The sequence below is a fragment of the Pedobacter sp. GW460-11-11-14-TSB4 genome (genome assembly GCF_059423705.1).
In genome coordinates, this window is sequence record NZ_JBWKYI010000036.1 from 1 (window position 1) to 50,236 (window position 50,236).

At 40.4% G+C, this 50,236-nt stretch carries 35 protein-coding genes and 1 tRNA gene; 10 read left to right on the top strand and 26 right to left on the bottom strand.

Annotation, left to right across the window (positions count from 1 at the left end):
- Nucleotides 1-207: 207 nt before the first annotated feature.
- On the top strand, nt 208-1,695 hold the full coding sequence (locus AC07YT_RS22700; protein WP_086547262.1) for an alpha-amylase: 1,488 nt from the start codon (nt 208-210) through the stop codon (nt 1,693-1,695).
- Between the two features lie 237 nt (nt 1,696-1,932).
- Here AC07YT_RS22700 and AC07YT_RS22705 read toward each other — a convergent pair whose 3' ends face one another.
- The 6 genes from AC07YT_RS22705 to AC07YT_RS22730 all read right to left on the bottom strand — a co-directional run bounded on the left by AC07YT_RS22705 (nt 1,933) and on the right by AC07YT_RS22730 (nt 10,031).
- The gene (locus AC07YT_RS22705) at nt 1,933-2,859 is read right to left on the bottom strand and encodes a hydroxypyruvate isomerase family protein (protein ID WP_086547261.1); all 927 of its coding nucleotides are present in this window, start codon (nt 2,857-2,859) and stop codon (nt 1,933-1,935) included.
- A 25-nt stretch (nt 2,860-2,884) separates the two neighbouring features.
- The gene (locus AC07YT_RS22710) at nt 2,885-3,880 is read right to left on the bottom strand and encodes an FAD:protein FMN transferase (RefSeq protein ID WP_086547260.1); all 996 of its coding nucleotides are present in this window, start codon (nt 3,878-3,880) and stop codon (nt 2,885-2,887) included.
- Nucleotides 3,881-3,890: 10 nt separating this feature from the next.
- Nucleotides 3,891-5,210: a Gfo/Idh/MocA family protein gene (locus AC07YT_RS22715; RefSeq protein ID WP_086547259.1), complete on the bottom strand. Its 1,320-nt coding sequence runs from the start codon at nt 5,208-5,210 to the stop codon at nt 3,891-3,893.
- A gap of 35 nt (nt 5,211-5,245) precedes the next feature.
- Entirely contained in the window at nt 5,246-6,211 is a 966-nt protein-coding gene (locus AC07YT_RS22720) for a formylglycine-generating enzyme family protein (RefSeq protein WP_086547258.1), read from the bottom strand.
- Nucleotides 6,212-6,550: 339 nt separating this feature from the next.
- Nucleotides 6,551-7,828 carry a type IX secretion system plug protein gene (locus AC07YT_RS22725; RefSeq protein WP_086547257.1) on the bottom strand — a complete coding sequence of 426 codons (1,278 nt, stop codon included), beginning with the start codon at nt 7,826-7,828 and terminating at the stop codon, nt 6,551-6,553.
- 295 nt (nt 7,829-8,123) lie between these two features.
- Nucleotides 8,124-10,031, bottom strand: a complete 1,908-nt coding sequence (locus AC07YT_RS22730; protein WP_086549379.1) for an ABC-F family ATP-binding cassette domain-containing protein — start codon at nt 10,029-10,031, stop codon at nt 8,124-8,126.
- 346 nt (nt 10,032-10,377) lie between these two features.
- Here AC07YT_RS22730 and AC07YT_RS22735 point away from each other — a divergent pair, with 346 nt between their 5' ends.
- From AC07YT_RS22735 to AC07YT_RS22745, 3 genes are all read left to right on the top strand, one after another.
- The gene (locus AC07YT_RS22735) at nt 10,378-10,788 is read left to right on the top strand and encodes an Rrf2 family transcriptional regulator (RefSeq protein ID WP_086547256.1); all 411 of its coding nucleotides are present in this window, start codon (nt 10,378-10,380) and stop codon (nt 10,786-10,788) included.
- 74 nt (nt 10,789-10,862) lie between these two features.
- Entirely contained in the window at nt 10,863-11,513 is a 651-nt protein-coding gene (locus tag AC07YT_RS22740) for an NAD(P)-dependent oxidoreductase (RefSeq protein WP_086547255.1), read from the top strand.
- 244 nt (nt 11,514-11,757) lie between these two features.
- Nucleotides 11,758-12,786 (top strand): quinone-dependent dihydroorotate dehydrogenase, encoded by a 1,029-nt coding sequence (locus AC07YT_RS22745; RefSeq protein ID WP_086547254.1) that lies wholly within the window; start codon nt 11,758-11,760, stop codon nt 12,784-12,786.
- 636 nt (nt 12,787-13,422) lie between these two features.
- Here AC07YT_RS22745 and AC07YT_RS22750 read toward each other — a convergent pair.
- Complete coding sequence (locus tag AC07YT_RS22750) at nt 13,423-14,088, bottom strand: DNA alkylation repair protein (RefSeq protein WP_086547253.1); 666 nt, start codon at nt 14,086-14,088, stop codon at nt 13,423-13,425.
- Nucleotides 14,089-14,343: 255 nt separating this feature from the next.
- Here AC07YT_RS22750 and AC07YT_RS22755 point away from each other — a divergent pair, with 255 nt between their 5' ends.
- Both AC07YT_RS22755 and AC07YT_RS22760 read left to right on the top strand, forming a co-directional pair.
- Entirely contained in the window at nt 14,344-14,625 is a 282-nt protein-coding gene (locus AC07YT_RS22755) for a hypothetical protein (RefSeq protein WP_086547252.1), read from the top strand.
- Between the two features lie 10 nt (nt 14,626-14,635).
- A complete protein-coding gene (locus AC07YT_RS22760) occupies nt 14,636-15,628 on the top strand; it encodes a hypothetical protein (RefSeq protein ID WP_086547251.1) in 993 nt (330 codons plus the stop codon).
- A 130-nt stretch (nt 15,629-15,758) separates the two neighbouring features.
- Here the strand turns inward: AC07YT_RS22760 and AC07YT_RS22765 are convergent, their stop codons facing one another.
- From AC07YT_RS22765 to AC07YT_RS22775, 3 genes are all read right to left on the bottom strand, one after another.
- Nucleotides 15,759-15,929 carry a hypothetical protein gene (locus AC07YT_RS22765; RefSeq protein WP_057933572.1) on the bottom strand — a complete coding sequence of 57 codons (171 nt, stop codon included), beginning with the start codon at nt 15,927-15,929 and terminating at the stop codon, nt 15,759-15,761.
- 34 nt (nt 15,930-15,963) lie between these two features.
- Nucleotides 15,964-16,037 (bottom strand) — tRNA-Cys (locus AC07YT_RS22770).
- A gap of 59 nt (nt 16,038-16,096) precedes the next feature.
- Complete coding sequence (locus AC07YT_RS22775; RefSeq protein ID WP_086547250.1) at nt 16,097-16,843, bottom strand: TrmH family RNA methyltransferase; 747 nt, start codon at nt 16,841-16,843, stop codon at nt 16,097-16,099.
- Between AC07YT_RS22775 and tamL the strand changes: the two genes are divergently transcribed.
- A complete protein-coding gene (gene tamL / locus AC07YT_RS22780) occupies nt 16,828-19,257 on the top strand; it encodes a translocation and assembly module lipoprotein TamL (protein ID WP_494945542.1) in 2,430 nt (809 codons plus the stop codon). The two genes, AC07YT_RS22775 and tamL, sit on opposite strands and share 16 nt — an antisense overlap.
- Here tamL and AC07YT_RS22785 read toward each other — a convergent pair whose 3' ends face one another.
- The 6 genes from AC07YT_RS22785 to AC07YT_RS22810 all read right to left on the bottom strand — a co-directional run bounded on the left by AC07YT_RS22785 (nt 19,258) and on the right by AC07YT_RS22810 (nt 26,438).
- The gene (locus AC07YT_RS22785) at nt 19,258-19,827 is read right to left on the bottom strand and encodes a 2'-5' RNA ligase family protein (RefSeq protein ID WP_086547248.1); all 570 of its coding nucleotides are present in this window, start codon (nt 19,825-19,827) and stop codon (nt 19,258-19,260) included. It abuts the gene before it with no gap.
- A gap of 1,095 nt (nt 19,828-20,922) precedes the next feature.
- Entirely contained in the window at nt 20,923-21,453 is a 531-nt protein-coding gene (locus AC07YT_RS22790) for a hypothetical protein (protein WP_086547247.1), read from the bottom strand.
- Nucleotides 21,450-23,747, bottom strand: coding sequence for a patatin-like phospholipase family protein (locus AC07YT_RS22795; protein ID WP_494945543.1), 2,298 nt, complete (start codon nt 23,745-23,747; stop codon nt 21,450-21,452). Before AC07YT_RS22795 ends, AC07YT_RS22790 begins: the two co-directional genes overlap by 4 nt.
- A 49-nt stretch (nt 23,748-23,796) precedes the next feature.
- Nucleotides 23,797-24,270 (bottom strand): TspO/MBR family protein, encoded by a 474-nt coding sequence (locus tag AC07YT_RS22800; protein ID WP_086547246.1) that lies wholly within the window; start codon nt 24,268-24,270, stop codon nt 23,797-23,799.
- 44 nt (nt 24,271-24,314) lie between these two features.
- Nucleotides 24,315-25,664 (bottom strand): M28 family metallopeptidase, encoded by a 1,350-nt coding sequence (locus AC07YT_RS22805; RefSeq protein ID WP_086547245.1) that lies wholly within the window; start codon nt 25,662-25,664, stop codon nt 24,315-24,317.
- Nucleotides 25,665-25,817: 153 nt separating this feature from the next.
- Complete coding sequence (locus AC07YT_RS22810; protein WP_086547244.1) at nt 25,818-26,438, bottom strand: peptidase M16 family protein; 621 nt, start codon at nt 26,436-26,438, stop codon at nt 25,818-25,820.
- Between the two features lie 247 nt (nt 26,439-26,685).
- Between AC07YT_RS22810 and AC07YT_RS22815 the strand changes: the two genes are divergently transcribed.
- Together AC07YT_RS22815 and AC07YT_RS22820 are read left to right on the top strand one after the other, a co-directional pair.
- The gene (locus AC07YT_RS22815) at nt 26,686-27,381 is read left to right on the top strand and encodes a LytR/AlgR family response regulator transcription factor (RefSeq protein WP_086549377.1); all 696 of its coding nucleotides are present in this window, start codon (nt 26,686-26,688) and stop codon (nt 27,379-27,381) included.
- Between the two features lie 12 nt (nt 27,382-27,393).
- Nucleotides 27,394-28,176: a response regulator gene (locus tag AC07YT_RS22820; RefSeq protein WP_086547243.1), complete on the top strand. Its 783-nt coding sequence runs from the start codon at nt 27,394-27,396 to the stop codon at nt 28,174-28,176.
- Nucleotides 28,177-28,227: 51 nt separating this feature from the next.
- On the opposite strand, the gene AC07YT_RS22825 is transcribed toward AC07YT_RS22820, so the two are convergent.
- On the bottom strand, nt 28,228-29,064 hold the full coding sequence (locus tag AC07YT_RS22825; RefSeq protein ID WP_086547242.1) for an alpha/beta fold hydrolase: 837 nt from the start codon (nt 29,062-29,064) through the stop codon (nt 28,228-28,230).
- Nucleotides 29,065-29,216: 152 nt separating this feature from the next.
- On the opposite strand from AC07YT_RS22825, the gene AC07YT_RS22830 reads away from it, so the two are divergent.
- Entirely contained in the window at nt 29,217-31,295 is a 2,079-nt protein-coding gene (locus AC07YT_RS22830; RefSeq protein WP_086547241.1) for a CehA/McbA family metallohydrolase domain-containing protein, read from the top strand.
- 423 nt (nt 31,296-31,718) lie between these two features.
- On the opposite strand, the gene AC07YT_RS22835 is transcribed toward AC07YT_RS22830, so the two are convergent.
- The 9 genes from AC07YT_RS22835 to AC07YT_RS22875 all read right to left on the bottom strand — a co-directional run bounded on the left by AC07YT_RS22835 (nt 31,719) and on the right by AC07YT_RS22875 (nt 49,897).
- Nucleotides 31,719-32,228: a hypothetical protein gene (locus AC07YT_RS22835; RefSeq protein ID WP_086547240.1), complete on the bottom strand. Its 510-nt coding sequence runs from the start codon at nt 32,226-32,228 to the stop codon at nt 31,719-31,721.
- Complete coding sequence (locus AC07YT_RS22840) at nt 32,221-33,489, bottom strand: condensation domain-containing protein (protein ID WP_086547239.1); 1,269 nt, start codon at nt 33,487-33,489, stop codon at nt 32,221-32,223. Before AC07YT_RS22840 ends, AC07YT_RS22835 begins: the two co-directional genes overlap by 8 nt.
- On the bottom strand, nt 33,486-34,775 hold the full coding sequence (locus AC07YT_RS22845; protein WP_086547238.1) for a condensation domain-containing protein: 1,290 nt from the start codon (nt 34,773-34,775) through the stop codon (nt 33,486-33,488). Before AC07YT_RS22845 ends, AC07YT_RS22840 begins: the two co-directional genes overlap by 4 nt.
- 150 nt (nt 34,776-34,925) lie before the next feature.
- Nucleotides 34,926-36,140: a glycosyltransferase gene (locus tag AC07YT_RS22850; RefSeq protein ID WP_086547237.1), complete on the bottom strand. Its 1,215-nt coding sequence runs from the start codon at nt 36,138-36,140 to the stop codon at nt 34,926-34,928.
- A 10-nt stretch (nt 36,141-36,150) separates the two neighbouring features.
- On the bottom strand, nt 36,151-37,353 hold the full coding sequence (locus tag AC07YT_RS22855; protein ID WP_086547236.1) for a glycosyltransferase: 1,203 nt from the start codon (nt 37,351-37,353) through the stop codon (nt 36,151-36,153).
- 12 nt (nt 37,354-37,365) lie between these two features.
- Nucleotides 37,366-38,130: an alpha/beta fold hydrolase gene (locus tag AC07YT_RS22860; protein ID WP_086547235.1), complete on the bottom strand. Its 765-nt coding sequence runs from the start codon at nt 38,128-38,130 to the stop codon at nt 37,366-37,368.
- The gene (locus AC07YT_RS22865) at nt 38,118-38,414 is read right to left on the bottom strand and encodes an acyl carrier protein (protein WP_086547234.1); all 297 of its coding nucleotides are present in this window, start codon (nt 38,412-38,414) and stop codon (nt 38,118-38,120) included. The genes AC07YT_RS22860 and AC07YT_RS22865 overlap by 13 nt, the downstream gene beginning before the upstream one ends.
- Nucleotides 38,402-42,637 (bottom strand): type I polyketide synthase, encoded by a 4,236-nt coding sequence (locus AC07YT_RS22870; protein WP_086547233.1) that lies wholly within the window; start codon nt 42,635-42,637, stop codon nt 38,402-38,404. Before AC07YT_RS22870 ends, AC07YT_RS22865 begins: the two co-directional genes overlap by 13 nt.
- Before the next feature lie 219 nt (nt 42,638-42,856).
- Nucleotides 42,857-49,897 (bottom strand): type I polyketide synthase, encoded by a 7,041-nt coding sequence (locus tag AC07YT_RS22875; protein ID WP_086549376.1) that lies wholly within the window; start codon nt 49,895-49,897, stop codon nt 42,857-42,859.
- Nucleotides 49,898-50,236: the final 339 nt, after the last annotated feature.

Genomic DNA, 50,236 nt, shown 5'->3' on the forward strand with positions numbered 1-50,236 from the left:
ATCTGTTTGTTTTTCTGCGGTGATCTGCGCAATCAGCGGGAGAAGATGTGTAAGTTATGTTCCCGGAGATTCAATAGATTTTCGCAGATCTGTTTGTTTTTTCTGCGGTGATCTGCGCCATCAGCGGGAAAAGAATTTGGAGGGTTCCCGATTTAAATCCGAAAACAATTCATCAGCAATCATGTTATCCTTAAAAAAATCGAATTAATGCAAAACCAGACCCTGATCCAATTTTTCCATTGGTATTATAATGAAGAACAAAATTTGTGGACTAAAGTAGCTGCCGAAGCCAGTCATTTAAAAGAAATTGGTATAACATCTGTTTGGCTGCCTCCGGCTTATAAATCGAACAATGCGGCCTATGATGTTGGTTATGCCGTTTATGATTTATTCGATTTAGGCGAGTTCGACCAGAAAGGAAGTGTAAATACCAAACATGGCTCGAAAGACGAATATATCAAAGCGATTGAAGCACTTCACGATAACGGGATTGGTGTTTTAGCCGATGTGGTTTTTAACCACAAAGCTGGGGGTGATGAACTTGAAAAAGTAGCCGTTAGAACGGTAAACCCGGAAAATAGAAACGAATTTACCAGTGATGTTTTCGAAATAGAAGCCTGGACGAAGTTTACTTTTCCTGCGCGGCAGGGGAAATATTCTGAATTCATTTGGAATCATGAGTGCTTTAGTGGGGTAGACTGGGCAGAAGACCTCCAAGAAACAGCCATTTATTCGATCCAGAATTATTTAGGTGAAGGTTTTGAAGAAGTTCCTTCTACTGAATTTGGCAATTACGATTACCTGATGTTCAATGATATCGATTACCGCAACAGGGCGGTTGTGGAAGAGTTAAAATACTGGGGTGAATGGGTTGTCGAAACCACCAAAGTAGATGGTTTTCGATTGGATGCGGTTAAACACATCAATCCGGATTTTATTGTAGAGTGGATCGATCACCTGAATCAAAAATTTAACCGGGAGTTTTTTATTGTGGCCGAAGATTGGAATGTGGTGGATAGAGAGGGGCAATTAAACTATATCGAAATTACCGGTGGCAGAACGCAAATATTCGATTCGCTTTTGCACCATAATTTTTTCCTGGCGAGTAAGGATGAGGCATTTGATATGCAAACGATTTTTGATGGAACCCTGGTTCAGGTGAAGCCGGATTTGGCCGTAACATTCGTTGATAACCATGATTCGCAACCTTTGCAGGCACTCGAATCTTATGTCGATTTTTGGTTCAGGCCTTTGGCTTATGCTATCATCCTGTTGCGTGTACAGGGTATTCCATGTTTGTTCTTTCCCGATCTGTACGGAGGAATTTATGATGATAAAGACAAAGAAGGGGATGAGGTACACGTGGAGTTGGTTCCAATTCCGGTGGTAGAAACCATGAGTAAAATCCGTACAGCTTTAGCCTATGGCGAGCAGCGCGATTATTTTGACCATAATATTTGTGTCGGCTGGACCCGTACAGGTGATGAGGAACATGAAAATAGCGGCCTGGCGGTATTGATGAGCACAGGAGAAGAAGGCTTTAAAGAAATGGAAATCGGTAAACACTTTGCCGGAAAAACCTTTGTTGATGCCTTAGGTTATAGGGAGCAGGAGGTAATCATTGATGAAAATGGCTGGGCCGAGTTTCACTGCAACGCGGGAAGTGTATCGGTTTGGGTGTTGAAGGTGGGGTAGGAGAAGAGGGTGATATTGTGGTCTGTGGGGACACAGACCACGGCGTTGGCTTAATGCCTTTTCGACGCATTATGATTCCCAATCAAGTTGGGAATGACGCTGACATCTAACCCTCCACGCGTCATTCCCGTGCAGACGGGAATCTTAATGCGCCCGCTAGTGGTGATTGTTTTAAGATTGCTTTCCCGAAATTTGGGGCAGGCTGTCGTTCCTTCTCGCAACAACGAATTTTTTTATTTACAAAAAGTTATCCTCAGCCCGGTAAGCCGAAATAACAGCTAGTTCGCCTTCTTTTCCACCTTTGGAGTTGCCATGCTCCATGCCCATCACACCCTTATAACCTTTTTTGTGCAGGTGTTTAAAGAGGTTTTTATAATTGATCTCTCCGGTGGTAGGCTCTTTCCGACCTGGATTATCACCAATCTGAATGTATGCAATTTCGTCCCAGCAGCGATCGATGGTTTTAATTAAATCACCTTCTGTACGTTGCATGTGGTAAATATCATAAAGGATTTTGCAAGAAGGGCTTTTTACCGCTTTACAAACTGCATAGGTTTCATTTGTTTTTTGAAGGAAAAGCTCCGGGGTATCGCTCAAGGTTTCCAAAACCATGATCAAACCGTGGGGTTCAAAAATCTCTGCTCCGGCACGCATGGCATCAATTACATTGGCAAATTGATTGCCATAAGGTAAATTACGTTCGTAAAAACCAGGTACTACGGTAAGCCATTTAGCATTACAGCGTTTAGCTGCTTCTACTGATTTTTTACAGGTTTCGACAAATTTATCTTTAAACTCCTTTTTTCCGGTGGTTAAAGAGGTTTTCCAGTTATCGCCGCCATCTACAACGAAAACACCCATGCGCATGCCCAATTTGGCTAATAGGTTTCCAATTTTTTCCTGTTCATCTACAGAGCGGTTGAGGTATCCGTTATCTTCGATAGCACGGAAACCTTTGTCGTACATAAACTGGATCTGATCTAAAAAATTCTTGCCTGCATGGTTTTCGAACATGCCCTGATGTGGGGCATAATCCATGTTAAAAACCTTATCGCTTAATGCTGCACCTGGTTTTTCGGCCGCAAAAGTATTGTTAATTCCTGCCCCGGTAGCAATTGCACCAGCAGTGAATAAGCTGTTTCTTATAAATTCACTTCTTTTCATCGGTTTGTTATTAAACGGATAGATACTAGTGTGTAATTAATTTTTTAAATCCTTTGGTTAAGGTGTCGGCTACTTTGCCATCTTTTTGGTGGTACACAAAGTAAGCTTCGAGATTTTTTCTGCTCTCTACAAAGGCAATGGCATCTTTAAGGTGCATGGCCATTAAGGCATTGTCATAGCCATCGGCTGTAATGGCATCATTGGCGTATACGGTTACGCTGATCATCTCATTATCTAAAGGATAACCGGTTTTAGGATCGATCAGGTGAGAAATCTTTTTCTTCCCGCTCTGGTGGAATTTCCGGTAATTGCCAGAGGTGGTAATGGCGCCAGAATTGATGGCGGCAATGTGCCTGATTACGGGAGTGCCATCTTTATCAGGGCCTTCAATACCGATTTTCATCGTTTCGCCATTGGGTTTAGGTCCTGAAATCCGAATTTCGCCCCCTAATTCGGCCACATACTGTTTAATGCCTTTTTTTTCGAGATAAGCAGCAATTAAATCGACGCTGTATCCCTGGGCAATTCCGTTTAAATCAATTTGCACGCAGGGTTTCAGTTTGGTTAATAAGCCATTCTTTAGCTTCAGGTTTTTCATGCCTACGCAGGCCAGTATCGATTTAATGGCGGAGGGATCTGGTTCGGTTTTAGACTCTTTCGGACCAAAGCCCCAGACCTGAACCAGTGGGGCAACAGTAATATCGAAAACTCCTTTTGTATCCTGATTGATCTCGAAACTCCTTTTCAACACATCATTTATTAAACGATCGGTTTTGATTTCTTTTTCTGCCGAATTAAACTGATTTATCAATGATCCCTTTTTGTAAAGCGACATCGATAAATCAATTTGGTTTAATAAACTATCTATGCCTGCCTGAGTGGCTAAACTATCAGTAGCATAGTACATTATAGCATAATCAGTTCCCTGTGCAAGACCATTGATTTTGTATTGCCTTAACTCCTTTTTCAAAGAGAAAGCAAAAATCAGTGGTAACAGGAAAAGCAAAAATCTATAACGCATCAATTTCGTGTTAGATCACCTTTGCTTGTCCAGGCATGGCAATAGGGTATAGTCCTTTTTCATCAGGCATTAATCTTGGGTTCGCATCCCATGCAAAACGCTCAGGCATTAAACTGATGTTCGACGCTAAAGCCTCATCCCATTTAATGGTTTGACCAGAATAAGTGGCATAACGACCGATAATTGCAGAGAACGTACTGGTTGCAGCATAATCTACATTACTAAATCTGTATTCTCCCTTAGAAACCGCATCGAACAGTTCGTCGTGTTCTGTTTGGTAAGGATTTGCGTTTCCTTTGGTATTGTGGTTATAGAGTTCTTTACCGCTGTAATCTTTCATGATGGCCTGGTTGCTGCCGGAAAGGTAAATCTTACCTTTGGTACCCTGGAAAGATTCATCCACCCGGTTACTGATGCCTTCGAAATGTCGGCACTGGCTATGGATTACCGCGCCATCTGCATAAGTTAATTCGATAGAGTGATTGTCGTAAATCTCGCCATAGTCTTTCCCTGTTCTCCAGGCGCGGCTACCTGTTCCCTGTACGGAGGTGGGATGTCCGTTTTTTATCCAGTTGGCAATATCGATATTGTGTACATGTTGCTCAACGATATGATCGCCGCATAACCAGTTGAAATAATACCAGTTTCTCATTTGGTATTCCATTTCGGTTTGGTTCGCTTTACGCGGACGTACCCAAACGCCACCACTGTTCCAGTAAACCTGGCCCGACATGATATCGCCAATAGCACCATCGTTAATGCGTTTCATCGATTCGCGATAGTTGGTCTGGTAACGGCGTTGCAAGCCTACCACCACATTTAATTTTTTCTTTTTAGCTTCTTCCGCTGCGGCCAAAACCTTTCTAATACCTGGAGCATCTACAGCAACCGGTTTTTCCATGAAAACTTGTTTGTTCTGTTTAACCGCCTCTTCGAAATGGATAGGACGGAAGCCCGGAGGAGTGGTTAACAACACTACATCAGCTAATGGAATAGCTTTTAAATAAGCATCGAAACCCACAAACTGGCGTTCTTTAGGAACATCCATCTTCGCTGCGAATTTTCCGTTTAATGATTGATAACTGCTGTCTAAGCGATCCTGAAAGGCATCGGCCATAGCCACCAGCTTAATATTGAATTTGGTACTTAATGCCTGGAAAGCAGCGCCTGTTCCGCGGTCGCCACAGCCAATCAAGGCAATTTTTATGGTGTCAGAGCCCGAAGCATAAGCCCCGGCCAATGGAATACTGCTTATCATGGCTCCACCTGCCAGCATGGCGGTTGCCTTTAAAAAATCGCGACGATCTTGTTGGTTAATTGGTTTTTTCATGTGTTTAGTTTTTTTATTGTGGTTGCTTGTGTTTTTTAAAAGTCTTTTATAGGTTGTTTATTGTAATAAGCATCTATTTCTGCTTTCGATGGTGTTTTTACCGGACGTACCAGGCGCATACCTACAAACGGAGCTTCGGGGAACCACCAATTGCTTTTAGGAATCTGTGGATCTAATTGTTTCCAGGATGGATCAGACGCTAATCTGGCTGTTGAAGTTAAGTTGTTGGGCGTTTCATCATAGGAGCCGCCACGAACTGCATTTGGGTAGAGTTTTTCAGGTACGGCTACAGGGTTTTCTGCAGTTTTATCTTTGCTTTGGCTGTAAAAATCAGCGATATATTGATCATAGGTCCATTCGCTCACATTGCCATACATATCAAATAATCCCCATGCATTCGGTTTTTTTTGTCCTACCTGATGTGTTTTGTTATCGCTATTATCCTTGTACCAGGCATAATCACCTAGTTTTGATGCATCATTTCCAAAAGAATAATTGGTTTCAGTACCGGCTTTACAGGCATATTCCCATTCTGCTTCGGTTGGCAAACGGTAAAAAATACCTGTACGTACATATAGCCATTTGCAAAATTGGATGGCGTTATATTGGGTCATGGCTACGGCTGGCTGGTGTTCTTTGCCCATACCAAAAGTCATGTCGAGATAAGGTTTTGTAGGTCTGGTAACGGCATCTACTTCAGCCGGAATAGCACTTATGCTGGCTTGTTTTTCGTAATCACGATACAGGAAAGGCTCAAAAATATCCCAGGTTACTTCATGTTTCCCTATCCAGAAGGCATCGAGTTTAACCTCATGAACAGGTTGCTCATCTGCTTTCCCTGTTTTACTTCCCATCTTAAATTTGCCTGCTGGTATAGCCTGCATGTCGAATTTTAGTTTTGTTCCGTTAATGGATTGTGTGTACGAATCACTGGAAGTTTGTGCTGAAATGTGTGCACAAGGATAGGCTATTAATGCTGCGGCAATTAACTTTTTAAACATAATTTTTGGTTAGATACACTTATTTTCTAAGTGTTTATCTGGTTACTTTCTGAAATGCTAAAGTAAATAACCACATTTAAAACAAAGAAAATTTATGTAACAATAAAGGTAAGTATTGTCACATTAAAAGTCAAGTTGACAATTAAAGCTATCCTCATCCTGAACTTGTTTCAGGATCTGATCGGCGAAGATCTTTTAAATCGATCTTAGTTATAATTAATTGTCTAAGAGTATTATAGGTAAAAGGTCATTTACCACTTAAGAATACAAGGGCATTTAAGCTTATATACCTTACATCGTTTGTTTTGCATTTTTGATGCATTATCATTGCAAGCTGACTTACCTTCTATCGGTAACCTTATTGCTTAAATTGGTATAACCAACGAGGGTATCCCAGCGTGCGCCCGGGCGACGATAATAAACAAAAATCTGATAGCTGTTTTCAGTCTGGAAAAATGCGCCCTCAAAAGGTTTAGTTTCCATTATCCTGGTGTCTTTATTGTACCAGGCAAATTCATAATCATAGAGGCCTTGTTTAAGTATCACGTTGCCATAAAACTGTTTCCTGCCGGCATCGTAGAGTAGTTTGTTTTCATTACTCATGGTGTAATTGTTAAACCGGCCAACAACATAAGCATCGCCATTCGGGCTGGGTGCCGGGGCATTTAAGGTAAATAAAACACTCATGTACTCTGCTTCTGTTTTATCGTCCCGTCCGTCGGTATTGCGGATAAAAAAGTTTCCATTTTCATCGTACTGGTTGGCAAAAGCACCGACTGTTCTGGGTGCATCCTGAAAAAGCATTACGTTTACGGATTGATTATCGCGATAAATATCCTTCACATTATCGGCCTTGTACCTTAAACTCCTGGTATCAAACTTCCTGAATTCGTTATCTCCCCAAAAATCGTTGGTATTGAGGTCGTTATAAACCAATTGGTTTGGCCTTACAAAAGATGGTTTGGTATTAACCTGGATGGTATTGGCATTAAAGTTTTGCATCACCACAGCTTTTACATCCTGATAGGGGTTCGGGATAGGGAAGGGGTGATTAATGGTAAAATTGATTTTTTGTTTATAATTCCTATTTTCCACCTGCATGGAGTTATTTACATCAGCGGCCACAGCAACCTGATTGTCGAGCATGTAAAAGCGTTGCGAAATAACAGGTTTGTTTTTGTCGCCATCTAAATACACTTTTAACACATAATTTCCCCCAATTTTTGGCTGGATTTGGGTATTGGGTAAGCTGATTTCGTAATGTGTATATTTTCGTGCGGTATTAGAAGAGTAGCGATAATTGATGATGCGGTCATCATTAAAACTTCCTAAATAATCGATGCTCGAAATTTTCGATGTTTCCCATTCTGCGGTGCAATGTTCAATGGTATACCAGTAGTTTTGGGTACCCGCCAGTAAATCATCGAACGAAAAAGTTATCGTTTCCGACGAATTGAGCATAATTACAGGTAAACTCTGCTCTTTATTGCTGTTATAACAAAGTACAGTTTTAATATTTGGAAGATAAATTTTATTCTCGTTGGTAAACGTTTTGTCGTTTTGCGCAAAGGCCAGGCTGGAGATGAAAAATAAAACCGGAATTAATATTTTCTGCATGGTTAAAAGTAAAGTTTTATTGGGAAGTGGCAAAACCCATCTTTAAGTTTAGCCACCGAGGCAGGGATTGGCAAGGAAGATTCCAGTGCCGTCATTTCGAGCGGAGTGCAACGAAGTCGAGAAATCTAACTCGAGATAGATCTCTCCATTCCACTGCGTTCCAGTCGAGATGACGGGACGAAGAATTTAACTCCTTCCGTGCTAATCCGTATTTCCGTGGCAAAAAGAATCATTACAAAACAAAAAAGCCGTTCCGATATAAATCGAGACGGCTGTATATCTATAATAACTTAAACTAAGCCTCCAGCTCCATAATTTCAGCAGCTAAACTTTCCCATTTATTTTGGCTAAGATCTAACTCCTGTTTAGTGGCCAAATAACGTTTGTTGGCTTCTGCTAATTTATCGGCGTTGGCATAAACATGCTCATCTGCCAATTCTGCTTCAATATTTTTAACCTGCTGCTCCAGTTCGGTAATTAACTTTTCTGTTTTTTGCAGCTCGTCGTTCAGTTTTTTTAATTGATTGGCTGCATTTGGCGTAACAGGTTTTGGCTGTTCCTTTTGCTTTTCTGGCATTTTAACCGGAATAGGTTTAGCCGCCGGAATTATCCTTTTGCTATTCCATTCTTCATATTCGGCATAAGTACCAGGGTATTGTTTAATTTTTCCGCTTTCGATAAACCAGATTTTGTTGGCTACATTATCTAAGAAATACCTATCATGAGATACGGCAATAAAAGTACCTTCAAACTGTTGCAATGCCTGAATCAAGATATTAACCGACTGGATATCCAGGTGGTTGGTCGGCTCATCCAGAATCAGGAAATTAGAATCTGTGGTTAACGATTTAGCCAGGGCCACACGCGATTTTTCTCCTCCAGAAAGCACTTTGATTTTTTTGAAAACATCATCACCGGTAAAAAGGAAACAACCTAAAATACTACGTAATTCCGTATCGCTATGTTTTGGGGCAAAGGCTTGTAATTCTTCTAAAATCGAATTTTCTAAATGCAGCGATTCTAATTGGTGCTGCGCAAAGAAAGTGGTGGTTACGTTATGACCAGTTTCGCAGAAACCTTCAAATTTTTCGGCTCCGGCAATCATTCTCAATAAAGTAGATTTACCCTTACCGTTTGCACCGATCAAGGCAATTTTATCACCTTTTTCAATCACGCCCTCAGCATCATCTAAAATATGCACATTTGGATAACTCTTATTGGCATGTTCTATACGCACCACGTGTCTGCCTGAAGGTTTAGAGAATTTAAACGCGAAGTTTACGGTTGGGTTATCATCATCCACATCATCAATACGCTCCATCTTATCTAAAGCCTTCATGCGCGATTGTGCCATTTTAGCCTTACTCGCTTTCGCTTTAAAACGCTCAATTAAACGTTCTTCCTGCTTGATTTTGGCCTGTTGATTTTTAAACTCGCCTTTCTGGATTTCGCCACGCAAGGCTTTTTCTTCAACATAGAAGCTATAATTACCCGCATAAACGGTTAATTTCCCCTTACGCGATTCTACCGTACGGTTTACAATTTTATCTAAGAAATACCTATCGTGAGATACAATTACAATGGCACCTTCAAAACCCATTAAATAGTTCTCCAACCATTTAATGGAAGGTAAATCCATGTGGTTGGTAGGCTCATCCAGTAATAAAATATCAGGTGTTTGCAATAAGATTTTCGCCAGCATTACACGCATACGCCAACCTCCTGAGAAGGTATTTAAAGGGCGTAACTGATCTGCCGTACTGAAACCCAAACCGGCTAAAATTTCGTTGGCCCTATATTCGATGTTATAGCCATCTAAAGCTTCAAACTCTTGCTGTTTATCGCTTAATTTAAATAAAACCTCTTCGCTATAATCGGTTTCGATTTTCTTAAGCAGTTCTTCAATCTCATCATGCAATTGGTTTTGGCGCTCAAAAGCCTCCATGGCCACATGCAAAATGCTATGGTGCGAATCGTAAGAGAGTAAATCCTGGTTTAAGTAACCAATTTTCAAGTCTTTCGACATGGAAACGGTACCCGAACTTGGTGCGTATTCGCCTACAATTATTTTTAAAAGTGTTGATTTTCCTGTTCCATTGGCGCCGATTAAACCAGCTCTGTCGCCAGGTTTAATGTGCCAGTTCGCGTCATCGTACAAGGCCCTTGAGCCAATCAGGAAGGTTAAATTATTTATTGAAATCATTTCGGCTGCAAAAGTACGAAATTTAAAGGCTTTTTTCAGCTGCAAAGTCAAATAGGATAAGCCAGCAACATTAATGTTTATATTGAAGTAATACCGGCTAATTCGTGTGGCATCAACATTAGAAAACAATTTTTGTAAAAACAAAAGCTTTTAAGTGCCTGTTTAATCATTATTACTGTTTTAAATTGATACTCGATATAACGCCTATCTGCTCAATATCCTCAAATTTTAATTGATCAATAAAACGGTAAGGCATTACAATTGTCAGTGCAGGGTTAATGATGTTAAATTTTTATGATGTATAAAAATTATCATACCTTTGTTCTGTAATAAAAATAGTTACAGTATGAATAGCAGTCATTTTTCTATATCGCTTCACATTCTTACGCTCCTTGATCAGGTGAAGGGGCAGCTATTGAATTCTGAATACATTGCGGGTAGTATCAACTGTAATCCTGTTCTGGTGAGAAAGGAACTGGCCAATTTGCATAAATACGGTTTTGTTCAAAGTAAAGAAGGAAAGGGTGGTGGCTCAACCCTAGCTAAAAACCCTGCTGATATTAACCTTGGGGATGTTTACCGGGCCGTTAAACAAAAAAGCCTGTTAGGCGAAAGCAAAAATGAACCTAATCCCGATTGTCCGGTAGGTAGACAGATCACTAAACATTTAACCGATTTATATGATGAAGCAGAAACTGCTTTAGTAAAGAATCTTTCGGCTAAAACTTTAAAAGATTTTAGTGCGGGTTTTAAATAAAAAATTTTAAACATAACTGTAACAAAAAATATTACAATTTATAACAGGTTAATCAATTTTAAAAATTAAATAATATGAAAGTAGCATTAATAGGAGCCTCCGGATTTGTAGGCAAAGCCATTTTGAACGAATTAGTAAGTCGTGGGAATGAAGTGATCGCCATTGCGCGCGATACTGCTAAAATTGAGCATAACGATGATCATGTGCGTAAGATCGCGGTTGATGTTTTAGATACTGAAAAACTAGCAGCAGCTTTAACAGGTGCCGATGCAGTAGTAAGTGCTTTTAACGCAGGTTGGACCAATCCAAATTTATACAACGATACGGTACAGGGCGCAGAGGCCATTCAGGCTGCTGTAAAAGCATCGGGTGTTAAACGTTATATTTTTATCGGTGGAGCGGGTACTTTGCAGATCGATGGTCACCAAATTGTAGATGGCCCTCACTTTCCTGCCGAATACAAACCAGGTGCAACAGCAGTAAGGGATTATTTTAATACCTTAAAGCAAGAGAAAGAATTGGATTGGTTGTTTTTTAGCCCAGCTATTGAGATGCATCAGGGCATCACTACTGGTCGTACCGGAAAATACCGTTTGGGTAAAACAAGTCCGGTTTTTAATGAAGAAGGCCGTTCTATTTTATCAGTGGAAGATTTAGCGATCGTTATTGCCGATGAGCTGGAAAATAATGCACACCACCAGGAGCAGTTTACGGCAGCATATTAGGGATGTAGGATGGAAGATGTGAGAGGGAAAATGTAGGATGGAAGATGTAGAATGGAAGTTGTGAGCTAGTTTGTAGTTGACTACTTTTGGTAAATGGTTGATAGGCTAGTGTACTATCTGCTCGTGGCAATTTTACTATTGACGATGAGCCATCAACCAAAATTTTGTACGTCATAAAGGTTTCCATCTTTCCTTTTACATTTTCCATCTTCCATAATTAGCATTAAGTTCTTATCTTCGTGCCATGTATCGCCTTATTAAACCAATATTCTTCAAATTTGACCCTGAAAACGTACATTATTTTGTAGTTAAGCGGTTAAAATGGTTTAATGATAAATTTCCGCTTGGTAAAACCATTATTCGTAGCAGCTTTGATGTGCATATTAAAGGTTTAGAGCGCGAGGTTTTTGGCATTAAATTCAGAAATCCTGTGGGTTTGGCTGCCGGATTTGACAAAAACGGTGAATATGTAGAGCCGCTTAGCAATTTAGGTTTTGGATTTATTGAAGTGGGTACCGTCACACCAATGCCTCAGCCCGGAAACGATAAACCCCGGATGTTCCGCTTACCTAATGATGAAGCCTTAATTAACCGGATGGGTTTTAACAATAAGGGGGTAGATGTAATGGCCGAGCGTTTGCGCTTGCTAAAAGATAAACATCCTGATATTGTTGTAGGTGGAAACATTGGTAAAAACAAAGCTACCCCAAATGAAGATGCCGTAAGCGACTATATTAAATGTTTCGATCGCCTTTTTGATGTGGTCGATTATTTTGTGGTCAATGTAAGTTCGCCCAATACACCAGGCTTACGCGAACTTCAGGAAAAAGAACCCCTGAAGAAAATCCTCAATACTTTACAGCAACGTAATCGTAAAAACGATATTTCACGTCCGATTTTATTAAAAATTGCGCCTGATTTAACTGATGCGCAATTAGACGATATTATCGAAATTGTTGCGGAAACCAAAATTGCAGGCATTATCGCCACCAATACAACCATTAGCCGGGAAAATCTGGCTACTGAGAAAGATTTAACTGGTGAAACCGGTGGTTTGAGTGGTAAACCTGTTAAAGAACGCTCTACAGAAGTCATTCGTTATCTTTCATCGAAATCAAACAAAGCATTTCCAATTATTGGTGTAGGCGGAATACACTCCGCAAAAGATGCCAAAGAGAAATTAGATGCTGGTGCATCTTTAGTTCAATTGTATACGGGTTTTATATATGAAGGACCAGGCTTGATCAAAAGCATCTGTAAAGAACTGGTTTAAATATAGTCGTCACCTTCACCGAGCCATCACTCGTTTCTTTCCTGCGGGTTTTACGCTATTATCAGGTTTAGTTAGTAAGGTTTGGCTATAAAATCGGGGCTGAAATTGCCAAATAAGCAGAACCAGCCGTTTCTTAATCATTATTAATTTTTTCTTTTTTAGGAAATGAAAGTTCAACGTTTCATGGGTACAGTAGCCCCGCCATCCGCTTTACTTCACCCGATGGAAAAAACCGGGTTCGTGTTCGCTTCTGTCGGGTTTATAAACAACGGCTTGCTTTCAGTGCGCCGACCCAAGTTAAATAAACCCGATTGTCGGGGAGAGCTTCCGATCCTTTACCGATAAATCGGCACTAAATTAGCATCGGAACTCGCACCAAAAGCGGGACTGAAATTGCCAAAAGAACGAGACCCCCATTTCCTAGTGATTATAAAAGTCTTTTATGTTTAGGAAATGAAGGATAGCAGTTCATAGGTACTTGTTTTCCGCCATTCGCCTTATCCCGATTGAAAATAATCGGGATGCTTATGATTGTTTATTTAACAAGGCCTGAATTTTATGATTAAATACGATTTGTCGGGCTTGCTTTAAACAGAGGGATATCATACATGAAATATGCTGATAATAGGTAAAAGACTACTTCTGCCGGCTTACCATCTCATTAATCCAGATGGGCGCAAAGGGGGAGGTACATCCTTTAGAAACAGGATAATCGCGATATATGCCAAGTTTTTCGCCGATGGCTAAAGCGCTTTCTCGATAATCAGGATGGTTAATGCCAATCTGCGCCAATGCGGTGTTCATTGTCCATTGGATTTCTGGGGCTACTTTAGGCATTTCTTTTTCAATCCGATCGAGAATGGCAGGAATGTCTAATCCCTCAGGTGCCCGGCTTATACGTCCGCTGGTTAGGCTCCAGCCTGCCCGGGCCAGCATAATATTACCCGAGTTCATCCACTTTTCACGAAACTGCTCCTTATCCGGGTATTCTTTAACAATGTAGTTGTAAAACCAATCTGCAGCCCAGGTAAAATTTTCTGAAGCGACCATCTGCTCAATTTGTGCTGCCGATAGTGCTTTTGGTTTCAGGATTAAGATGGCAAGCAACCTGGCATCAATATTTTCGGTTTCCCAAAGTTGAAGTGCAAGCTCATGATCGGTTTTGATCTTTTTTGCTACTGCCCTGATGTCGCCCATTTTAACACCAAAAATGTTTTCTCTGGCGCCGTTTTTAATGTGCATGGCACGGACTTTCTCATCTGCCAGTGATTTAAGCTGATCTAATACATTTTTAAGATTCATATACTTTCAAAATAAATGAACAATAATATAAAATTAAGTTTTTGATCTTAAAAAAGATGTCTGTACTTGAAAATATCCAGATGAATTCTTGTAGGAGCATTATTCCGTTCATCTGGTTCCCGTAATTAACGATAACTAAAATCACGCCTCCATTAAATATCTTCCAAAAATACTTAATACTAGGTATTGTGCAGGCCCTGCTTTAAGCATAGATTTAATACAGTTATTAATTAAATCTCTTAAAATAAGCCAGTTATGTTGTATGCCAATGTTCTTGTGGTAACGGGAGCTTCTGAAGCCCAGCTCAATAACATCAAGACGTTTATCGCTCAGTCTGGTGCGATAGTAGAACGGATTGATGCAACTTTTTTTCTGGAAATAACATCCATTGATCTCAGGAAATCATTGATTGCTGAGTTGAATCAACAAGGGTTTACCTATTTATGGTATTTTAATAAAATAGCATCAGGCTCCCGTATCTATACAGGAAAAATAGACCCGGCGCTGTTTGATAAAATTGAAAATATTATGCTTTAATACCCAAAATATGAAAAAAAATATTTTAACGCTGTTGTTCGCTTGTGTTGTATTTTCAGTAAAAGCTCAGAAGAGCTTTAATGATTTCCACGAGTATTATCCGATTGGTGAAGATGCAAATCTAGGTTATAAAACCAGTGTGCTTTCTTCCGAAAAACTTGTTTTCGAAGCAAACCCAAATGTACGTTACAGCTTTTTTAATAATATGGAGAAAGGTTTAATGGAAAAACCCTTGAAAAAGAATGTATTTGCTGCATATGTTGCTTTTAGATCGCAGCTTAGAATGTACGACAGTGAGTCTTTGCCTGTGATTATGCCCTCGTATAGGGTACAGCTTGGTGGCCAAATGATGCGCAGGTTGAATGATAATAATTTTATTGCCATTTCCTTAGAAAGTGGTCATTATTCGAATGGGCAGTCTGGAAGTGCCTTTTCTGAGACCCTAGTTGATGGATCACCGGAAAGTGAGGCGCTTTATAATAAAATTACACCTGAAACCAATCTTTCGGCAATCCTGAACCGTAGAAGTGCGAATTTTTCCACTAATCTAACCGAACTGCTGATTAATTACCGGAATAATAAAAATAGTTCTGAAAATTTACCTTCAAGAACGCATTCTGTTACAGGCGGGCTTTTGTTGTACCATAACCGGTTTTTGGGAGTAGGTAATTTCGGTGGTTTTACCGAAAACGATATTCGGATCTACGGGCGATACCGTTGGCAGCTTCGATATGAATTTATTAAGCAATTGAAAAATGTTCGTGCTTCTGTTGCAGAGCGGATGGAGCTTATTCAAGGTGCGCATCCTTTTGTAGATCCTTTTAGAAGTGAAACCATACTTACCGTTTATCCATTTCCAAAAACGAAAGCGTTTGGTTTTTTTGTCAATTATACTTTTGGACACGATAATTACAATTATCGTTTTGTTGATTCGGGTAGGACATTAAGTTTTGGTATAACCTGGACAATATTTCCGCCCTTCCAGATGAATGTGGATGAATGATGATTGGCAGGTTATTGGAATCTGTTTGATTTATTCTTTTATCCCCTGGTGCATTAAAAATATCCGTGCATAAAAAAAGCATCCTTTGATCAGAAGGATGCTTTAAATCTTTAAGAAGAATTTCTAAAAACTATTTTGCCAAAGTAGCTAAAACAGCATTGTTTTTAGCTAATTGATCGTTTTTAGGTTGTGCAGAGCGGCTTCCTAACTCGATGTTAGTTGCTCTCTTTAAAAATGCTACCTCTTGGTGAGCTGTATTTTTATTTCTTCTGTCTTTTCTTTTTAATCTGGTAACTGCCATGGTAATAACCTTTTAATTATTTTATTTGTACAAATGGAGGTCGAGAGCGGATTCGAACCGCTGTAGAAGGTTTTGCAGACCTCTGCCTAGCCACTCGGCCACTCGACCCTTAAATTCAAGGCTGCAAAAATAGCAATTATTAGTTAGCCCGCAAATAATATCTCAATTTAATTTCGAACTCGCACTAACTCAGCACAAAAGATTGCTGCACTTACGGCCACGTTTAACGATTCGGCTTCTCCAATTCTCGGAATGGTTACCGGTTTATTTATTTTTTTGATCACTTCTGCCGATATTCCCTTTCCTTCATTGCCTAAAATCACCAGTCCTTCAGTTCCCCATTGCGTTTTGTAAATCGATTCGCCATCTAACAATGCCCCAAATACAGGGATGGTATTTTTCTCCAGTAGTGCTGGTAAATCTGCTTCATAAATATTTACCCTTGCCAAAGAGCCCATTGTGGCCTGTACCGTTTTTGGATTGAATACTTCTACACAGTCTGCAGAGCAGATGATATTTTTAAAGCCAAACCAATCGGCCGTTCTGATGATGGTACCCATATTGCCCGGATCCTGAACACCATCTAAAACCAAAGTGAACTGATTTTTCAGCGCTTTTAGATCTAATTCTTTGTTTTTAGGGATGTAGACGAGTGCTAAAAAGCCTTGTGGCGTTTGCAGCGTACTAATCTTGTCTAATTCAGCGTTCTTTACTTCAAATAAGTTTATATTTGCAGGCAATTTGGGTAACAAATTGTATTGTTCGCTGTTGTAAAATATAGTATGGATCTGGTAGTTTGATTGGAAAAATTCTTTTATGGATTTTATACCTTCAACAATAAATAAACCATGTTCTTTACGGTATTTTTTTTGATGTAACGACTTTATAAAACTAATCTGTGATTTTGAAAGCATACCAAAACTCAATAAATATTAAACTGAAAAGCACTGCAATATTACTATTTATTATTGTTTTAATTCAGGCCTGCTCATCAACTAAGTACATTGCCGACTATCAATCGATAGTGAAAAAGGTAACGATCGATAGCGTTGATGCTAAATTTGAAGAACAGGCTTACAATTATGTTCAGAAAGATATCAGACCAGCATCGAAGTTGAGCATCAATGTACCTTTGTACAATTTGTTCAATACAAAAGATGGTCGCTATAAAACCAGCGACATTAAACCATTTGGTACGCCACCAGCCATTCTGGATAGCACATTGGTGGAGATTTCGAGAACACAGATACAAAAATTTTTAAAAAGTAAGGGCTATCGCCAGGCTGAAGTAACTTCGGCCATAAAGATTGCAGATAAAAAGGCCGAAGTTATTTTTAGTGCTAAACCGGGGCCCGCTTATTTTATTAATAAATTGAGCGATTCGATTCCTAATGCAAGTATTAAAAGCCTTTACGAATCGAATAAGGCCAATGTGACACATTTGCACAAAGGCATGCAATATGATGAGGACTCTCTAACTTACGAGCGGGAACAGATTTACCGGATCATGAAAGAAAACGGTTATTTCTATTTCTTAAGACCTTATGTAAATTTCGATGTTTACGGAGCGGAAGCAAACTCTAAAACCAATAAAATTGATTTAACCTTAAATGTAACCGACCCGACTGAAGGATCGCATAAACAATTTAATATTGGCTATACGCACATGATCATTGCTCCAAACCCGGATGGTTTCCCAGATTCTGTGCGCTATAAATTGAGCAAGGATACGATCAACGGGATTGTGTTTACCGATTTTTCTAAGCGGTACAGGCGGAATCCGATTGTGAGGTACGACTTTTTGAAGCAAGGTGAGCTTTATGATATCCGGAATGAGAACCTCACTTATGATCGCTTATATGAGCTTAATATTTTTAAGAATGTAAAAATCGATTATTTTAGACGAGATAGTACCTCAAATAAAGTAAATGCCGTAATCCAGTTGATCCCTCAAAAAGTAATGACTAACCGGGTAGAGGGTGAGGTACCTTTTAACGGTGGTACCGTAGGGTTTAACATCAGTAATACCTACACCAATAACAACCTTTTTAGAGGCGCAGAGCGGTTCGAACTGCAGCTTAAAGGTGGTTTACAATCGCGGATTGGTAACGGAGCGAAGGTTTTTAGTGATATCTATCAGCGTGATTTTTCGATCAGCGCGAGTGTTACGGTGCCAAGGCTGATGATTCCCTTCTATAATCCTACGCTAGGTGGCAACGGAATGCCGCACACTACTTTTTCAAGCAGTTATATCTATGCCCTGCAAAAAGATGTTTCGGTGAGGAGGATTTTCATCAATTCCATTACTTACGACTGGGTTGAAACTAAATCTAAGCTGCACTCTTTTACGCCTTTAAACTTTGAATACCGTTTTGGTAATCTGGATCCCAATGTGGATCCGAATACCGTACTTAACAACCTGTATTATTCCACATTACTGGGACGCAAGGATTTAACCTTAGGGATGAAATATACCTATACCTTAAACGCAAACAAACTGAATGAGTTCAGGTCTTTCGTTTATTTAAGAGCGGGAATGGATATTGCGGGAAATATGCTGCAGGGAATTTCTAAACTCACCGGGGCGAAGAATGACCCGGCAGATAACGATCCAGCCAAAATATTGGGTTTGCCGTTTAATCAGTACATGCGCCCGGAAGTTGATCTGAGGTGGTACAAACACCTCGGTGGTGAAAGGCAGTTTGTTGCCCGTTTAAATGCTGGTGTTGCTTATGCCTACGGCAATTCGGTTTCAACAGGAATTCCTTTTGAGAAACAGTTTTTTGCCGGTGGATCGAGTGGTGTAAGGGCCTGGCAGGCCAGAACCATTGGTCCGGGCAACTATGATAGAGGGCTTTTAAGAAGTGATACCTTACGAAGGGCTTTTTATGGCCTCGATCAGCTTGGGACCATGCGGATTGAAACCAACTTCGAATACCGCTTTACAGTTGCCAAGAAATTTTTTGGTGCAACTTTAAAAGGTGCGGCATTTGTTGATATTGGTAATGTGTGGAATCTACGTAAAGGTGAATCAATTCTCGCAGCAACGCCAGATCTTGACGAACAAACGGTGTTTAAATTGAGCAAATTTGCGCAACAGCTTGCAGTTGGTACCGGTTTAGGCTTAAGGTATGATGTACAGTATTTTGTGTTCAGGTTTGATGTGGGATTAAAACTTAAAGATCCACAGTTTATGGGGTCGGATCAGTGGGTAATCAGTAAGTTTTTCTCAGGTGCCAGAGATTTTAAAAACAATTATAATTTAACACATGCTCCAGATACCTACCGTTTTCTTCAATACAACTTTGGTATTGGCATGCCATTCTAATTAACCGAAAAGGTTTAATGCTTTGGGTTTAGTATCTGGATCTCTAAAAGAGAATTCTTTAAAAGGTTGCCATCTTTTATCCATGTGTTTATAAACTGAAAAGGATGAAACGGGGAACTCGCGTTTAAATTTCCGGTCTTTAAATTCGGCAGAAATCTGCTTAAATATGGGTGGTTTTACATCTCTGAAAGCTAAGGTTAAATGCGGATTAAACTTTTCTTTCTTCTCCAGCAATTTTAAAGGTTGTAATGCTTTAGTGATCTGTTTTTCCAACGCCATCAGTCCTTCATTTTGCTCAACGTCGAGATAAAAGGTATGCTCTAAAAATGAATTGAAGTTTCTAAGCACCTGTGTAAAGGGTTGACTGAAAGAAGCATCTGCTAAAGCACTAAAAAATCTTTTTTCCGCATCAAATGACGACAGCTTTACCGGAGGGTACAGGGTAATGTGCGCAGGGCGTTTTAATGATTCGTATACATTAAATTTCTCTGAAATGTATGTCCTGATCTCGTCGATGTCTTCCACGATAGAAACAGGAGGAACCAAACACACTAAAAATAGATTTTCCATGAATCAAATTTACTAAAAAATTTAGTAAAAAAAAATAATGATTAATCCTTAAAAAACGATTTGTTCTTTTCATACTCGTCAGAAACGAGCGTGAACGCAAAATATTTATTTTTCCGCTCTATGCCGCGGTGGCATGGTACTTTGGAGCGCCAAAGTACCCAAAGCGCTTTGTCAATCCAGCAATGGGCCCTTTACACAATCTCACGTACATCAAAAAAACAACGGCACTTTGTTTTGTGTTCAATGCTCTTTTAAGCTTTAATTCAGTGATTACGAACACAAAACCACTGCGTTTCAGGTTTGTTCGTGCCAATTGTAATGAACTACTCCTGTTTTTTTGATTCTCCCGGCCCTTGGGATTGACGGTGTTCTTCGGTTAAACCTGTAATTTATTAAAGCAAGCTAGCAAAACGTATAAAAAACCCAAACCAAAAGATGTGTCCACACGAAAGGCTTAAGGCACTACAATGGTATTGCTACCTGTAGTAAAATAAACCCGACCGACAGCGTTATCCCGATTTAGGTGATTTCTTTATCATTGTATAATTATATCGGGATTAAGCAAAGGGCGGGACGGGTATAACCGAAGTACCAGAGGCCTTGCTTTTCAAAAAAGAATAAGAGAATTTATAGCATGAGATTGCTTCGGCACGTGCTTGTCCAGTCACGCACTGATGATTTTATTATTTAAAAGCTAAAAACATATCTTAACTTCAGCTTCTTTTATTGGAAGGCAGTTGCAGAGGCTATTGGTTCTCTGTAGTCCCGCTCCCGCTTCTGCCGATTGAAATAACCGGCATCTCGCTTCGATCGGGCTTAAGGGGCTATAACAGTGCTACTATCTGTGGTAAAATAAACCCGACCGACAGTGTTATCCCGATTTAGGTAATTTCTTTATCATTGTATAATTATATCGGGATTAAGCAAAGGGCGGGACGGGTATAACCGAAGCACCACAGGTATTGCTTTTCTGAAAAATAGAACGCATTAAATTTATAGGGAAAGGTTGCTTCGGTTCGCGCTAGCCCAGCCTTGAAATGACGATTTTGGCGAGGGAACCAAGCTATAAGAGTTGACAACTCTTTTCTCCTTACATCAAATCAAATTCTTTAACCCATCAAATATACTTTCGAAAAAGGTAGAAAGGTTTAAGCCATTACTATGGTTAAAATACACGAATACCAAAAATATAATGACCACAAATATGATCAGCTTGCGGAAGGCAAAGGCAATAATAACGAGTATAATGGGAATGATGAAAAGCCATAAACTATTTATGGCGTACGGACTTAAATCGGTATCTTTTTTATACACGTACACCAGTTTGCTGTGTGTGCCGGAGTCGTTTTGATGTTTAATATATACGAAGGTAGATTTATCAATTGGTAAAGGTAACACGGCTATGCCATCGTTAAATTTTAATACCTGTGTAAAACCACTTACGCTAAAAGTATAGGTTCCGTTTATATTTTCGTTGGGGTTGTTTAACGAATCGGCAGCTATAATGGCCAGCTTATTGTTTTTAAGCAAATTCTCTTTTACCAGAAAATTATTGATTGCTGCGGTTTGTGCAAAGCTGAAAAGCCCGATTAAGCACAGCGAAAGCATGAGTAAGATTCGTTTCATTCGATAGAACGTTTATTGTAAATTAAATAACCGATATGCAATAATACACCATTTCTTTTAACAGCATCATTATATAAATTATAACTTAGGCTAACCGGCCCCAGCGGTGAGTGATAAACCAGGTCAGCAGTACCTGCATAGCGTATTTTTGTAATGGGCTTTGCATAATTTATATCCTGGAAATTATTCAGCTCAAACTCTTTATGCGGTAAAAATAAATAACCTTCTAATCTAAAGTCTAGATTTTTTTTAACATTATAAATGTTTTTTATGCCGCCGGCGGCATAGGTAGTTGCCCTAAACTTATCCAGAAATAACGAGCGGCTATCTTGCAGGGGGTAGAAGGCCGGAGCGGTTAAAAGTGTTGCGTAATAATTGCTAAATAAGGGTTGGTTTGAAATAACACCTTCAATAATATAACCCAAAGTATATTTTTTAAGGTGTAAAAAGTAGTTTTCCTGAGTGAGCTTAATGCTGCCCCATTGATGCAGCCGGCTACTGCCGGGAATTTTCACAAAACCTGGGGTATTGCGGAAAATATTACCAGGATTATAATTTTCGCGACCTGTAGTATAGTTAAAACTTAGCGAAAAGCTTTGCCCATTGGTGGCATATTGTTTTCTGTTCAGCGAGTTTTTTTCAAAGTTTAAAGAACCTCTGAAGCCATTAAATATGGTTTGATCTAATAAATCGCCTACGGCAAAGGTATTGTTTGGGCTGTAACGGTCATTGTTGTTGATAAATGTAGCGTGGAGCACAATTTTGGTGTTGTAATTTAAAGGCATTCCCATCATGAGATCAATCTTACGGTCGGATTGTTCGATGTAAATGGGGCGTGGGTTTTCGATAAAGATCTGGCTGGTATTATAGAAATTCCAGTGATTATAGGTTAACTCGGCCGCCAAAAATAAGGGTAGCCTGGTTGGATAATCTACCCGGCCATTTACCTGTACCGATTCGTAAAAACGGCCGGAGTAAAAGCTGGTTCCAAAAGTGTAAGATTTACGGTTGAGGTAATTGTACTGAGCGCCCAAAAAAACATTGCTGATGGGTCTTGTAGAGATATTGCCGCCTAATTCGAGTTTGAAACTCTTTTTGGGCTGTGCAACCACCTCAAAAGTATAACTGTCTGTTGCCGCCTGATAAGAGATTTTAGGATATACCGTTTCGAAAGTTTGATCGGCAACCAGTTTATAATACCCACGTTTAATGTCTTGTAGGTTAAAACTAACTTTATCGCTCTTAAAAAGCCTTTCTACATATTTTTTTTGCTGGCTGTTTACGCCTGTTACGATGATGTTGCTGAATTTTAAATCTGGTTTTTTTGCATTAAATTTTTCCCTTCTTTTTGCCAGTTCTTCGTCACTCACCCTTTTGCTGATTAACGCTTTAATTCTTGGCATATCGGCTATTGTTGCATCATAGCCTTTTTTGATCAGTTCTTCTACCGGAGCAAAATTAGTTACACTATAAGTAGCTAAATTGGGTTGGATGTATACACCGTTTTTTCCGATCATGGTAGAATCTGATTTGGAAAGAAACATGTAGACCAAAAAGCGGTTCATTAAACGATCGTCGATGTTTTTAGGATATTCGTTGTAGGTTTTTGACGAAACATTGGCGCCGATAACGAAATCAGGTTTAAAATCTCTTTCCATTACATCGGCAGGGAAATTATTGTACAGGCCCCCGTCAAAAACATATTTTCCGTCTAATTTAATCGGACGATAGATGATCGGAACCGTCATGGTTGCCCTTACTGCTTCGGCTAAACTCCCCTTGCTTACGGTGATACTTTTTTGCGAAAGCACATCTGCCACCATACAGCGATAGGGAACAAAAAGATTATCGAAATTATCTTTAGAAACAGCAGAAGCCTGCGAAAAGAGCTCAAGAAAAGCAAAATTTAACGGGATATCGTTAATCAGGTTAGAACGGAAACTAAAATGAAAACCCGTATCAATAGCCACTTTTGCAGTAAGCATAGAAGCATTGGGCGCATTTTTCTGGAAGTAATAGGTGTAATCGCTGGTGTATCGACCATTTACCCAATTTTGGAAGTCGTTGCTCAGTGCAATTTTTTCTATCTCTGCAGGGCTATAACCTGCGGCATACATGGCACCAACAATGCCACCCATCGATGTGCCTGTAATGTAATCGATAGGGATGTGGTTTTCTTCCAGCGCCTTTAAGGTGCCAATGTGCGCCAATCCTTTTGCACCACCACCGCTAAACACAAGACCTACCTTTTGCGCCTGCAATTGGTTACAGCACAGAACGAAGAGTATCAGCAAAGATCTTTTAAAAGTTACCACTTCCTAAAAATAGGGTTTTCTTTTAAAATTAATTCAATATGAAAATGTTGTACGTTAAAAATGATGCAAAAGTTACCCAAAGGATGTAGGGGATAAATATTAAACCTGCCCATTTGTTTATTTTATAGAACATGGATGCATTAACCACAATGACAATCAACAATAAAATAATTTCGGCCAGGGCAAAGCCTATCTCATGCAGGTAAAAGAAAATAAATGACCAGCCTAGATTTAAAATTAACTGGATAAGGTAAATCGCAACTGTTCGTGGGAAATGAACAATTTTATCGCGCCTGATCCATACCAGATAAGCAGCGATGCCAATAAGGACATAAAGTGTCGTCCAAACGGGTGCAAAAAGCCAGTTTGGTGGATTAAAGGATGGTTTGTTTAATGTGGGGTACCAGGTTTTAACCGATTGGGCGGTTGCCCAGCCTCCTAAAGCACCAACCCCCAGTGTGATGGCAATATTAACAATAAAAGCTAAAGGTTTAAATTTCATACGCTAAATTTGGATTTAAACAACGGCAAACCCTAAATGTTTTATCATCTGCCAATACCCGGCACTACCGGCAGGCTTTCAGTATCGTCATTTCCGATACTTTGAACGGCAAATAAATAATTGTCTTTACTGTAAGGCAATCTTAATTCGGTGGATGAGGTGAAAAATTTCTTTTCCCAAACGGCGCTGCTGGTTTCGCGCATTAAAACATAATAACCCTTTACACTACCATTAGCAGGTGCTTTCCAGTATAAAAAGGTAGCGTTACTCAGGTTTTTGACATCAACTTTTACTTCTGTAGGACTTGATGGGGCTTTAGCCAGATTGGCCAAAACAGCAATATTTACACCTGTATTTTTACGTAAATATTCGAAATCCATAAATTCCTGAAGGTCGCCGTATTTAATACCTTTCTCCGTTCTAAGGTCCTGGTGCTGGTGATCGAAGTTTTCGTTCATTTCAGTGATGCGCACTGCAGTAAATCCATTTTCTACGAATGGGGTATGGTCTCCGCCGCGGAGGAACCTGTCGTTTCTGTAAATTAACTTAACTTCCAACTGATCTACATAACGCTCGCCGATTTCTTTAACATATCGTGCCAACTGACGGCTTTTACCATCATTCTCTAAACCAAACTGACGGATGCTTTTTGCATTTTTATCCAGGTCGAAGCTGGGTAAACCTTCGCTAAATACGCGTAACCTGGTATTATCGATGATTTGTGTTTCGCTACTGTTGTTGCTGCCAATCATATCATTGTTTAACATGGCATCTACATTCCAGTTTTCTTTTTTTGCTTTTGCAGCCATAAAACCAGAGCCTAATAAAGATTGTTCTTCGCCACTCACCGCTACAAAAATTATGGTTGCTGAAAATTTATACTGACTCATAATCCTTGCAGCCTCAATTACCCCTGCAACGCCACTGCCATCATCATTGGCACCTGGCGCATTACTGGTTCTGTTCATTACATCGGTAACACGGCTATCGAGGTGCCCGCTCACCACATAAACGCGTTTATCGTTTACATCAGTGCCTTTCAGTATGGCTACAGCATTGCCCAAAAGGGTAGGCTGGTCTACTCTTTTGCCATCAGGTTTAAAAGTAATGGTATCGAGGTATGCGGTAAGCCTGCCATCGCTTTGTTTTGCAAACTGATTAAATTTATTCAGCACCCAGTTTCTGGCCGCTCCAATTCCTTTTGTTTTGCTTTTAATATCACTGAGCGTATTTCTTGTTCCGAATGAAACCATTTTACTGATATACGATTTTAGAGAATCCTGGTTGACGGCCTTAACCATTTTATCAATATCCTGATTTCGGTTAACCACAATCTGAGCCTGCAGAGATAAACTTAAAGCAACAAAAAGTAGGGGTATAGAGAATTTTTTCATATATCTTTTTTTTCAGAAATGATGATTTTATTTCAAGCGAATATATTGAATGATTCCTTGAATACGGATAGTTAAAGCCCAATCACTTGTAACATTTTGGGCATAAAAAAAGCCCTTTGAAATTAATCAAAGGACCTGAATTTAATTTTAATATTACCTTGCCACAGTTAATGCAAGTTCTTGTGTCCGGTTCCAGTTGCCAAAAGCTTTTTTAGCTGATGCTTTGGCTGTATTTAATTCAACATCACCTGCAATGGTTAAAAAGGTTTTTTCCGGAGAAATCTGGCTGTAAAAGTTTTTTACATCGGCCAGGGTTAATGCATTAATCGAATTTTCATTTACCGTTTGGTCGTAATCGTAATCCTGCAATTTTATACTGGCAATTAATTTTGCTTTAGCGGTATTAAAAGTTTTTTGATCGAAATTGGCATGTTGAATAACCGAAGCCATTGTTGCCAGGTCTTTATCCAGATCAGCATTTGATGTAGCCAGTTTACCGCTGTTATCCTTAAAGCTAATATTTGCGTTTTTGCTTACGTTTTCGTTTAACACGGCATTTAACAACTCCACTATACCATCTTTTTTGCCTTCAAAGGCTTTAGTATCTAAGGTGAAGCTCGAATATGCCTTTGGCGAACGTTCATTTTCCGAAATAATGATATTCATGCCATTCTTAAGTTTATAGCTAACAGGCTCCTTAAAGTTTTGCGCTTTCGCACTGTAAACGGATAGGATACTTAATGTAGCGAATGCGATTGTTCTAATTTTGTTCATTTTGTTTTTTATTTTTTATGATTGACGATTGCTGTTAAATACTATACAAATCTACTCCTGGATGTTTGTTTTGACTATATCTAGTCTTTAGAAAGGCAAAAAACCTAGACGAATGGGGCAATGCGCGCGTTGAAAATGGGGAAAATTTTCTACAAATATAGATTTTATTCATTTTGTTCATTATTTATTTATCAAAATATTCCTGCAGGTTATGCTTAGTTTTAATTACAACGATAATCCCATAGTAATGAATTGTTTAATAGTTGATGATCATGTAATCGCCAGGCGGGTAGTAAGCCACCTTTTGCAGGTTGATCCAGCTTTAAAATTGATTGCTGAATGCGAAAATGCCGCCGAGGCTTATCGAAATTTAGCCGTTCATAAAATAGACTTACTCTTGCTTGATATCGAGATGCCGGGCATATCAGGGATAGAGCTGGTTAAAGGCCTGGGTGATACACGTCCGCTGATTATATTTATTACTTCTAAAAAAGATTATGCGGCCACTGCGTTTGATTTGAATGTTGTTGACTTTATTACCAAACCGATCACCCCAGACCGGTTTTTAATCGCCATAAATAAGGCAAAGGAAATTCATAACATCCAAAACTTATTTTTGAATAACCAGCAAGACGATTTTGTTTTTATCAGGGATTCCGGTGTAATCAGGCGTATTAAACTAGACGATATTAATTATCTGGAGGCCAAAGGCGACTATGTAAAGATTTACTTAAATGAAAAAGTATATTCTGTACACTCTTCTTTAAAATCTATTGAAGACAAGCTGCCCGGACAGACTTTTTTGCGTGTACATCGTTCGTTCATTATCAATGTAGGCAAAATAGATACGGTTGAAGGGAATACTTTGATTATGCATAAAAATTTCGTCCCCGTATCCGACGCGTATAAAATGATCCTGAATAAGAGAATACAGATATTATAACCAAAGCAATTGATGAAAGAGAATAAAACAAACGATCAGGAGTTGAACAGCATAGTTGACGTTTTAGTTGTGGATGATCAGGCAATGGATCAAAAAAACTTATCAGATTATCTTAAAGAATACGATGTTCGTTTTGCGATAGCCTCGAATACTAACGAGGCGATCAAAATTTTAGCAGATTATCCCTGCAGGCTAATTTTGATTGCTGCCAACCTGTTGGAAGATGATTCGTTTAATATTGTACAGAAAATAAGGGCCGGTTCGCCGTCTGATGTTTCAATTGTAGCCATAATAGAAAAAGATTTAGAGGAGCTAAAAGCAAAATGTTTTAATGCAGGATTAGATGGCTGTTTTACTAAACCAATCTCGCGAATTGAGCTGGTGGGTGTTTTAACCCATTTTTTACCGGATGAGGTATTGTCGACCAAAAATATTCAGGTTAAACATGAGGTAGAGGGTTATAAGGCTATTGATTTAGGTTATCTGAAAGAAATAAGCATGGGAGATATTGCTTACGAAAAGGAAATAACAGAAAAATTCATTGAAATTGTTTCAGAAGAAATTAATGATTTAAATAATTGTTTGGTCGCCGGGGACTATGAAAAACTAAAACGTATTGCACATAAAATGCTTTCAACCATTTATGTGATGGGTTTAGGACCTAAATTAAGCGCACACCTGCAAGCCATTGAGGATGATGATTTAACTAGCGATCAATACCGGTATCGGGTAGAATTGATTGCCATGATCTGCGAAAAGGCCAAAGAAGAGGCACAGGTGTTTTTAGAACAATAACCTGTGCTTTTTCTTAGTTATAAGGTTTTAGTTATTGATATATGAAAATTTTCAGGAAGCATACAGGTGATCTGATGCTGCTTTTAAACTGATATCCTCAATAAAATCTTTTATCTCTCTTATGGTTTCTTCAGGTTCGCTAATGTGCGGAAAGTGTCCTGTGGCTTTCATCACAACCAAAAAATTATCTGGTGTATTTTTATGGATAAATTCGCCTACCGATAACGGCGCCATGATATCGTTCGAACTTTGCAGGGTAAGACTTGGCACTTCGAGGTTTTTTAATTTGTCTCTATAATCAGCCTTAAAGGTAGCCATTGCAAAGGCCAGCGCCACACTTGGGTCGGTAGCTTCAAAACATTCCTGTAAAAAATCAGCCAGTTCAGGTTTTAAAGGGCTATCCATCACCACTGGTGCCAATTGTTTGCTCCAGGCAATGTAATCATCGGCTATGTGCTCAAATATGGTTTCAATATCTGCTGCATTAAATCCACCGATATAATCATGATCATTTAAATATCTTGGCGAAGGACCGATAAAAATTAGTTTTTTAAATACTTCTGGCATTTGTAGTGCGGCAATCATGCCTATCATACTGCTTACGGAGTGCCCGACAAATATAATGTTGGTCAAATCAAGCGCTTCTATAATGTCGATTATATCACAGGCATATCCTTCGAGTGTAGCATATTTTCGTTGGTCGTATTGGCTTAGGTCCGAATCACCCGATCCAACATAATCAAACAGTATTACTTTGTAATCTTGAAGAAAAGCATCTGTAATAAATTTCCAGGAACTTTGCGCACAGCCGAAGCCGTGGGCAAACACAATTACCTGGTTACCTTCGCCCAGGATTTTTACGTTATTTCTGATGAGTATTGGATGCAAAATGTTTGGTTTTAATTCTATATTAAGTTAAGTAATATTATTTGTTTTTTTTAAAAAATAAATAATGAACGAAATGCACTGATCACCGAATATTTTATGTTTTGCACTTAATTGTTATCTTGCGATATATCTAACTAAAACGATTAAGTTGTATGAGAAACAGTATTTCTATATTATTGATATTATGCTTTTCAGCATTTTACGCACAAAGCCAGGTAAACCTAAAAGCATTTAAAACCAACGGCGCTACCGTTTCTTCCAGTCAGAAAGAAATTGTGCTTACCTGGCCGGCTGGTAAAGGATCCTTAGGTAAAATGATTTTAGATCTTGATCGTTCCAAACCCTTATTCAAACGTTTGTTGTTAGGTAAACAAGGCAGCTTTAAAGAAGTTGCAGCTAATCTCGACCCTGCATTTGTGCTGAGAATAGGCAAACGTACCTTAAGTCCGGCCAGTGGGGGCTGGGATGTGTTTTTCGACCGCGTTCCAACAAGGCCATATACCACAAATGTTGTAAAGTTCGAAAAAGGAGCAGCCAGTGTTTCTACGAAGGGGTCACAAACTGTGGTGAGAATCAATGGCGTTCAGTGCGAAACATTTAGCGGTGCTTTAGAAATAACTCTTTACAATGGAAGCCCTTTGTTTAATGTAGCTGCTGTGGTATCTACCCCAAAAGACTCAACTGCTATTTTGTACGATGCCGGCTTGACGAGCAAAAAAGACGCCTGGACCAATATTGCATGGAGCGATGTGCAAGGTGCTCTGCAGCGGGAGAAAGCTGTTAAAACAGATCCAGCTAAAAACCTGGAAGTAAAATACCGCACGGTTATTGGCGAAAATACCGGAGGAAGTTTGGCTGTTTTTCCTGCTCCACATCAATATTTCTATCCTTTGGATGAAGCTTTTAACCTAAAATTTACCTGGAAAGGAAGCAACTACTTAAATTTGATTCCCGATTTTGGAATCGGTATTCGCCAGGATCCTTTGGGAGATAAACGTTATGTGCCTTGGTTTAATGCGCCACCAAATACCCAGCAGCGCCTTAACTTTTTCTGTTTATTGAGCGGCGGAACGGCAAATACAGCTTTAGCAAAAGTTAAAAAGTTTACGCATAACGATACCTATGTGCCCTTGGCAGGTTATAAAACCATGGCGAGCCATTTCCACAATGAGTTTATTTCGGATATAGTGCTGAGCGGAAAAGCCGTTCCGGAAAAGCCCGAATTTGTTGAGGTATTGAAAAAAGCAGGTTTAAATATTGTTAAGCTTGCCGAATTTCACGGACCAGGCCATCCCAAAGGGCCAGATTCAGTTCGTTTAAAGGAATTAGATGCCTTGTTTAAACAAACCAAAAGGTTATCTGACCCTAATTTTTTATTGTTACCGGGAGAAGAAGCCAATAATTTTTACGGCGGACATTGGCTGGCATTTTTTCCTAAACCAGTTTATTGGGTGATGTCGAGAAAAAGCGATATGCCTTTCGAAACGAACGATCCGAAATATGGTAAAGTTTACCACATTAACGATAAAGCAGAAATGCTTAAACTATTGGAACAAGAACATGGTTTAGCCTGGACTGCCCATGCCAGAACAAAAGCATCAACAGGTTATCCGGACAAATATAAAGAAGAAGACTTTTTTAAATCGGAGACTTTTATGGGAGCAGCCTGGAAAGCCATTCCCGGCGATCTTTCGTTGCCAACATTGAGTAAAAGAGTACTAAACCTGATGGATGATATGGCCAATTGGGGATTAAAAAAACATGTCATTTCTGAAGCCGACATCTTTACCATAACCGAACAAAATGAAATGTATGCACACTTAAATGTGAATTATTTACAGCTAGACAAGGTGCCAAATTATGCTGATGGCTGGCAGCCTGTTTTAGATGTAATGCAGCAAGGAAAGTTTTTTGTCTCTACTGGAGAGGTATTAATTCCAACATTCAACATTAATGGTAAAGGTGCAGGAGAGACGTTAAAAATTGACCAATCTGGTAAAACGATGGTAAACATGCAGCTCAACTGGACATTTCCCTTAAGTTTTGTCGAAATAGTATCGGGTGATGGAGCGAAGGTTTACCGCAACCGCATTAATTTGAATGCTACCCAGGCTTTTGGCAAAAAGGATTTCAGTTGGCCAATCAATTTAAAGGGCCGTAAATGGGTAAGGGTAGAGGCCTGGGATATTGCAACCAATGGTGCTTTTACGCAAATGGTTTGGCTGGAGTAGTTTTAATGTCATTCTGAGCGTAGCGAAGAATCTCTAAGCGATGAAACACAAAAAATTATACAATTTGTCATCCCAAGTGAATTTTGTTTTTTTTGGAGCGCAATGCCTGTAATGTATAGGAGCGGTTCGGTCCTGCTGTACGCTGCTCCCGAAGAAACCTGTGAAACAAGCAGGCACACAATAAAAAAGTAAAAACTAGTGCTTAAATCGGGATCCGCTGCCATCAGGGCTATTAATAAAGGCTTGTGTTCAGAAAACCATCACAATCATCGTCCTCGTTTGAAACGAGGACGAACGGGAAAGGCGATTTTATCGCGATTGTTTTCTCTTTGTGCATTGCAAATGCACGTCTCGCTAATCCTCGTTACAAACGAGGACTATTTGGTTATGATCGTCCTCGTTCAAACGAGGACGATATCAACACTATACCGCATCAATCTTAAACCTTCTAATGGCGAGGTAGAAAAAGGTAATGGAATATAAACCCGCCAGTAATCCTGCACATACTGCAGATGGGGTAATCCCGAAATCGTGATTTTTAGGGAAAGAGAAATGGAGTGTAAGCATCAATGCAAATACAGCCAAAATGCTATACAAGCCATTTAAGCCTGCTTTTTTTAATATAAAAGGATAGCCTGTAATTTTTTCATCTATCTTATAATTTATAGCGCCTGAATGCTGCAGCTCTTTTATTTTCTTCAAAATATCAAGTGTAATCATAAACGGCAGCAATAACGACATGGGCAATAAAAACCTGGCCAGATTTTGCTCCCCGCTAAATAAGTGAACTGAATTTTGCGCTTTAAAAGCAAAATAGGGTACCACGGTATTCAATACCGTGTTTGGGATAAGGTGTAAAAGCAGGTTTTTGCGCACAAATTTCCGCCAGTTCGACACTTTTGCCTGCTCATCGTATTCCACTTCATCAGACATTGGCCAACTCGTTTAAATTTTCCTTAATCAGTTCCATTGCCCGGTCTTTGATCTGCCAGGCTTCAAATTCTCGCAGAAACGATTCGTTCGACATAAAAGAGAAATCCAGCTGGCCGTTAAAAGTGCTGCATACTAAGGTATTGGCATTTTTCCATGGGAAAGCAACCGTAGGACTATAAATGGTTTCAATAGCAAAATGCTGATAATCTTTCGTGATGTTCAAAAGCCCCATGTTACTGAGTGTCACATCATGTGTGCCCTTTGTTGTTTTTAAAAAACCAATCATTTTATTTACCGAAGAATGGAAATATTCACTCATGTTTAACAGGTCGTGAACTTTCATTTCTGCTACTTTTGCCTCCAGATCGGTTTTTAATTTTCGCGTTTTTGTCCAGAAATCGCTTTCCGTCTGGTCAAGTTTTAACTCTACAATGGGGGCAAAGGCAAACATGGTATCCTGCTTGATGGTTTCTACAAAACGCCTGATATCAACCGGACAGATTACCTTACCATGAGCTTTGGTGCCTTGTACCTGCTTAAAAGCTTCCATAAAGGCCACGCATATGGCCGCATGAACAGTCGTGTTTTCTTCCTTACACTTTACCAGGAGTTTTTGGGTATCCTGTTCACTGATTTTCCAATGAACAGCGTAATTGCTCCGGTCGACATTATGGTTAGAAGTTGCTTTAAAAAAGAAAAATAAACGGCCAAGCGCGGCAAAAATTTTCCCTTTAAAATGGGCTGCTTTAGTAATTGCAAATTCTTCCGGCAGCAGATCGCGAACAGAAAGAAACGAGGGATAAGGCGCCAGATCTTGTTCAGGATGATCAATCAGGGTCATGAGCTCCCGCATTAGATTTAAAATGGTAGTTCCATCGCAAATACAGTGTGGGAGCACCAGCAAAAGATCTGATTCGGTTTCACCTTTTAACCAGACTAACCTTGCTAATGGCTCATTTGGGGCATCAAAAAGTTTATACCACTCTACTTTTGATTGTGTTAACCAATCCTGATCTGTTACACGTTGAGCAGTTCTAACCGGTATTTTACTGATGTTTTCGTTTCTTACGAAATAGGGTGTTTTGCCTGTAGCATCAATATTCATTTGCAGCAGCGGGTGTTTCTGCTGAATTTTATCCAATGCCTTGTGCATGTTATCTTCACTGATTTTACCAGAAATTTTTGTGCCAAAAACACAGTTTAAGGGTGTTTTAGCATCCACATGCATGATTCTTTCTCCTAAAATTAATCTTCTTTTCATGCCGTAGCGGTTAAAATTTCAATTGGTTTTTCAATATGTTCTTTAAGGATGGATATTACTTTTTCTTTAATGGCTTCTGCTTCAATAAATGGCACGTAGCCTTCACTGGCCACAAAAGTAAAATCCATTTGGTTGCGGTAGGTGGAGGCGATCATAGTGGTGGTATTACCCAATGGTCCCATTACCGAAGGACTGAATATGGTTTCTACTTCGAAGTTGTGGTATTGGTATGGGATATCGATTTTACCCAGGTTTGAAAACATACAATCGTTGCTCGATTTCCCGTATTTTAAGAAATTGGTAAAATTATTAAGCGCCGGATGGCAGGCTTCCATCATCATCATTAAGCTGTAAGGATTCAGTTTGGCTGATTTATCGTTCACATCTTTTTGTAAGGCCTTCACATTATCAATAAAGTCTTTTTCTGGCAGCAGGGAAAGTACAATCATTAATCCGAAGGCAAAAATGTGATCTTTTTTAATAATCGGGTTAAAGTTCCTGATATCAACCGGTAACGATATTTTGTTAAATGCCTTTTCTTTTCTTACCGCTTTAAACGCCGTTAAAACAGCAGCGCTCAACAAAGTATTTACGGTAAACTGATTGGTTTTGCAAAACTGGATGATCTGTTTAGTGAAATCCTGATCAAATTTCCAGTGCAGCATAAAATCTTTTTTTCGATCTACAGCTACTTTTTTAATCGGGATAATCCAAAGTGCTAAAGTGGCCATTTTGCCAATCAGTCCGTTTTTAGCTCTGTTTCGGTAGCTGTTTAAGATCTTCTTCGGAATCACATCTTTTACGCCCATAATCGGAATTTCTTTTCCAATATCGGTATCAGGATCATCCAAAAGCTGAAGCAATTCTGTCAGAATCGACAGTGCCGAAGTGCCATCGCAGAGGCAATGGTGATAGACCATCAAAAATTCGGATACGGCTTTACCTCTAACCCAGGTAATGCGGCATAGTGGTGCAATGGTAGCATCAAAAAGGGTTTTCCACTCATAAGTAGATTCCTGCTCCCAATGCTCATCATTTAATCTGTCCACAATCCGGACAGGAATCCTAAAATTTTCGGTAAGATTGGTGACAAACCATGGCCTTTTATCTTCGTCAAAACGTATTGCAGCGGTTAACCAGGGATGTTTTTTCTGGATTTTAAATAAGGCAAACCTTAAATCATCTTCTTTGATTTCTCCCCTGATTTTGAAAGGTATTACAATGTTAAACGGACTTTTCCCATCTCCGTATAACATCCTTTCGCCAAATAGCAGTTTTCTTTTCATTTAGGTTAGTATTTTAAACATTTCGTCATCCCGAATTTACGCGTTCCGTCATCCTGAATTTATTTCAGGATCTTAATAGCAGGAAAGATGCTGAAACGAGTTCAGCATGACGATCACTCTTTCATTATCTAAGTCCAGAGTTGTCAACTTCTATGCGAACGGGCTATCAAAGTTGACAACTCTATGAACCTCAGCAAAATCTTCAAGCAATTGCACGGCTTTATCGTTACCACCAGCTGCGATGAATGTTTCTTTTATTTTTTGTGCCGCATGGCGATATTTTGGATTTTCCAAAAGTTCGAAAACGGTATCCCTTAAATCGCTGATGCGTAATCGTTTGTAACGGATGCTTACGCCACAACCTGCCTGCTCGATTAATTTTGCGGTATGAAAATGATCGTAAGCAATTGGCGTGATCAACATCGGTAAACCATTGGTGAAAGTATCGTTTACGGTATTGAAACCACCGTGGCAAATTACCGCATCCATGTGTGGCATTAATTCTGATTGTGGAACAAAACCGTTTACAATGAAGTTATCAGGCCACTGTTCGAAAATATCTGGATTGGTTGCGGCTACAATGGTTACGGGCTGGTTTTCGAAAGCTGTAATCAGTTTCTGAAAGAATTCCTTACGGATATCAACCAATAAAGTACCCAGTGAAACAAAAACTTTAGGCGTGGTGGCCTGACTTAAACGTTCCCAATCAAAAGGGGCTAAATTTGGTCGGCCTTTTACCGGACCAACAAAATGCATGTGCGGTGGTTTTTCTTCAAAACCTGCAAAAGCTTGTGAAGTGAAAACCATGTTCAGCTGGTGCGAATGGATATGAATCTCATCGCTGCAAATGCCCACTTCTCTTTGTAAACCTTTAATCAGGTTTTGTTGCCACTCGAATATTTTGGGTGCACTGTTGGCGGTATCGCCCATCACATCAGGTGGTACCGGTGTGGTAGTAACCGATGGTATGCCTTTTAAGTGCGCACTTAATGCACCAGCGAAGGTTATACAGTCGTTGATGATGACATCAGGTTTCCAGGCATCAACGAAATTGTTCAGTCCTTTCATCATCATTTTGGCGAAAGGCACATAAGTTTCTTCAAGTGCGAGTTTCATCACCTCCGGCCCGGAACAAGCCGGACCATCATCCTGACGTTTTAAAATGCGTTGTATTTCATCAGCACACTCCGCCAGATCATCTTCAGGATAAATAAATTCGCCACCCTCTGGTAGGTGCACCTGAGCAAGCGGCGTGATACCCAGCCATTTTACCTCATGGCCACGAGCCAGTAAACTTGCGCCAATACTTAATGTTGGGCTAATATGACCGAAAAAGGGCGGGACAACGAAAAGGAATTTTGACATAATGTATAATTTAACTGATGAATACGTTTGAGGTTTTGTTGCTTAATGTTTCCAGTAAATCGGCTGCGCTTTCTGTTCCGCCGGCTTCGATAAAGGATCGTTTAATCTGTTCTGCGGCGATTTTATAACTGTCGTTTTGCAACACTTTGTTTACGGCTTCTTTCAGGTGATTGGCTTTAAAACGGTTAAAGTTTAAGCGTTCTCCGGCACCTACCCTAAAAACGCGTCCGGCTACATGGCTTTGATCGTATGCAATTGGAATAACCACCATAGGCAGGCCATTCATCAGGGTTTCGCAAACGGTATTGTGTCCGCCATGGCAAACCACAGCATCGAGATGAGGTAAAAGTTCCAGTTGCGGTACCTGGCGCTGCACGGTAAAATTAGCAGGCCATTGCTCAAATAAAGTCGGATCTGAAACGACCACCACATGCAGGTCTTCATCAGCAAAAGCTTCGATTACCTTAGCAAAAAAAGCCTTTTTGTGCTCATGATCGAAAGTGGTACCGATGCTAACCAGTATTTTAGGCTTGTTTATCGCGTTAAATTCGTCCCAGTTAAACGGAACTACATTTTTTCTACGGTTAAAAACGGGACCAATAAACTGGAAGTTTTCTGGTAAATCCATTTCTCCGAAAAAGTCTCTCGAGGTAAATACCATCGTTAGCAAATCGGAGCAGGCAATCGAAGCTGTGGCGTTGATACCGAATTCTTTTTGTAAAGCCACAATCTGATTGACTTCCCATTCGTGCACTTTTGGGAGCTCGTCCATTACTTTTATGGCTGCAGGGGCGGTAACCGAAGTGACATAAGGATAGTTTGTATTGCTTGCGGCAATGGCTCCGGCAAACATTTGATGGTCGGTAATCACCACATCGGGCTTAAACTGATCGAGTAAATCGGCAATGCCTTCGTAGCTGTGTCTGTTGAGTGGAATTAATACTTCTTCATACAAAAATTTGATGCTATCGATCCCGTAAACGATTTTTTTGGTAATGATATCGAGGTATTTTTCGGAATCTTTTTTCTGCTGGTCGTTTTGATCGTAACTAATCAACAGCAATTCGCCTCCAAGGGGAAGCTTCTCGCCCAATGATTCATCTAAAGTAATCCATCCTACACGGTGGCCTCTTTCCAGCAAAGCTGTACCCATGCTCAATGTAGGGTTGATATGACCGGTTAGGGGAGGAACAACAAATACGAATTTTGCCATGTGTGTTTAATTTTATGTTTTCAGGAAGAAGTTTAATAATGCTTCAGCAATAACTAATGGTTGTTGGATCGGGATATTATGATCACCTGGAACGGCAATTAATTCTGCATTTTCAATCATTCCATCCAGGTGTTTTCCTGCATTCAAACAATTCGAATCAGTACCGTACAACAGTAAAGTCGATTGTTTTATGCTTGCTATCGCTGTGCTGCCAAAAAAGTCTTTTTCCAGTTCCATGTCGGTTTTAATCGAAGTTTGATAAAAGAGGTATTCGTACATGCGGTGGTTGCGCTCCATTTGCCTTTTACCCATTTTCACTTTGGTGGTATCGGTAAAGTTTTCGACGTAATGTTCTAAAAACTCGCGGCTATATTCATCTATAATGCCTCTTGTTTTATCATCATTTGGGTCCGGAGCTTCAATTATGGCCAGTTTGTTTATGCGCTCGGGAAAACGGATGGCCATTTTTAAAGCGATCAATCCACCAAAACTATAACCGCCCAAATGCACTTTCTGCAGGTTTAATTCCTCTATTAGGGCAAACAGATCGTTGGTCATGCTTTCCAGGTCATATCCTTCCAAAGCCTTTTCGCTCATACCATGACTTTTTAAGTCATACAGTACCACATGGTATTTTGTGGCCAGGAGTGGCGCGATATTAAAATAATAGACAGACAGGTTACTAAACATCCCGTGAACGAGAACGATGGTTTCAGCAGCTTCTTTATTGAGCTCCTGAATATGAACCGATTTGCCGTTTACCGTTATGACTGGCATTCTTCGATGTAAGAGATGATCATGCCTAAGTTTAAGTTGATCAGCTGATCCAAATCCATGGAAGATAACCAGCCGGTAAAATCAATCTGTTCGCCAAAATGCGCTTTGATTTTTTCAGAAAAGGATACAATTTCGATGCTATCCATTTCCAGGTCCTTGGTGAAAGAACTTTCAGGAGTGATATCCATTTCTTCAACAAACTCTTCGCCGATTACTTCGGTGATGAATTTTTTCATGAGGTCGAAAATTTCTTCGCTGCTTAATTTTGTAGTTATAGTGTCCATCCGATGATATAGTTTTTATGTTTGATTGTTTTGATTGTGATGTTATTGATGCGTAATTCTTCTCCGTTGATTTCTTCAACAGTATAAGCCTTAGGATTGCCTTGTAAACCTTTGCCCAGATATTTTCCATAGGCTTCTTTCGCTACCCAAAAGCGGGTTGCCCATTCGATTTTATCTCTGCTTTCGAGCAAGGCCATTTCATGATCGTTAAAAACAAGATCGAAGAAACCAGCACTCCGTTCTTCAATATGTTCGATATCGATCCCAACGGGTTCGTTAAAACGCGCTATGCCTACCGCATCGGTACCTTTATGTGCAATAGAGATATGAATGTTTTCTGTTAAACCGCCCTTAACGTAAGGTTTTCGGTGTTCGTCGGAATAAATTTCGAAGGTGATGGGGTAACAGGCCTGGTTTTTCTGTGTATTTAGTAAATTCCGTACGGCATCTTTTGCGGCCACGCGACTGATCATCCAGGTTCTTCTTTTATTCGGTAAGAGGTTTTGGTGGTGTTTCTTCTCGGTCTGGTTGAAATATCTTTTCAGGATAAAATCCCACGATACTACGCGCGAATAAGCATTGCCGAAAAGGAAAACGCCTGGTGCAACCTCTTCTGATAAACGGTTATGAAGTGGCGACATCGATACGTTCCAAAGTGCTTCGTCTATTTCCAACCGGCGGTTTTGCCAGCCTGAAATGATGAGCCAGGTAATGCCGTCTCTTTTCATGACGATATCGGCAGTAGCAAATTCGTCGTTGATTTCGGTGAGTACACAAGTACATTCGAAAGTACCTTGCTGATCGGCCATATCGCCAAAGAATTCGATTTCCTGAATTTTAACCGGGAATGCAATCCGATCTTTCTCTAAAGTGAGCTGCAGCCATAAACCAAATAACTGCCCCGCATTATCGAGCAATGAGCCTTTTCCGCCTGATGCTTCAATGAGGCCTGTAATTCCTTTTTCACCAACTGCAATCAGCTTTTTGATGCCTTGATAATCCGGACCATGGAACATGTGCGCATCGTAAATCTGCGCGGAAGTACGGTCGATATCCAATAACTTTCCGATGTCGAAAGATCTGGCTGGAGCAGGGTTCAAGTGCGTCGCCAATTGTACTTCTGCATTAGCAAAGCGCTCTAAATTAAGATAAACCCTTTGTTCGTCTTTCCATTCGCCGGTTACCGTTTCCTGAAAAGGTTTAACTACATTCATCCACTGAAATACCCGCATGTTCATGATTTTCTGCACCTTTTCTTCGGGCGATTGTGCATTGGCGATTTCAGCAAACACTTCAAAAATCATGGTCATTGGGATTACCGGATCCATATCTTCAACCGTTGGCCAGCCCTTCGGTTGTCTCAATAGCGAGTGATCGATGAGGTAAGGACAGTTGTCTAAACTTACATCCAGTGTTTTGCTAAAGGGTTGCCTTACTGGTTTTATTGGTTTCGCCGGCGCCCAATTGCTTGGCTGATCGACCTGTATAGCTGCATTTTCAAACAATTCGATCATTTCGCTCTGCATGTTGATCATCTCCATTACATTCTCATTAAAAGCCTGTAAAACCGGATGTTTGGCCTCCACAAAAGTTTTGGGCTGTGCTGGCTGAGGCTGTTTAATGGTTAAACCTTTAAGCGTTTGTAGGTTATGGATCATCGGCGAACCCAGTTCGAGTTTAATGCCTTTGTTTTTTTGCGGAGGTGTTGATTTGATGTTGCCCAAATAATTGAGGCCGATTTCTTTTCCTTCAACAAAAAGCGCGGCCAAAACCCTTTGCAACTGTGTGATGCCCGAACGGATCGGCACATTGGCACTGATGGTGCTGATTTCTTTCCCCCTTAAAGTATCGTCAATAAAACCGACCAAACCACCTGAGCCCACCTGAATAAAAACACGGGCACCTTCTGCATATAGTTTCTCGGTAAGCTCGCGGAAACGCACCGGTTTGATTAAATGTTCGGCACTTAGCTGACGGATGGCTTCGAAACCTTCAGGATATGTTTCTAAAGTGGTAGCCGACCAAAGCGGTGTGGTCGTTTTCCGGAATTGCATATCCTGCATGCCTTCGAGGATTAATCCCAGTTTATCGGCCACAAATGGCGAGTGGAAACCCGATTGGAAAGGCAAAATCTGATGAAAAATCTGTTTCACCTTTAATATCGGAACAAGCTCGTCAAGCGCGATTTTGCTTCCACAAAGGATTACCTGTTGCGGACAGTTATCGTTCGAAAGGTATAAATCGGGTATACTTTCGATTATGGGTTGAAGTGCATCTAAACCGCAACCCACGGCAATAAAACGCGAATCTTTCAATTCAAAAGTTTCAGGGTTTAGCACATTCAGTAAATTCATAACCGAACTTTCTTCTGCCAGCTCCGAAGATCTTGCGGCCAGCCATTCGCCTAGACTGTGGCCTGCGTTCATATCAGATTTGATGCCCAATTGTTTTAATGCCTGATCTAAAACACTGCTTTTGTTCAGTATGTGGAGGGCCTCGCTTAAAAGACCATCTTGTTTCTCGTTTTCATCAATATGAATGTTGAAATAATCGGCTACCGATTTAATTTCGCCTCCTGTAAGTCCATCTAAACCAGGGAAAACAAAAGCTATTTTTCCATCGTTTGCCAATAGTGGTGCATTGGTGTACCAGATATCCTGTTTATTTCTCCAGGGAGAATTTTTAGCCACAATTTTTAAGGCTTTTTTGATCCGCTCCGGATTAGGGTTAAATAAGACTAAACGGAAGTTTCCATTTCCAATGTTATAATCTCCATTTTCAAGCGATTCGATCAAAGCCTCATGGCTTGGTCTTGCGATGACCAATACTTCATCTTTTTTAGGTGTATCGTAAGCAGTTAATACTACGTGAGCGTTAATTCCACCAAAACCAAATGCATTTACGGCAGCCAGTTTTGGCAAACCCGATTGGTTCCAGTCTATCGCTTTTTGCACGGCAGAAAAACGGGTTTCAGCTAATTGCGTTACAGGTTCATCACAATGTAAAGTAGGGGGGATAATACCATGATATAAAGCCAGGCTCGATTTGATTAAACCTGCAATACCTGCTGCGGGCATGGCATGGCCAATATTCGATTTCACTGAACCGATACCTGCTTTGGGTAAATCTGCATCCTGACCGAAAAACTGTTTCAACGTTTCCACTTCAGTTTTATCGCCAAGGGGCGTACCTGTTCCGTGGGCTTCTAAATAGCCAATATTTTTACTTTCCAGTTCTGCGTTTTTCCAGGCTTCGGTAATGGCTTTTAACTGGCCTTTAACCGATGGACTCATTACACTGGTTCCGCTTCCATCGCTGCTAATGCCTACACCTTTAATTACTGAATAAATTTTATCCTGATCCCTGATGGCATCTTCGAGGCGTTTAAGCACTACAAAACCACAACCTTCGCCAATGATCAAGCCATCTGCGTTTTGATCGAAAGGTTTAATTTTTTCCTGTTTGGATAAAGCGCCCAATTGTGAAAAAATACTCCAGAAAGCCGCATTCTGACCTAGATGTACACCGCCAGCAATAATCATATCGCAACGGCCACTATTCAGTTCCTGCACGCCATGATCAACTGCGATGAGCGAACTGGCACAGGCGGCATCTAAAGTAAAAGCCAGTCCACCTAAATTAAGGCGGTTAGCTACTAATGAAGCTACTAAATTAGGGATTAATCCCATTGCCGTGTCGGCACTGAAACGGCCTTTACGCAATTGAAATTCGTGTTTTACTTTTTCTATTTCAGCATCGGTAAGTTGTGGCATCAGATCTTTCAATACACTCGAAATCTGTTCACCTGTTCTTACAATTTCGATGGCACGTGTTGCGCCAGGTCCCACATAATTGCCTTTGCCAATGATGATCCCTGTTTTGTCGAGGGCATATTTTTTTTCAAATACCGAAGCATCTTCAAGCGCCTGATGAACCAGATCTAAAGTTAACAGGTGATCGGGTTCAGTACCTTCAACAGCTAAGGGTAAAATGCCAAAGCGCTGCGGATCGAATTGATGATCGGGGATAAAACCGCCACGGTTACAATAAAAACGATCTACTCCGCTCACGGTTTTATCGAAATGTACAGGGTCGATCCGGTCGGCCGGAACCTCTTGTGTAGAATCTACCCGGTTGATAATGTTCTCCCAGAAGGTCTGCATATCTTTCGCACCCGGAAAAATGCATGACATTCCAATAATTGCTACGTCGCTTTTCTTCATCTTGTTCGCTTAGGGGATCTTCTAATCTTAGTTCTATTAATTTTATTTGTACCAACTATTTTTAATCTGTTTCACTAATGCGATCGTCATAAGGCTGTATCATCTGTAATTCAATCAAATTGTCACGTTGAGCCCGTCGAAACGCCTTTTAAGACATTTGAAAGGTCCTTCGACAAGCTCAGGATGACAGTTCTATATTGATATCGACAGAAGACCCTTCTATGTCCAGGTGTTTCCAGCCATGATTAATACCTGGCTTTCTTTACCATATTTAAGTTCGTTCAAAAAAGTTTCCATTCCATCCTGTAGTGGAATCAATGCAATTCCCCTGCGCTGGTATTCTTTCTCTAAGGTTGGCGAAACCATACCTACCCCTTTCCACGGTCCCCAGTTAATGGCCATTACCTTGCCCTGGATTTTTTGTTTTAAGGCCCAGGCATATTTATCCATCACACTGTTTGCTGCCGCATAATCGGTTTGCCCACGGTTTCCGTAAACAGAAGCGATGCTCGAGAACAGGATCACAAATTGTGTTTCTGGTCTTAATTGCTCAGCCAATACCCTTAACGGGGTTACTTTGGTATCGAAAACGCGTCCAAATGATTCAGAGGTTTTGCTATGGAATAATTTATCTTCCAATAAACCTGCACCATGTACCACGCCATCAATACGGCCGTAATCTTCATAAACCTGATTGATCAAACGGGTCAGTGCTTCTTCATCTTTAAGGTCTAACGATTCGTAAACCACGGTAGATCCACCTTCTTCTAAAGTGGCAATGCAACGTAAAATCTGGTTGTTTTTATAAATTCTGTTGGTTTCCTGTTCTATTTCGGCAGGTTTTTTAATCTCGCCCTGTTTAATTAGGTACTGCCTGATCTCGTCTTTTGTTTTCAAGGAAGCGCTGGCTTCATTTGCCGAGGAAATCGGATTTGCCGAACGGCCAACCAGGATATATTTACATGGATAATCTTTCGCGAAATGAATCATCAGTTCGGCCGTTATGCCTTGTGCGCCCCCTAAAACCATCACCACAGCATCTTTATCCAAATGGATGTGCGCATCGGTTTCGGTGCTCAATTGGTGCGGCACCAATTCCATAATATGCCTTTTATGGTCGTTGTAAATGATCTCCGAAGGTTTATCCGGATTCAGGATTTCGTTTAAGGTAATATTGGTGATTTCATCCGGCGACATTTTGGTTTCGAGACTGATGAAACGGCATTTGGTATGCTCGTATTCGCGGTCTAAACTTTTGAAGAAACCCGAATATCCTTGATAATTTCTTAAGAAAGAAATATCAGATTGGTCGTTAAAATATTGTTTGGTGTCCGCAATCAGATACACCCATTTTACGGTATCAAAATTTAGTTTTTTAATCGTTGCGAAATGATCGAGAATACCCACTTTTTGCTGTGCTTCGAACATGTTCAAAATAATGAGGCCCTGATAGCCATCCAGTGAGTCTTCAAAGCTTACCAAATCGGCAATGGCACCATGTTTCTCGAGCACTTTTTTGATTTTGATCGCCTGACCTCCACCGTCATCGGTTAAGGCAAAACGCTGCCCTTTTAAAATGGCTGCTTCGGTAATGGTTAGGGCGGCAGGAGTTAGCTCAAATCTTAAACGCGATAATTTTTCTTTAACCGTTTGATCATCGATGCTCTCCTCAATAAGCTTTTTTGCCTCGGTAAGCACCTCCGAGCTTTCTGCTTCAACATCGGCAATCCAGTTAACCAGGGCATTTAAAGTTTTAATTGCGGCCAGTTTCTCCATTAAATCATCAGCCTGTTCGCTTTGCGAACCGAAACCGATTTTTTCTTTAAGCGATGCAATAATTTCCATCCTTTTGATCGAATCGATACTTAAATCGGCTTCAAGATCTAAATCCATACCCAGCATTTCTTTTGGATAGCCGGTTTTCTCACTTACCACCTCAAGAATGGCTGATTTTAACTGATCGATTGAAAATTTTGCCTGCTCGGATTGAATGATAGGCGCTGATGTTACAGCAGCTGCGCTAACCGCTTTTGGTTGTTCCGTATTTTCTGTAATCCAGTTTATGAGGCTGCTTAAAGTTTTAAGACCGGCAAGCTCCTCCATAATTTTATCTTCCGGCAGGTTCAATTGAGAGAAACCACCCAGTTCGGTACGTAAAGCACCGATAATTTCTACACGTTTAATGGAATCGATACTTAAATCGGCTTCAAGGTCCATTTCCATGCCCAGCATTTCCTGTGGATAGCCTGTTTTATCGCTCACAATTTGTAAAAGCACCAGTTTTAAGTCTTTTTGTTCAATTGCAGGCGTAATTACCTCAATCGTTTGTGCCTGAGGTACTTCCTGTTTTGCTATGATCTGGTTTTCAATGCGAACTGGCTGAGGGACCTGATATGAGGTTAAGGGTTGATTAATGATTTGCGAAGGCATTGCGGGAGCTTGTCCTAAAAAGGAAAGCATCACATCGCGTTGTGCCTGAATCAGCATTTTCATGCTGTGCAGGTATTCCTGCATCATCAGGTCTTTGGCTGAGCCATTAACCTGTTGATTTTCAGTTGGTGTAGCGGTAGTATTCATAAGGATGATCGGTTTAGTAATAGGGGAGGCACCATTTGCCGGAAGTTTACCTGTTGATGGAACAGCGTGTTGACCATTCACGTACCAGATGGCCGGACTTTTTTTATAGATATCAAGTTCATCCAGTTTGATGGTTTTAACTGAACGGCCTTCGAATAATTTTTCGAGTTTGATTTCACGGCCGGTAGCCATATAGCCAGCCAACGTGCCTAATAAATGACTAAGTTTATTCTGGCCTTGATCCTCGGTGTGTAAAATCACTTCGTCTTTGCCAATGCAGTATTTGGTTAAACCGCTTAGCACCTTGCCAGGGCCAACTTCTACGAAAACCCTGGCGCCGGCGGCATACATATCCCTTAGTTCATCAACAAAAAGGACAGGTTTTATCAAATGGTCGGTTAAACGTTCTTTAACTGCGGCAGCTTCAACAGGGTATTCTTTTGCCGTAGTATTAGACCATACGGGGATTTTAAGGTCATTAAAATTTACACCAGAAAGCACTTCCTGGTAAAGCTGTTTCGATTTGGCCACCAATGGGCTGTGGAAAGCACAAGCCACTTCAAGCGGACGGAACGATATTTTAGCCTCTTTTAACACGGCGGCCAGTTGACTGATGGCTGGAGTGCTGCCGGCAATAACACATTGCGTTGGCGCATTAAAGTTTACCGGATAAACAGCTGCAATATCACCCAGGTATTGTGCAAGATCTTCCTGTTTTGCGCTCACAGCAAGCATGGTACCCGGATCGCCGTTTTCTACAGCATTTAAGATCGCTTTTGCCCTTTCTGCACTCAGGTGAACCAATGCTTCCTCTTCAAAAGCACCTGCAAAACAAAGTGCAGGCAATTCGCCGTAGCTGTGACCAGCCACCATATCAGGCACAATGCCCAATGATCTCAGGAAGTTGGCAATGGCCAGATCAACAATACCCAAAAGTGGTTGTGCCATGCGGGTATCTTTAATCTGCTCTTTTTGAGCTTTTAGATCCGCATCATTAAATACGGTATTGGGGAAAAGGACTTTTTCGTATTCAGGATAAGCCTTCAGCAGTTTTCTCATTTCAGGGAAAACCACGAAAAGATCCCGGGCCATATTTACCCTTTGGCTTCCTTGTCCAGGAAACATAAAAGCGACTTTACCTTCCTGTTTTTGGGTGAGGTAAGTATCTTTACTTTCTACGCCAGATAACACCAGGTCGATTTTCATCACTAAGTCTTCTGCATGATTGGCAACGATACTCAATTGAACAGGTTTGTTATCTGTTGTGGCTAAACTATAGGCAATATCTTTCAGTTCGATCTGATCGTTCAGTTCTAAAAGGTTTTTTACAGAGATTACGCGGCTTTTGGCTTCCTCGTAAGTATCTCCCCTGAAAACAAACAGTTCAGAAGGCCATGATTTTAAGATCGAATTTTTATTTTCTGTGTTTTGCGCACTTTCCAATACGGCGTGGAAGTTTGTTCCGCCAAAACCGAATGCACTTACACCGGCATATCGTTTTTCTTCCATCCATAAACCAGCTTCGGTATGGAAGGCAAAAGGACTGGTTTTTGCGTTGTAAAAACTATTTGGTGTTTTTAAGTTAATGGTTGGCGGTTTAATGCCATGGTAAACCGATAGCGATGCTTTAATTAAACCTGCGATGCCGGCGGCACATTTGGTGTGGCCAATCTGCGTTTTTACTGAGCCTAAATGTGTTTGTCCTGCAGTTGCGCCGGACTGGTTAAGCATATCCGTTAATGCGCTGATTTCTGTTTTATCACCAACTACGGTACCTGTACCGTGTGCTTCTACCAAACCAATCAACGAAGGTGTAATCCCAGCCTGGCTATAAGCCCTTTCTAAAGCATTTACCTGTCCGTTTTTACGTGGCGCAGTTAAACCCAGGCTTTTTCCATCACTTGAGCCGCCGACACCTTTAATAATAGAATAAATCGTATCGCCATCGCGTAAAGCATCGTCATATCTTTTTAATACGATCATGGCAATCCCTTCGCCAAGGGCAATTCCATCTGCTTCAGCATCAAAAGTAGCACACCTTCCTTTTTTAGAAAGGGCATGTGTACTCGAGAACATCAGGTAATCGTTAATGCCATTGTGCAGATCTGCTCCTCCGGCCAAAACCATGTCTGATTTCTCTAAAAATAACTCCTGACAAGCCAGATCGATTGCTGCAAGCGAAGAAGCGCAAGCCGCATCAACGGTATAATTTCTGCCGCCCAGGTTTAACCTGTTGGTGATCCTGCCCGAAATTACATTCGCCAAAATACCCGGGAATGAATCTTCTGTGGTCTTAGGTAAGGCAGCATCCAATTCAGCTGGCATTTCGCCAAAAACCTGTTTGTAAAAACCTCTGAAGCTATAACTATTGGCGAGGTCGTTTCCACCTTCGGCACCAATAATTACCGAAACATTTTCATTGTCTACACCACCATCGGCATAACCAGCGTGTTGCATCGCCTGTTTGGCCACCATTAAGGTAAGCAGTTGGGTAGGCTCTATGGCCGCGAGCGATTGCGGCGGAATGCCAAATTCTAAGGGATCAAAATCTATCCTTGGGATAAAACCGCCCCATTTAGAGTGCGACATATCGCCGGCAGTAGAATCAGGGTTATAATAGAGTTCTTTATTCCATCTTTCATCCGGCACTTCGGTTACCGAATCTTTACCCAAAATGATATTACGCCAATATTCTTCGAGGTTTTTAGCCCCAGGGAAAATACAGGCCATACCTACAATGGCCACGTCCAATGCTTTTGCCTTATTTTTGGGAGGCGAGGAAAGTGTAGCGTTTAAAATATGTGAATAGTTATTGTCGGCTACATTCTGGTGAAGATCGAGTAATGACATGATACGTTTATGCATGGGCGCAACCTGACCGATCATGTACATACCCAGATCAGTTTGTTCAGCTTCGTTTATTTGTACCAGCTTATCGCCACGTCTTTCGATTCCTTTTGCAGCAATACGTAAACGGCCAACATTTAACGTTTCCAGTTTGGCCCAGATTTCTTTTTTATCCATTCCTTCGGACTGAAGTTTCTTTTTTTCTTCATTAAAGAAGGTGGCAAATGAAGAATTTAAACACCTGGTTTCGTGTCCCGGTGCAGTTTCGAGCAAAACAGTTTCGTTTGCCTGCATGGCTTCCTGCTGGAATTTATCTAAAATAGCACCTGTACTGACCGCTTCTTTAGTATATAAATATGCGGTGCCCATTAATACCCCGATTTTCATTCCCCTGGCAGCCAAAGGAGCAGCCATTACTGAAATAAAAGCGGTTGAAAAAGCATCATGAATACCACCTGCGAAGAAAATGCTGATGCTTTCGGGATTTTCTTCCTTTAACAAACGTTCGATCTGTTTTTCCCACAATACCATGCTCGATAGTGGCCCAACGTGACCACCACATTCGCGACCTTCGAATACAAAACGTTTAGCGCCTTCTTTCAAAAACATATCTAAAAGAGAGGCAGATGGCACGTGAAGGAAGGTTTTAATCCCTACCTTTTCAAAAGGTTTAGCTTGTGAAGGTCTTCCACCCGCAATTAACAAAACAGGAGGTTTTGCATTTAATATATAATCTTGTTGCTCGTCTCTAAGTTCCTGTGGTGCAAAACCTAAAATACCTACACCCCAGGTTTTCTCACCAGCCAGTTTTTTGGTTTCTTCGATCAGGTTTTTTGCTGATGCTCCTTTTAATAAGGATAAGGCTATAAATGATAAGGCGCCAGCTTCGGAAACGGCATTAGCAAATGGAGCGACATCACTTACCCTGGTCATAGGTCCCTGCGCAATAGGATAGGTGATGTTCAGATCTTTGGCTAACGAATTGTCTGCCTTAATAATATTGATGGCTTTAGCTTGTTTTAAATGGCCATAAATGGCTTCTTTTATTCCAAAAACCAATTTATCGAGCTTTTTATATTTGCTAACCAGGTCAATTGATAAGGCAATATCCTGACCCATTGGAAGGTAGTTTGTTTCCAGATCGTAACCTTTAAAATATTTTTGAAGGTCATTATAATCTATATCTTCTGCTACTGCCGGCGAATTCGGACGGACCAATACGCGGGTTTTATCAATCAGTTTGGTTTCTGTTCCACTTAATTTGCCGCAAATAACTTTTAATTCTTCAGGTACCGCACATTCTGGAAATAAGGCCAGCTGACTATCTAAAATGATTCCCGTTGCGCCCTGCGCCATTAACGAGGCCGCAGTATGGATACCCACGCCACCCTGAACCCAAACCGGAAGGGAAGTAATTTCTTTAATAACCCGTTGAAAAAGTACAAAAGAAGATTCGTATGCCACACAGCCAGCACCTTCATTTCCTTTTACCACTATCCCGTCGGCTCCGTTTTCTTGTGCTGCTAATGCAGATTCAAGGTCGTAAACCTGATAGATAATTTTTGCCGATGTTTTACGTTTTAGCGCAAAATCATAAGGTGCAATGATTAAACTTACCTGTGTGGGAAGATCAATGCTTGCTAATGCTGCTGAATTGATACTTACACCGAAATCTGATATGCCTGCTTCCAGGAGTGCCTGAAGGGCTTTTTCTGCTTCATTTTTACAATGTCCAAGACTGAGAACCGGAAAGCAATCTGCTTTTTGTAAATTGGAAACCAATCTGCTATCAGGGATTTCGAAGGGAGTTACTCCAATAATGGCGTGTTTGTTCATGGCTTTAGATTTTGATTCTAATCTTCTGTTTGGTGGATGATTTAAGCGCAACATAATGGTTCTTTATGCCGGCCGTAATACACAATAACACAGCTTTTTAGCGCTGAAAATAGTGTGTATGATTAATTAGACTAAGATACGAATTGGTTAAGTCAAATTGTTTTAAAAATTTATAAATGAATGAAGTGAACAGGTGTCACCGATACAATCAATTTTTTCATTCAGAAATGAATTTTATGAACAAAATTCTTATTAAAAATTTCAATTATGCTTCTTTTTATCGTTTGTTTAAGTTTCAAGTACAAAAGAAGCTGCCCCAGGTTGGGTTAATATTAATAA

What these genes read in the sequence shown, in the direction of transcription:
- AC07YT_RS22700 (WP_086547262.1), top strand. Translation starts at nt 208, where the DNA reads ATGCAAAACCAGACCCTGATCCAATTTTTCCATTGGTATTATAATGAA.
- AC07YT_RS22705 (WP_086547261.1), bottom strand. Translation starts at nt 2,859, where the DNA reads ATGAAAAGAAGTGAATTTATAAGAAACAGCTTATTCACTGCTGGTGCA.
- AC07YT_RS22710 (WP_086547260.1), bottom strand. Translation starts at nt 3,880, where the DNA reads ATGCGTTATAGATTTTTGCTTTTCCTGTTACCACTGATTTTTGCTTTC.
- AC07YT_RS22715 (WP_086547259.1), bottom strand. Translation starts at nt 5,210, where the DNA reads ATGAAAAAACCAATTAACCAACAAGATCGTCGCGATTTTTTAAAGGCA.
- AC07YT_RS22720 (WP_086547258.1), bottom strand. Translation starts at nt 6,211, where the DNA reads ATGTTTAAAAAGTTAATTGCCGCAGCATTAATAGCCTATCCTTGTGCA.
- AC07YT_RS22725 (WP_086547257.1), bottom strand. Translation starts at nt 7,828, where the DNA reads ATGCAGAAAATATTAATTCCGGTTTTATTTTTCATCTCCAGCCTGGCC.
- AC07YT_RS22730 (WP_086549379.1), bottom strand. Translation starts at nt 10,031, where the DNA reads ATGATTTCAATAAATAATTTAACCTTCCTGATTGGCTCAAGGGCCTTG.
- AC07YT_RS22735 (WP_086547256.1), top strand. Translation starts at nt 10,378, where the DNA reads ATGAATAGCAGTCATTTTTCTATATCGCTTCACATTCTTACGCTCCTT.
- AC07YT_RS22740 (WP_086547255.1), top strand. Translation starts at nt 10,863, where the DNA reads ATGAAAGTAGCATTAATAGGAGCCTCCGGATTTGTAGGCAAAGCCATT.
- AC07YT_RS22745 (WP_086547254.1), top strand. Translation starts at nt 11,758, where the DNA reads ATGTATCGCCTTATTAAACCAATATTCTTCAAATTTGACCCTGAAAAC.
- AC07YT_RS22750 (WP_086547253.1), bottom strand. Translation starts at nt 14,088, where the DNA reads ATGAATCTTAAAAATGTATTAGATCAGCTTAAATCACTGGCAGATGAG.
- AC07YT_RS22755 (WP_086547252.1), top strand. Translation starts at nt 14,344, where the DNA reads ATGTTGTATGCCAATGTTCTTGTGGTAACGGGAGCTTCTGAAGCCCAG.
- AC07YT_RS22760 (WP_086547251.1), top strand. Translation starts at nt 14,636, where the DNA reads ATGAAAAAAAATATTTTAACGCTGTTGTTCGCTTGTGTTGTATTTTCA.
- AC07YT_RS22765 (WP_057933572.1), bottom strand. Translation starts at nt 15,929, where the DNA reads ATGGCAGTTACCAGATTAAAAAGAAAAGACAGAAGAAATAAAAATACA.
- AC07YT_RS22775 (WP_086547250.1), bottom strand. Translation starts at nt 16,843, where the DNA reads ATGCTTTCAAAATCACAGATTAGTTTTATAAAGTCGTTACATCAAAAA.
- AC07YT_RS22785 (WP_086547248.1), bottom strand. Translation starts at nt 19,827, where the DNA reads ATGGAAAATCTATTTTTAGTGTGTTTGGTTCCTCCTGTTTCTATCGTG.
- AC07YT_RS22790 (WP_086547247.1), bottom strand. Translation starts at nt 21,453, where the DNA reads ATGAAACGAATCTTACTCATGCTTTCGCTGTGCTTAATCGGGCTTTTC.
- AC07YT_RS22800 (WP_086547246.1), bottom strand. Translation starts at nt 24,270, where the DNA reads ATGAAATTTAAACCTTTAGCTTTTATTGTTAATATTGCCATCACACTG.
- AC07YT_RS22805 (WP_086547245.1), bottom strand. Translation starts at nt 25,664, where the DNA reads ATGAAAAAATTCTCTATACCCCTACTTTTTGTTGCTTTAAGTTTATCT.
- AC07YT_RS22810 (WP_086547244.1), bottom strand. Translation starts at nt 26,438, where the DNA reads ATGAACAAAATTAGAACAATCGCATTCGCTACATTAAGTATCCTATCC.
- AC07YT_RS22815 (WP_086549377.1), top strand. Translation starts at nt 26,686, where the DNA reads ATGAATTGTTTAATAGTTGATGATCATGTAATCGCCAGGCGGGTAGTA.
- AC07YT_RS22820 (WP_086547243.1), top strand. Translation starts at nt 27,394, where the DNA reads ATGAAAGAGAATAAAACAAACGATCAGGAGTTGAACAGCATAGTTGAC.
- AC07YT_RS22830 (WP_086547241.1), top strand. Translation starts at nt 29,217, where the DNA reads ATGAGAAACAGTATTTCTATATTATTGATATTATGCTTTTCAGCATTT.
- AC07YT_RS22835 (WP_086547240.1), bottom strand. Translation starts at nt 32,228, where the DNA reads ATGTCTGATGAAGTGGAATACGATGAGCAGGCAAAAGTGTCGAACTGG.
- AC07YT_RS22840 (WP_086547239.1), bottom strand. Translation starts at nt 33,489, where the DNA reads ATGAAAAGAAGATTAATTTTAGGAGAAAGAATCATGCATGTGGATGCT.
- AC07YT_RS22845 (WP_086547238.1), bottom strand. Translation starts at nt 34,775, where the DNA reads ATGAAAAGAAAACTGCTATTTGGCGAAAGGATGTTATACGGAGATGGG.
- AC07YT_RS22850 (WP_086547237.1), bottom strand. Translation starts at nt 36,140, where the DNA reads ATGTCAAAATTCCTTTTCGTTGTCCCGCCCTTTTTCGGTCATATTAGC.
- AC07YT_RS22855 (WP_086547236.1), bottom strand. Translation starts at nt 37,353, where the DNA reads ATGGCAAAATTCGTATTTGTTGTTCCTCCCCTAACCGGTCATATCAAC.
- AC07YT_RS22860 (WP_086547235.1), bottom strand. Translation starts at nt 38,130, where the DNA reads ATGCCAGTCATAACGGTAAACGGCAAATCGGTTCATATTCAGGAGCTC.
- AC07YT_RS22865 (WP_086547234.1), bottom strand. Translation starts at nt 38,414, where the DNA reads ATGGACACTATAACTACAAAATTAAGCAGCGAAGAAATTTTCGACCTC.
- AC07YT_RS22870 (WP_086547233.1), bottom strand. Translation starts at nt 42,637, where the DNA reads ATGAAGAAAAGCGACGTAGCAATTATTGGAATGTCATGCATTTTTCCG.
- AC07YT_RS22875 (WP_086549376.1), bottom strand. Translation starts at nt 49,897, where the DNA reads ATGAACAAACACGCCATTATTGGAGTAACTCCCTTCGAAATCCCTGAT.